The organism is Ruegeria sp. HKCCA5929 (assembly GCF_013034525.1).
Taxonomy (GTDB): domain Bacteria; phylum Pseudomonadota; class Alphaproteobacteria; order Rhodobacterales; family Rhodobacteraceae; genus Ruegeria.
Map to the genome: position 1 here is coordinate 1 of NZ_WQGE01000006.1, position 57,671 is coordinate 57,671.

The 57,671-nt window shown below is 56.8% G+C and carries 51 protein-coding genes, 1 tRNA gene and 1 pseudogene; 25 read left to right on the forward strand and 28 right to left on the reverse strand.

The window, feature by feature from the left end; translation table 11 throughout:
* The first annotated feature begins 489 nt into the window (after positions 1-489).
* Genes GOV90_RS14640 through GOV90_RS14650 form a run of 3 tightly spaced genes read left to right on the forward strand, consistent with a single transcriptional unit; the run spans position 490 to position 3,008 of the window.
* A complete protein-coding gene (locus GOV90_RS14640; RefSeq protein ID WP_171093369.1) occupies positions 490-1,239 on the forward strand; it encodes an allophanate hydrolase subunit 1 in 750 nt (249 codons plus the stop codon).
* The gene (locus tag GOV90_RS14645; RefSeq protein ID WP_171093371.1) at positions 1,236-2,234 is read left to right on the forward strand and encodes a biotin-dependent carboxyltransferase family protein; all 999 of its coding nucleotides are present in this window, start codon (positions 1,236-1,238) and stop codon (positions 2,232-2,234) included. The genes GOV90_RS14640 and GOV90_RS14645 overlap by 4 nt, the downstream gene beginning before the upstream one ends.
* Before the next feature lie 12 nt (positions 2,235-2,246).
* A complete protein-coding gene (locus GOV90_RS14650) occupies positions 2,247-3,008 on the forward strand; it encodes a LamB/YcsF family protein (RefSeq protein ID WP_171093373.1) in 762 nt (253 codons plus the stop codon).
* Positions 3,009-3,097: 89 nt separating this feature from the next.
* Here GOV90_RS14650 and GOV90_RS14655 read toward each other — a convergent pair whose 3' ends face one another.
* Together GOV90_RS14655 and GOV90_RS14660 are read right to left on the reverse strand one after the other, a co-directional pair.
* The gene (locus GOV90_RS14655) at positions 3,098-4,486 is read right to left on the reverse strand and encodes a D-alanyl-D-alanine carboxypeptidase family protein (RefSeq protein ID WP_171093375.1); all 1,389 of its coding nucleotides are present in this window, start codon (positions 4,484-4,486) and stop codon (positions 3,098-3,100) included.
* Between the two features lie 280 nt (positions 4,487-4,766).
* Positions 4,767-5,468: an HAD family hydrolase gene (locus tag GOV90_RS14660; RefSeq protein WP_171093377.1), complete on the reverse strand. Its 702-nt coding sequence runs from the start codon at positions 5,466-5,468 to the stop codon at positions 4,767-4,769.
* Between the two features lie 93 nt (positions 5,469-5,561).
* Between GOV90_RS14660 and clpS the strand changes: the two genes are divergently transcribed.
* The 4 genes from clpS to hemF are packed head-to-tail and all read left to right on the forward strand — an operon-like array spanning position 5,562 to position 8,642.
* Entirely contained in the window at positions 5,562-5,903 is a 342-nt protein-coding gene (gene clpS, locus GOV90_RS14665; RefSeq protein WP_171093379.1) for an ATP-dependent Clp protease adapter ClpS, read from the forward strand.
* A gap of 46 nt (positions 5,904-5,949) precedes the next feature.
* A complete protein-coding gene (locus GOV90_RS14670) occupies positions 5,950-6,915 on the forward strand; it encodes a class I SAM-dependent methyltransferase (RefSeq protein ID WP_171093381.1) in 966 nt (321 codons plus the stop codon).
* Positions 6,916-6,951: 36 nt separating this feature from the next.
* Positions 6,952-7,752 carry an SDR family NAD(P)-dependent oxidoreductase gene (locus tag GOV90_RS14675; protein ID WP_171093383.1) on the forward strand — a complete coding sequence of 267 codons (801 nt, stop codon included), beginning with the start codon at positions 6,952-6,954 and terminating at the stop codon, positions 7,750-7,752.
* Between the two features lie 5 nt (positions 7,753-7,757).
* On the forward strand, positions 7,758-8,642 hold the full coding sequence (hemF, locus tag GOV90_RS14680) for an oxygen-dependent coproporphyrinogen oxidase (protein WP_171093385.1): 885 nt from the start codon (positions 7,758-7,760) through the stop codon (positions 8,640-8,642).
* A gap of 3 nt (positions 8,643-8,645) precedes the next feature.
* On the opposite strand, the gene GOV90_RS14685 is transcribed toward hemF, so the two are convergent.
* The gene (locus GOV90_RS14685) at positions 8,646-9,002 is read right to left on the reverse strand and encodes a hypothetical protein (protein ID WP_253284752.1); all 357 of its coding nucleotides are present in this window, start codon (positions 9,000-9,002) and stop codon (positions 8,646-8,648) included.
* A 234-nt stretch (positions 9,003-9,236) separates the two neighbouring features.
* On the opposite strand from GOV90_RS14685, the gene GOV90_RS14690 reads away from it, so the two are divergent.
* Positions 9,237-9,749 (forward strand): toxin-activating lysine-acyltransferase, encoded by a 513-nt coding sequence (locus tag GOV90_RS14690; RefSeq protein WP_171093387.1) that lies wholly within the window; start codon positions 9,237-9,239, stop codon positions 9,747-9,749.
* The gene (locus GOV90_RS14695; protein WP_171093389.1) at positions 9,750-10,676 is read left to right on the forward strand and encodes a Hint domain-containing protein; all 927 of its coding nucleotides are present in this window, start codon (positions 9,750-9,752) and stop codon (positions 10,674-10,676) included. It begins immediately after the preceding gene.
* A gap of 2 nt (positions 10,677-10,678) precedes the next feature.
* Here the strand turns inward: GOV90_RS14695 and modC are convergent, their stop codons facing one another.
* Genes modC through modA form a run of 3 tightly spaced genes read right to left on the reverse strand, consistent with a single transcriptional unit; the run spans position 10,679 to position 13,253 of the window.
* Positions 10,679-11,779: a molybdenum ABC transporter ATP-binding protein gene (gene modC, locus GOV90_RS14700; protein WP_171093391.1), complete on the reverse strand. Its 1,101-nt coding sequence runs from the start codon at positions 11,777-11,779 to the stop codon at positions 10,679-10,681.
* The gene (gene modB, locus GOV90_RS14705) at positions 11,776-12,468 is read right to left on the reverse strand and encodes a molybdate ABC transporter permease subunit (protein ID WP_171093393.1); all 693 of its coding nucleotides are present in this window, start codon (positions 12,466-12,468) and stop codon (positions 11,776-11,778) included. The genes modC and modB overlap by 4 nt, the downstream gene beginning before the upstream one ends.
* 5 nt (positions 12,469-12,473) lie before the next feature.
* Positions 12,474-13,253, reverse strand: a complete 780-nt coding sequence (gene modA, locus GOV90_RS14710; RefSeq protein WP_253284751.1) for a molybdate ABC transporter substrate-binding protein — start codon at positions 13,251-13,253, stop codon at positions 12,474-12,476.
* Positions 13,254-13,560: 307 nt separating this feature from the next.
* Between modA and GOV90_RS14715 the strand changes: the two genes are divergently transcribed.
* Positions 13,561-13,636, forward strand: a tRNA-Val gene (locus tag GOV90_RS14715).
* Between the two features lie 354 nt (positions 13,637-13,990).
* Here the strand turns inward: GOV90_RS14715 and GOV90_RS14720 are convergent.
* Complete coding sequence (locus GOV90_RS14720; protein WP_371732499.1) at positions 13,991-14,578, reverse strand: TetR/AcrR family transcriptional regulator; 588 nt, start codon at positions 14,576-14,578, stop codon at positions 13,991-13,993.
* A 53-nt stretch (positions 14,579-14,631) separates the two neighbouring features.
* Here GOV90_RS14720 and GOV90_RS14725 point away from each other — a divergent pair, with 53 nt between their 5' ends.
* A complete protein-coding gene (locus GOV90_RS14725) occupies positions 14,632-15,132 on the forward strand; it encodes a cupin domain-containing protein (protein WP_253284750.1) in 501 nt (166 codons plus the stop codon).
* Between the two features lie 260 nt (positions 15,133-15,392).
* Here the strand turns inward: GOV90_RS14725 and GOV90_RS14730 are convergent, their stop codons facing one another.
* Complete coding sequence (locus GOV90_RS14730) at positions 15,393-16,034, reverse strand: TetR/AcrR family transcriptional regulator (RefSeq protein WP_171093400.1); 642 nt, start codon at positions 16,032-16,034, stop codon at positions 15,393-15,395.
* Between the two features lie 87 nt (positions 16,035-16,121).
* On the opposite strand from GOV90_RS14730, the gene GOV90_RS14735 reads away from it, so the two are divergent.
* The 3 genes and pseudogenes from GOV90_RS14735 (at position 16,122) to GOV90_RS14745 (ending at position 21,286) form a co-directional block, all read left to right on the forward strand.
* Complete coding sequence (locus tag GOV90_RS14735; RefSeq protein WP_171093402.1) at positions 16,122-17,282, forward strand: efflux RND transporter periplasmic adaptor subunit; 1,161 nt, start codon at positions 16,122-16,124, stop codon at positions 17,280-17,282.
* 12 nt (positions 17,283-17,294) lie between these two features.
* Positions 17,295-20,438: an efflux RND transporter permease subunit gene (locus GOV90_RS14740; protein ID WP_171093404.1), complete on the forward strand. Its 3,144-nt coding sequence runs from the start codon at positions 17,295-17,297 to the stop codon at positions 20,436-20,438.
* 216 nt (positions 20,439-20,654) lie between these two features.
* Positions 20,655-21,286 (forward strand): annotated as a pseudogene (locus tag GOV90_RS14745) (integrase).
* A 136-nt stretch (positions 21,287-21,422) separates the two neighbouring features.
* Here GOV90_RS14745 and GOV90_RS14750 read toward each other — a convergent pair.
* The gene (locus GOV90_RS14750) at positions 21,423-22,322 is read right to left on the reverse strand and encodes an AraC family transcriptional regulator (RefSeq protein WP_171093406.1); all 900 of its coding nucleotides are present in this window, start codon (positions 22,320-22,322) and stop codon (positions 21,423-21,425) included.
* A gap of 168 nt (positions 22,323-22,490) precedes the next feature.
* Between GOV90_RS14750 and GOV90_RS14755 the strand changes: the two genes are divergently transcribed.
* A complete protein-coding gene (locus GOV90_RS14755; RefSeq protein WP_171093408.1) occupies positions 22,491-23,444 on the forward strand; it encodes an SDR family oxidoreductase in 954 nt (317 codons plus the stop codon).
* A 612-nt stretch (positions 23,445-24,056) separates the two neighbouring features.
* Here GOV90_RS14755 and GOV90_RS14760 read toward each other — a convergent pair.
* From GOV90_RS14760 to GOV90_RS14770, 3 genes are read right to left on the reverse strand one after another with little or no spacing between them, the layout of a single operon-like run.
* A complete protein-coding gene (locus tag GOV90_RS14760; protein ID WP_171093409.1) occupies positions 24,057-25,235 on the reverse strand; it encodes a carbohydrate porin in 1,179 nt (392 codons plus the stop codon).
* The gene (locus tag GOV90_RS14765; RefSeq protein ID WP_171093411.1) at positions 25,232-25,996 is read right to left on the reverse strand and encodes a DUF3299 domain-containing protein; all 765 of its coding nucleotides are present in this window, start codon (positions 25,994-25,996) and stop codon (positions 25,232-25,234) included. Before GOV90_RS14765 ends, GOV90_RS14760 begins: the two co-directional genes overlap by 4 nt.
* Positions 25,997-26,021: 25 nt before the next feature.
* On the reverse strand, positions 26,022-27,419 hold the full coding sequence (locus GOV90_RS14770) for an amidohydrolase family protein (RefSeq protein ID WP_171093413.1): 1,398 nt from the start codon (positions 27,417-27,419) through the stop codon (positions 26,022-26,024).
* A 142-nt stretch (positions 27,420-27,561) separates the two neighbouring features.
* Here GOV90_RS14770 and GOV90_RS14775 point away from each other — a divergent pair, with 142 nt between their 5' ends.
* The gene (locus GOV90_RS14775; protein ID WP_171093415.1) at positions 27,562-28,575 is read left to right on the forward strand and encodes an AraC family transcriptional regulator; all 1,014 of its coding nucleotides are present in this window, start codon (positions 27,562-27,564) and stop codon (positions 28,573-28,575) included.
* Positions 28,576-28,674: 99 nt separating this feature from the next.
* Here GOV90_RS14775 and GOV90_RS14780 read toward each other — a convergent pair whose 3' ends face one another.
* The 5 genes from GOV90_RS14780 to GOV90_RS14800 all read right to left on the reverse strand — a co-directional run bounded on the left by GOV90_RS14780 (position 28,675) and on the right by GOV90_RS14800 (position 34,934).
* Positions 28,675-29,685: a DUF2955 domain-containing protein gene (locus tag GOV90_RS14780; RefSeq protein WP_171093417.1), complete on the reverse strand. Its 1,011-nt coding sequence runs from the start codon at positions 29,683-29,685 to the stop codon at positions 28,675-28,677.
* On the reverse strand, positions 29,675-30,739 hold the full coding sequence (locus GOV90_RS14785) for an HlyD family secretion protein (RefSeq protein ID WP_171093418.1): 1,065 nt from the start codon (positions 30,737-30,739) through the stop codon (positions 29,675-29,677). Before GOV90_RS14785 ends, GOV90_RS14780 begins: the two co-directional genes overlap by 11 nt.
* Entirely contained in the window at positions 30,736-31,815 is a 1,080-nt protein-coding gene (locus GOV90_RS14790) for an AI-2E family transporter (protein ID WP_171093420.1), read from the reverse strand. Before GOV90_RS14790 ends, GOV90_RS14785 begins: the two co-directional genes overlap by 4 nt.
* 178 nt (positions 31,816-31,993) lie before the next feature.
* A complete protein-coding gene (locus tag GOV90_RS14795) occupies positions 31,994-32,263 on the reverse strand; it encodes a potassium channel family protein (protein ID WP_256367960.1) in 270 nt (89 codons plus the stop codon).
* A gap of 388 nt (positions 32,264-32,651) precedes the next feature.
* Positions 32,652-34,934, reverse strand: coding sequence for an adenosylcobalamin-dependent ribonucleoside-diphosphate reductase (locus GOV90_RS14800; RefSeq protein ID WP_171093424.1), 2,283 nt, complete (start codon positions 34,932-34,934; stop codon positions 32,652-32,654).
* Between the two features lie 129 nt (positions 34,935-35,063).
* Here GOV90_RS14800 and GOV90_RS14805 point away from each other — a divergent pair, with 129 nt between their 5' ends.
* Positions 35,064-35,495, forward strand: coding sequence for a DUF1489 domain-containing protein (locus GOV90_RS14805; RefSeq protein WP_171093426.1), 432 nt, complete (start codon positions 35,064-35,066; stop codon positions 35,493-35,495).
* Here GOV90_RS14805 and hisG read toward each other — a convergent pair.
* The 3 genes from hisG to hisS are packed head-to-tail and all read right to left on the reverse strand — an operon-like array spanning position 35,492 to position 38,757.
* Positions 35,492-36,181 carry an ATP phosphoribosyltransferase gene (gene hisG / locus GOV90_RS14810; RefSeq protein ID WP_171093427.1) on the reverse strand — a complete coding sequence of 230 codons (690 nt, stop codon included), beginning with the start codon at positions 36,179-36,181 and terminating at the stop codon, positions 35,492-35,494. The genes GOV90_RS14805 and hisG overlap by 4 nt on opposite strands.
* Positions 36,178-37,266, reverse strand: coding sequence for an ATP phosphoribosyltransferase regulatory subunit (locus GOV90_RS14815; protein WP_171093429.1), 1,089 nt, complete (start codon positions 37,264-37,266; stop codon positions 36,178-36,180). The genes hisG and GOV90_RS14815 overlap by 4 nt, the downstream gene beginning before the upstream one ends.
* 3 nt (positions 37,267-37,269) lie before the next feature.
* Positions 37,270-38,757, reverse strand: a complete 1,488-nt coding sequence (gene hisS / locus GOV90_RS14820) for a histidine--tRNA ligase (RefSeq protein WP_171172866.1) — start codon at positions 38,755-38,757, stop codon at positions 37,270-37,272.
* A gap of 126 nt (positions 38,758-38,883) precedes the next feature.
* Between hisS and GOV90_RS14825 the strand changes: the two genes are divergently transcribed.
* Positions 38,884-39,078, forward strand: coding sequence for a SlyX family protein (locus GOV90_RS14825; RefSeq protein WP_170573549.1), 195 nt, complete (start codon positions 38,884-38,886; stop codon positions 39,076-39,078).
* 4 nt (positions 39,079-39,082) lie between these two features.
* On the opposite strand, the gene GOV90_RS14830 is transcribed toward GOV90_RS14825, so the two are convergent.
* The 3 genes from GOV90_RS14830 to dnaE all read right to left on the reverse strand — a co-directional run bounded on the left by GOV90_RS14830 (position 39,083) and on the right by dnaE (position 43,270).
* Positions 39,083-39,451, reverse strand: coding sequence for a YmgD family protein (locus GOV90_RS14830; protein WP_174825467.1), 369 nt, complete (start codon positions 39,449-39,451; stop codon positions 39,083-39,085).
* A gap of 5 nt (positions 39,452-39,456) precedes the next feature.
* Positions 39,457-39,684 carry a YMGG-like glycine zipper-containing protein gene (locus GOV90_RS14835; RefSeq protein WP_171093435.1) on the reverse strand — a complete coding sequence of 76 codons (228 nt, stop codon included), beginning with the start codon at positions 39,682-39,684 and terminating at the stop codon, positions 39,457-39,459.
* Between the two features lie 85 nt (positions 39,685-39,769).
* A complete protein-coding gene (gene dnaE, locus GOV90_RS14840) occupies positions 39,770-43,270 on the reverse strand; it encodes a DNA polymerase III subunit alpha (protein WP_171093437.1) in 3,501 nt (1,166 codons plus the stop codon).
* Positions 43,271-43,613: 343 nt separating this feature from the next.
* On the opposite strand from dnaE, the gene xdhA reads away from it, so the two are divergent.
* The 7 genes from xdhA to GOV90_RS14875 all read left to right on the forward strand — a co-directional run bounded on the left by xdhA (position 43,614) and on the right by GOV90_RS14875 (position 53,030).
* Positions 43,614-45,011, forward strand: coding sequence for a xanthine dehydrogenase small subunit (gene xdhA, locus GOV90_RS14845; protein WP_171093439.1), 1,398 nt, complete (start codon positions 43,614-43,616; stop codon positions 45,009-45,011).
* On the forward strand, positions 45,008-47,410 hold the full coding sequence (gene xdhB / locus GOV90_RS14850; RefSeq protein ID WP_171093440.1) for a xanthine dehydrogenase molybdopterin binding subunit: 2,403 nt from the start codon (positions 45,008-45,010) through the stop codon (positions 47,408-47,410). Before xdhA ends, xdhB begins: the two co-directional genes overlap by 4 nt.
* On the forward strand, positions 47,410-48,345 hold the full coding sequence (gene xdhC, locus GOV90_RS14855; RefSeq protein WP_171093442.1) for a xanthine dehydrogenase accessory protein XdhC: 936 nt from the start codon (positions 47,410-47,412) through the stop codon (positions 48,343-48,345). The genes xdhB and xdhC overlap by 1 nt, the downstream gene beginning before the upstream one ends.
* A complete protein-coding gene (locus GOV90_RS14860; RefSeq protein ID WP_171093443.1) occupies positions 48,342-49,859 on the forward strand; it encodes an ABC transporter ATP-binding protein in 1,518 nt (505 codons plus the stop codon). Before xdhC ends, GOV90_RS14860 begins: the two co-directional genes overlap by 4 nt.
* Before the next feature lie 63 nt (positions 49,860-49,922).
* On the forward strand, positions 49,923-51,005 hold the full coding sequence (locus GOV90_RS14865; RefSeq protein WP_171093912.1) for an ABC transporter permease: 1,083 nt from the start codon (positions 49,923-49,925) through the stop codon (positions 51,003-51,005).
* Positions 51,005-51,925 (forward strand): ABC transporter permease, encoded by a 921-nt coding sequence (locus tag GOV90_RS14870; RefSeq protein WP_171093445.1) that lies wholly within the window; start codon positions 51,005-51,007, stop codon positions 51,923-51,925. The genes GOV90_RS14865 and GOV90_RS14870 overlap by 1 nt, the downstream gene beginning before the upstream one ends.
* A 31-nt stretch (positions 51,926-51,956) precedes the next feature.
* The gene (locus tag GOV90_RS14875) at positions 51,957-53,030 is read left to right on the forward strand and encodes a BMP family ABC transporter substrate-binding protein (RefSeq protein WP_171093447.1); all 1,074 of its coding nucleotides are present in this window, start codon (positions 51,957-51,959) and stop codon (positions 53,028-53,030) included.
* A gap of 81 nt (positions 53,031-53,111) precedes the next feature.
* Here the strand turns inward: GOV90_RS14875 and GOV90_RS14880 are convergent, their stop codons facing one another.
* The 5 genes from GOV90_RS14880 to ugpA are packed head-to-tail and all read right to left on the reverse strand — an operon-like array spanning position 53,112 to position 57,671.
* Positions 53,112-53,867 carry a DeoR/GlpR family DNA-binding transcription regulator gene (locus tag GOV90_RS14880; protein ID WP_171093448.1) on the reverse strand — a complete coding sequence of 252 codons (756 nt, stop codon included), beginning with the start codon at positions 53,865-53,867 and terminating at the stop codon, positions 53,112-53,114.
* A gap of 13 nt (positions 53,868-53,880) precedes the next feature.
* Entirely contained in the window at positions 53,881-54,858 is a 978-nt protein-coding gene (locus GOV90_RS14885; RefSeq protein ID WP_171093450.1) for an HAD-IIA family hydrolase, read from the reverse strand.
* Positions 54,855-55,940, reverse strand: a complete 1,086-nt coding sequence (ugpC, locus tag GOV90_RS14890; protein WP_171093452.1) for a sn-glycerol-3-phosphate ABC transporter ATP-binding protein UgpC — start codon at positions 55,938-55,940, stop codon at positions 54,855-54,857. Before ugpC ends, GOV90_RS14885 begins: the two co-directional genes overlap by 4 nt.
* Before the next feature lies 1 nt (position 55,941).
* Entirely contained in the window at positions 55,942-56,790 is an 849-nt protein-coding gene (gene ugpE / locus GOV90_RS14895) for a sn-glycerol-3-phosphate ABC transporter permease UgpE (protein ID WP_171093454.1), read from the reverse strand.
* Positions 56,790-57,671: a sn-glycerol-3-phosphate ABC transporter permease UgpA gene (gene ugpA, locus GOV90_RS14900; RefSeq protein WP_171093456.1), complete on the reverse strand. Its 882-nt coding sequence runs from the start codon at positions 57,669-57,671 to the stop codon at positions 56,790-56,792. The genes ugpE and ugpA overlap by 1 nt, the downstream gene beginning before the upstream one ends.

Consider the following 57,671-nt stretch of genomic DNA (forward strand, 5'->3'; position numbering starts at 1 on the left):
AGCGTCACCGCCGCTTCCGCAGCGTCCCAGCGCCTCAGCAGCGCCGGTGAAGGGGGTTCTAAGGTTTACTCCCAAAACCCGCAACCCAAAAAAACAAAAATCCAAAAGTTTTTTGAAACCGCACAAATAATAAAACAAAATCAAAAGGTTAAACTAGATTAAAGACGGAAAACGGGGCGTCGAAAAGCTATTTTTCTCCAGCACACCCGCTCTGGACCGACTCGAACAAATGCGCCCACCACAACATATTGAGCAACAGTGGCGTCGCGGCACAAGTCGGCGCGACTCAAACCCGTTAATCGAGTCGGGGATTCCATCAAATCCTGAATCTTATTGACCAAAGGAATCGAAAACCGATCAGGCCGATAAAGAAGACCCACATACGTCTCTTTCGTATCCTGCAAAGCACCACCAAGACCCGCCTTGCACATCTTATTCTGATGGGGTCTGGTTCCCCTACTATGTAGTCGACACAAACGCAGGATCGGTATGGCTCGCCATCTTCAGTTTCCTTTGGTCAGAACCGTTGGGTTTGACGGAGCGCTGGTAACTTTTGCGGACAGCATGTCCGAAGACGCAAACCGCGCAGCTCTGGCGTTTCGCTCTGAAGTGGATCGTCAGAGCTGGGATGAGGTCACGGAGTCATCCGCGTCTTTGGGTTCTGCTTTTGTGCGGTTCGACACACAGCGCATTTCGCATAAGCAGATGCTGGACAGGCTGCAGCATCTTGTTGGCCAAAAAGACTGGTACAACACGCAGCTTCCCAAGGGTCGCAAACTGTGGCGTGTACCGACGGTTTACGGAACCGACCTGGCACCGCAACTGACCGATGCCGCAGCCGCCGCAGGGTTGACACCGGAAGAGGCAACACGTCGCCTGGGTCAATCACGGGTACGGGTTTTGACAATCGGGTTCGCGCCCGGGCAACCTTATCTTGGGCCATTGGGACCCGAGTTCAACATTCCCCGGCTACAAAACCTGACCCCCATGGTGCCTGAAGGCGCATTGGTTCTGGCCATCTCGCAATTTGTCCTGTTTTCAGGCCCAACACCAACCGGGTGGCGGCATGTCGGGCAAACCGCATTTAGATGCTTTCGCCCGGAGATGTCCGAGACCTTCCCCCTTAGCCCCGGAGACGAATTACTGTTCGAACCTATATCTCGCGAAGAGTTGGAACATATCCGCGCGAACAATGCAGACGGCAGCGGCGGTGCCACCTGCGAGGAAATCGCGCCATGAGCCTAATTGTCCGCCGGATCGGCCCCTCATGCACAATACAAGATCAGGGACGCATCGGGTATCTGGATCAGGGTTTGTCCCGCTCTGGCGCTGCCGACATATTCGCCTTGCATGAAGGGGCTGCGTTGCTGGGGCAGAGCCCGGACCTTGCGGCGCTGGAAATGGCCGGGATGGGAGGCGAATTCGAAGCCGCGCAAGATATGCACATCGCTTTGACCGGTGCACCAATGCAGGCGACCGTTGATGGTAGCCCTGTGGCCTGGAATGCGTCGCATCATTTGGCCGCCGGGCAAAGACTGGTCATCGGGGCCGCTGTGAAAGGGAATTACGGCTATCTTCATTTAGGAGGTGGAATAGAGTCTGAGGTTTTTCTGGGATCGCGCGCGGCACATTTAACGGCGCGGATCGGTCAAGCGATACAACAGGGCGACAGGCTGAGCTGTGGCCCTCATGCGGGTAAGAGCGGGTTGAAACTGCAGCCCGCTGATCGGTTTTCAGGTGGCACGTTGCGTGTGGTGGCCAGCTTTCAAACACCGCTGTTCGATCAGGCGACGTTGGATCGGTTTGCTGCGACCACATTCCGACGCGGTGCACGCGCAAACCGGATGGGGATGCAAGTGGACAGTGACGGCGACGGGTTCGCGGCATCAGGCCAGTTGAACATATTGTCCGAGGTAATCACCCCAGGCGATATTCAAATGACCGGCACAGGTGATCCGTTCATTCTGTTGCCAGAGTGCCAGACCACTGGGGGTTATCCTCGTATCGCAACCGTTTTGCCCTGCGATATGCCCTGTGCGGCACAGACACCTGCGGGCGGTTCCATCCATTTCGAATTTGTCAGCATGGAAGAGGCCAACGCGTTGCACACAGCCTTCCTGTCAGATCTTGCGCGCCTGCCTTCGCGGGTTGAACCTCTGGTCCGTGACCCGCATGACATACCGGACCTGTTGTCCTACCAATTGATCGGCGGAGTAATCTCTGCCACCGATTAAGGAGATATGCCAATGCCAAGCGTTGATCTGAACGCTGATATGGGGGAAAGCTTTGGCCCCTGGAAGATGGGCGATGACGAAAGCCTGTTGAAAATCATCACCTCTGCCAACATCGCCTGTGGGTTTCACGCAGGCGACCCGGATGTGATGGCTGCGACAATGCAATTGGCAGCTGAGAACAATGTGGGCATTGGTGCGCATCCCGGCTTTCCTGATCTGCAGGGCTTTGGTCGCCGGAACATGAAAGTGCCCCATGACGCGTTGCGTAATCTGGTCCGGTACCAGCTGGGTGCCGCGATGGGCATGGCAAAGGCGGTCGGCACCAAAGTGAGGCATCTCAAGCTGCACGGCGCGTTGGCCAATATGTGCTCGGTCGATATTGATATGGCGCGGGCCTGCTATCAGGGCGCTTTGGATGTCGACCCCGACATCATTGTCATGGTGCTTGCGGTCACAAAGCAGGAAAGCGCCGTACGCGAACTTGGCTGCAAATGGGTGGGCGAAATCTTTGCCGACCGCGCCTACAATGACGATGGCACCTTGGTCGACCGAAGCCTGCCCGGTGCCGTGATCCATGACGCTGATGTGGCTGGTCCACGTATTCTGAACATGGTCCGCGAAGGCGCGATAATTACGGAAAGCGGCAAACGGCTAGAGACCTCCATCGACACGATTTGTCTGCATGGGGACGGACCAACTGCGGTTCAGATCGCCCGTTCCGTGAGGGAAAGCCTGATCAGCGGCGGCGTCGAGGTGACAAAGTTCGTCCGGTAATCTTACACACCTTTAGCGCTGCACTATCATGAAAAAAGGGCTGTGGAGAACCACAGCCCAGACCCAACAGGAGAGTATTTTGCCGAACCTTATGATGGTCCGATCATGAAACAGGTCACATTGCGGGCCTGCAATCGGCGACACGCCAGATCGGCCTGCTCGCGGGTCATGCCCTGAAAAGTTGCGTCGAACCCGCGCGAGCTTTGGTTCACCTTGCGCAGCGTGCCCTCCAGCGTCGTCATTTCTGACAAAGCGGTTTTCAGCAGCACCTTCTCGGCCTCATACCGTGTGGTGTAACGCCCCACATTGACGCCCCACAGATGCCCGCCAGACGAAGAAAGCCGGGTGACAACTTCCTGCTCGGGCTCGGGTTGTTTCGCCGTGTCGGTCGAGGCCAGCACCAGATCGGACGGGCGTTGCGCCGGGCGTGTACCCGTTGCTTGTTCAGGCGAGGTGGTCGACGCGATATCTGCCTGGGCTATTGCCGCTGCGATACCGTTGGTGATCCGGTCGCGATTCTGATCTGCTGTCGCCGCCACTGCATTTGCAACCTGAGTCGAAGCGCTTGGGCGCACAACCGGACGCAGGCTGGTTTTGGGTGGCCCGCTCAGGCGTGCGACCTGTGTGCCCAATCCTGCATTACCCGCATAAGCCGGGCGTGCCGGTTTGCGAATAGGTGCACGCGACGGGGCACGACGGAAACCCAGATCCAAAAGCTCGGCCACTTTGGCATTGCGCGATGCGCCCGACTTTCCACCAAAAACGGTCGCTATGATCCGTTCATTTTTGCGCTTGGCTGACGCCACCAGGTTGAACCCAGCAGCGCGCGTATACCCGGTTTTGATGCCATCTGCCCCTTTGTACGCAGCCAGCAGGCGACGGTTGGTATTTGGTACAGTCTTGATCCCGGCATGTGTCGATTGACGCGAGAACAGGTTATAATACTGCGGGTAATCATAAAGCAGGTGCCGTCCCAGCGTGGTCATGTCACGTGCGGTGGACAAATGCCCCGACTCGGTCAGACCATGCGCGTTCTTGAAAGTGGTACGGCTCATCCCCATGGCCTTCGCGGTGCGGGTCATACGGCGGGCAAAAGCTGCCTCGGACCCGCTGATAGCGATACCGATAGCGGTTGCCGCGTCATTGGCTGATTTCACCGCAGACGCTCGGATCAGATACCGGAAGGCAATCGTCTGTCCCGTTCGCAGGCCCAGCTTGGATGGAGGTTCTGCCGCAGCTTTCTTGGTGATCCGCACAGGGGTATCCAGCGTGATCTCACCGTTTCGCACCGCTTCGAACGCAATATAAAGCGTCATCATCTTGGTCAGCGATGCCGGATGCAGCCGCGTATCGGCATTGCGCGAATGCAAAACCTCACCGGTGCGGGCGTCAATAACCATTGCCGCATAGGGTGCCGCCATGGGCTTGAGCGGCGCAAACGCCAGCGCACATAGCATCGCTATAAGGAATAAGCCCATTCGGGCCGGAACTGTCCGCCGAATCTGCACGATCTTTGCCTCTGTCTGCCTCGCGCCGCCGGGTTTTCCCGGTCGGCAAAATATATTTTATTGCGTTAAAGGCTAACACAGGGGGGGCATAAAAGAAACTGAAAGCTTCGCTTTTCGCGATTTCGTCATATGCGCCACAAAGCGCTATATGTAGATAAACCAATCGCGCAGACCCACCAAATGCGCGATTGTGGCATCGCTTTGCCGGAGCACAACAAGGTTTTTCCGGGACTGCGGCCAAAAGGCAACATCATCTCAAACTGCACACCAGATCGGCCAAGTCGCCCAAATCGCGCAGCTCGCGGAATCGCGGGCTGTCAACCGGGGCGTCAGCGTGCTCAACCTCCCACACCAGACCGTGTGGCACATAAACCCCCCAGCATCCGGCCTGAATCGGGGCCACCACATCCGAGCGCATGGAATTGCCGACCATCATCGCAGACGCCGGACCATCCCCGTGGGATTCGAAAATCGTCTGATAAGTTTCTGCGGTCTTTTCCGACACAATCTCGACCCCATCGAACAAGTCGCCAAGCCCGGATTGGGCCAGTTTACGCTCTTGATCGATCAGGTCGCCTTTGGTGATGAGTATGACCCGGTACGCGTCGGACACGCTCTCAATCGCATCACGGGCATGCGGCAACAGCTCGATCGGATGTGCCAGCATCTCTTGCCCGGCATCGATCAATTGCCGAATAACCGAGGCCGGAACACGATCTTCTGTCACTTCGATGGCGGTTTCGATCATCGACAGAACGAATCCCTTTATCCCATACCCATAGTGACGAATGTTGCGCTTTTCCGCGGCCAGAAGACGCTCCATCAGGTGATCCCGGTCAGCGTGATCCGCCAGCAATTCAGCAAAATGGGCCTGCGTCAGCTGGAAAAACCGTTCGTTGTGCCAAAGGGTATCATCTGCATCAAACCCGATTGTGGTCAGTTTTTCCGTCATCTTATTTACGTCCGCTTGCTCTTTTCACCGGCGATGCCCACGTTATATAAGCGCCAAGATAAACCCCAAGCCTGAATCGGACAGTTACACACGATGCTGGAAAAGACCTGGATGATGTCTGACACACCGGACGACGACGGAGACGCGTCAGTCCTGCTGCAGACGCGCCCAAAAACCAAGCGTCCGCCCCTGTACAAGGTGCTGTTGCTGAACGACGATTACACGCCGATGGAATTTGTCGTGCACGTACTGGAGCGTTTTTTTGGCATGACCCACGCCCAGGCGTTCGAAATCATGCTAACCGTTCACAAAAAAGGCGTGGCCGTTGTCGGCGTCTTCAGCCATGAGATTGCCGAGACCAAAGTTGGCCAGGTGATGGATTTTGCCCGCAGGCACCAGCACCCGCTGCAATGCACCATGGAACGCGAAGAATAAGGCGCCCCGCCTATCGCGCCCTTTCCTTTCTCTGCCGGAATTGCCCATGTCCCCTCGCCTGGAACTTGCATTGCAAAACGGCTTGTCGCTGTCGCAACCGCTGACTGTGATCGGCCCGGTGCCAGACCACGACCTGTCAGCGCTCCCCGCTGACGCGCAGGTGGTGCAACCATTCAAACCTTTTCACGATCATTTTGCAGCGCAAGGCTTTGACACGGTGCCCGAAGCAGACGCACCCTGTCAGGACGCTATCGTGTTTTTGCCACGTGCCAAGGCGCTGGCGTGCGCAATGATCCAGCGGGCGTGTTCACGGGCTGCTGGGGTTGTCGTTGTCGATGGCGCCAAGACCGATGGCGTGGACAGCATATTGAAAGATGTGCGCAAGCGGGTTGATGTCGAGGGCCCCTTGTCCAAAGCACATGGCAAGATTTTCTGGTTTCAGGCTGATGCTTCTGCTTTCGAAGACTGGGCCGCGCCTACGGCGCAGATGGTCGGCAGTTTTCATACAGCGCCGGGGGTGTTTTCGGCAGATGGGATCGACCCGGCCTCGGCCATGTTATTGAAGTCTTTGCCTTCCAAACTGGGCGCTCGCGTGGCTGATCTGGGCGCGGGTTGGGGTTTTTTGTCCGCAGACGTATTGAAGCGCGATGACGTAAAGTCTTTGCATCTGGTAGAGGCGGATCAGACCGCTCTGACATGCGCGCGCAAAAACGCTCCTGATCAAAGGGCTCAGTTCTATTGGGCAGATGCCGTCACTTGGACTGCACCCGAACCTATCGACACCGTCGTCATGAACCCCCCGTTTCACACCTCGCGCAACGCGGACCCGGCTCTGGGTCAGGGGTTCATCGTCTCAGCCGCACGCAATCTGACCCGCAACGGAACCCTTTGGATGGTGGCCAATCGCCACCTGCCCTACGAGACCACGTTGAACGAACATTTCGCTCAGGTCACTGAAATTGCCGGAGACAACCGGTTCAAGGTGCTTCAGGCCTCTCGCCCTCGGCGTTAAGGCTCGCTAACCTGCCCCCAATTCAGGAGGATTCGGATGTCCTTTTCCATCGCTGGCAAGACAGCAATCGTAACGGGCGGAGCCAATGGCATCGGGCTGGCCATCGGACGCCATTTCGCGGATGCAGGTGCAAATGTCATGTTCGCCGACATAGACGAAAAGCGCCTGGTCGATGAATTGGGCGAACAGGCTGAAGACGGAAATATCCGTTATTTTGCGGGCGATCTGCGCGAAAAACTGACCATAGCAAACCTGCTATCGGCCACTTTGGATGCTTTTGATCAGGTGGACATCCTGATCAATGGAGCGCGGCAAGTGATCCCGTCGGACCCATTGGACCCTGATGACGACTCAGTGCGCACCCTGCTGAACCAAAACTTGATGCCGGCCCTGCGGCTGAGCCAATTGGTTGCGAAACGCATGATCAAACAGGCGGACGGGGACGAGGAAAACCTTGCCGGATCGATCATCAACCTTTCGTCCATCGCAGCCCGCCGAACACATCCCGACCTGATGGCCTATTCCGTGTCGACTGCGGCGCTGGATCAGATGACCCGATCCCTTGCAGTTGCGCTTGCACCGAACCGTATTCGGGTCAACTCGATCGCATTGGGTTCGGTCATGAGCGCATCGCTACAATCGACCCTCAAGGAAAACCGGGACTTCCGAGACGACATCGAAAAACACACACCGCTGGCCCGTATCGCTTCGGCAACAGAGCTGACCGAAACCGCGCAGTTTCTGGCATCCGATGCAGCCGGTTTCATTACAGGTCAGATCCTGACAATCGACGGCGGGCGTACATTGCTTGACCCAGTAGCCGCCCCAGCCCACTAAGACACATGTTCGATACAGAAAAATCCACTGCCTCCGCCTGGTTCCGACAACTGCGCGACGATATTGTCTCTGCGTTTGAAGCCCTTGAAGACAGCCACGACACTGGACCGTTTTCCGATGCAAAACCCGGTCGGTTCGAGGTCAAAGAAACCAAGCGCCAGTCTGAGGATGGCTTGGATGCAGGGGGCGGGTTGATGTCTGTGATGCGTGGCGGTCGCGTGTTCGAGAAAGTTGGCGTCAACATCTCGACCGTCTACGGCACATTGGGTGAACGCGCGCAGCACGCAATGGCGGCGCGCAAGGGCATCCCCGGCATGACCGAGGATCCCCGTTTCTGGGCCTCGGGGATCAGCCTGGTGGCGCATATGCAAAACCCTCATGTCCCTGCGGTGCACATGAACACACGCATGTTCTGGACCCCACACGCCTGGTGGTTCGGTGGCGGATCGGACCTGAACCCCTGCATTGAATATGATGCTGACACACGCCATTTCCACGCCACCCAAAAATCCCATCTGGATCCGCATGGCGTTGCGCATTATCCGCGCCTGAAAGACTGGGCAGACGAGTATTTCTATATCCCTCACCGCAAACGTGCACGAGGCGTGGGTGGAATTTTCATGGATGACTACTGCACCGGTGACTGGCAGGCAGACTTTGCCCTAACACAAGACATCGGTCGTGCCTTCCTGCCTGCCTTCCTGCCATTGGTTGAAAAACGGCGCGTTCAGGGTTTTTCGGACGCGGACAAGGATACACAACTCGTGCATCGCGGCCTTTATGCCGAATACAACCTGGTCTACGACCGTGGCACCAAGTTCGGGCTGGAAACCGGACATGACCCGGATGCGGTTCTGATGAGCCTGCCGCCGATGGCAAAGTGGGTCTGACGCTCAGAACGTATCCATGATGAAATTGTCATAGCAGTAATTCTGTGCCGACGACGCCGACATGTTTTCCCCAACCCGGCTAACCGTGATCGAATAACCTGGATTGGTATCGGCACCCGGAGGTGGGGTCAGCGAAAATTGCACGGTTCTGACGCCCTTTTCGTAAGCGCGCCAAATGTAGATACGCTGCGAATTTGGCACGCCCAGTGTACGAATCGCATAGTCGCCAATCCCGCACCAGTAAGTTACGGGTGCCGACGATCCAAGAGCTTTGACCTCATAGACCCCATCCGGAAGCGCTGTAATCTCGGTTCGAAATTGTGGCCGGATGTCCAGCCCGAAGCCTACCGCGTCGGCCATTGCGGGCATCAAAGCAAGCGCAGTTGGGGCGAAAATCCTTACAAATTGCATAACTTGAATATCCCGAGAATTGATCATGAGTACTTTGAACATAGCGGCAGCAGTCTTTGAGTAAAGTGGTTCAAACCTGCCTCGACGGCGCCGGGATGGCGCAAGGAAATTTTTCTACCCTTATTGCGCAGAGACGGTACAATAGACCTAAGTTTATGGTTTTAATCATATAATGGCGATCCTGTGAGCAAGAGCTTTCCAAAGGACTGGTTCGATTTCCCGCCCGAGAAATACGCTGACCTTGGCGCGATGTTCTATCTGGCGGGACTTACAAAAACTCATCAGAAACGCACCCTTGCACAGGTGCTGTATGCGTTCGAGACGCCGTTCCGCCTTTGTCAGTATCACATCTTCCGGCAAAACGGATTTCCCCGTGGCTTTGTCACCTTTGCCGGGCTCAGCCCCGAGGCCGAGTACCGCTATGCAGTGCAGGAAAAACCGTTGAAGGAAGCGGATTTTACCGGTGGGCCTTCCTTTTGGATCGTCGATCTGGTGGCCCCTTTTGGACAGACGAGCCAGATTGTTGATATCCTCAAGCAAGAGATCCCTCATCCGCGTGTGCGGACAAACCGGATGGACAGCGACATGACGCGAAACCGGATTGTCGAGTGGACTCGGGATCAGGCAGGCGAAGTTCATATGCGCCTGTATCGGAAACGAGAGTTTGAACAGGTGTTGCAGCAGGGCGAAGAATAGGTGGTCTCGGTTACAATCACAGGCGAATTGACCGGCGACGTGACCGGTTCCCCACCCAACGTGGCGATGGGGCAACCGACGTTGGACAATGGCACGTTTACACCCACAACCCAGACCTGGACCATTGCAACGCCACCCGCCAACGGCACCGCTTCGATCGACCCGAATACAGGCGAGTGGACCTATACGGTAGACCCAGCCTTTTTTGACAGCCTGGACAACGGGCAGGTGGTTTTCGATACCTTCTTCATCAGTGTAACGGGCACCACGCTGATTGGGCCGTTCACCGTGCCGTTTTCCAACGATCCCGACCCTGTGGCTGTCACGATCAGGATCGAAGGTGTGTGCTTTGCCGCCGGTACATTAATCGAGACCGAGGACGGCCCACAGGCCATTGAAACACTGCGCGTGGGCCACAAGGTGGCAACCGCAGATCACGGGCTGCAACCTATTCGCTGGATTGAAAGCAGTGTGCTTGCGCCCGAACGATTAAGCGCTGAACCTGCGATGCAGCCGGTTCGAATCTCGGCAGGAAGTCTGGGGCCAAACACACCGTGCCGGGACCTTCTGGTTTCGCAACAACACCGCATTCTGGTGAAAGGGCCAAAGGTGGATTTGCTGTTTGGCACCGCCGAGGCACTGGTGGCTGCAAAACATCTATGCGACTGGCCAGGCATCTATGTGGATACCTCGGTGGAGGAGGTAGAATACCTGCATATCTTGTTGGACCGGCACGAAATTCTGAATGCGGAAGGAGCGCAAGCTGAAAGCCTGTTTCTGGGGGAAGAAGCTCTTTACACGCTATCCTCTGACGCGCTTCGGGAACTTGCTGCAATCTTTCCAGACCGGCCAGCCTCGGGTCACACCGGGTTTGGCCGCGCCGCGCGTTTGATCCTGCGCGAACATGAGGCGCGCGCGCTTGCCTGAATTTATTGGCCCGCCCCGATACGCCCGCCGACATCCTGCGGCGCCAAGGCAACCGTCTTGATCACCGCGTGACATGGGCTGCCCACCTGCAAGTTTAGCGCCGCCACTGATCGACGTGTGACGCGTGCCAGAACACTACCTGCCGGGGTTGTGACGGAAACAATTGCACCAGGCCCCTCACCCGACCGGATCGAGGCCACCGTACCGCTGAGCACGTTCAGCGCAGACAATCCCTCGGGCTTTTGGTTAGACAAGATCACCTCTTGCGCCGGGATACGGATGCGCAATTGCGCCCCGACGTCATGCGCAATGCGAGGCAGGAACAATCGTACGCCGTTGGCATTCAACTCTGTCAGCCCGTCAGCGTGATGCTGCACGACCTGAACTTCTAAAACGGCCCCAACTGCGCGCACCCCTGCGGGGGCCACCGAAGGATCGGCTAAAACCTCAGAAGCGGGCCCATGACGCACGGCTTTTCCGTCTTGAAGCGCAACAACCGAAGTCGCCAGACGCGCAACTTCAGCTGCAGAGTGGGTTACATAGAGAATAGGAACCGACACCTCGTCCCTGAGACGTTCGAAATACGGCAGAATTTCCGCTTTCCGCGCTTCGTCCAGCGCAGCCAGAGGTTCGTCCGCAAGAATAAGGCGCGGACTTGCCAGCAGCGCCCGCCCAATGGCCACACGTTGCTTTTCCCCCCCCGACAGCCCAGCTGGACGGCGATCCAGAAGGTGGCCAATGCCCAGCATATCAATGACCTTCGCGGGATCTTCCCGCTGCGCCCTTTTCGGGGCAAACCAGCGACCGTAAGCCAGATTTTGCCGTACGGTCAGATGGGGAAATAACCGCCCTTCCTGAAAGATATACCCTAAGCGCCGACGGTGCGGTGGCAGCCATTGTCCCCGATCTGTGTCGAACAAAACCCAGTCCTCGACCGCCACGCGGCCCGCCTCGGGCCGCAGCAGCCCGGCCACTGCATTGACGATTGTCGTCTTGCCCGACCCCGACCGCCCAAACAAAACGGTCACTCCGGGCGGTGCCTCAAAGCGGACATCCAGATCGAGATCCGGCAAATGATGTTGCAACCGAACGGAAAGGCTCATGACCCGGCCACCCGTGCAGCAGCGCGCCGTCCGACGAATTCTGACAAAAGAAGCGCGCTCATCGCGATAACGATTGAGATAAGAACCAGTCGCGTTGCCGCCGCCTCGCCGCCCGGCACCTGCAGGAATGCATAGACAGCAGACGGAAGCGTTTGGGTCTGTCCGGGGATGTTAGACACAAACGTGATGGTGGCCCCGAATTCGCCCATTGCCTTGGCAAAGGCCAGAATTGCACCGGCAATGACCCCCGGCAGGATCATCGGCAAGGTCACGGTCAGAAACACCATCGGGCGCGATGCCCCCAACGTGGCCCCCGCCTGTTCCAGCTTTGGATCCACCGCTTCGATGGACAAGCGTATGGCCCGGACCATCAACGGGAAGGCCATGATCCCGGCAGCCAGCGCAGCCCCGGTCCAGCGAAACGCGACTACGATCCCGAACTCTGCCAGAACACGCCCAAGCGGCCCCTGAATGCCAAATGTCAGCAACAACAGATACCCCGTGACGACAGGTGGCAGGATCAGGGGCAAATGCACCAGACCATTCAACACCTGACGGCCAGGAAACCGCCAGCGGGCCAGCGCGTAGGCTACGAAAATCCCAAACGGCAATGTCGCCAGCGTCGCCCAGAACGACACGTGCAGAGACAGCTTTAACGCTTCAATTTCGGCAGGGCCCAACCAGTCCACGAGGATCACCCGCCCGGCAGGGAAAACCCCTGCTCCTGAAAAACGGACAACGCCGCATCGCTGCGTAGATGGTCCAGAAAGGCCTGTGCTCCACCCTGTGCAGATGATGTGACGGCCGCAGGATATATGATCTCAGGATGCAGGTCGTCGGGAATCGTCGCCAAAACACTGACTTGTGTTTCCACCTGTGCATCTGATCGATACACAATTCCCAAGGGCGCAGCCCCTGCCGCGACAAGTGCCAGAGCTGCGCGCACATTGTCGGTCTGCGCCACATGGTCCTGTAATGCGTCCCATTGATTTAGGCTTTGCAACGCGGCTTTGCCGTAGATACCTGCTGGCACGGCATCAACCAGGGCCATCGCCAGAAAACCGCCGTTCAATTCGGCCTTTAGGTCGTGACCAGGTTGGATCTCTCCCCAACTTTCTCGACCTGTCGCACCAATCACAACTAGACCATTGCCCAGCAAATCCACCCGCGAATTCGCTTGGATAAAACCGTCCTGCTCCAGTATGTCCATCCAGTCAGGATTAGCCGAGATGAACACGTCCGCGGGCGCGCCCTGCTGAATTTGGCGCGCCAGTACCGACGATGCCGCGTAAGAAACCGTGACACGGTGCCCCGTTTCCGTTTCATAGTTTTCAGCAATCTCGTCCAGCGCTGTCTTCAGACTCGCCGCTGCAAAAACCAAAACACCTTCTGCCCCGGCGCGGACTGGCGCCAACGCCAATACACCTAAGACCAGTGCCACCATCCAGAAACGGCGGGTGAAGGTTAGGGTCATGTACACTCCCGACCGGAAATTTGCAGTCCCTTCGGGAATATCGGAGGGTACAGCCCCCACGCAAGCGCCTTTGAGAAATAACCGAGATCCGTGCCGCTGCGTTGCAGAAAGTCCAAAAGGGTCAAGGCGTCGACTAGGCATGACCATCATCACGCCGCGAATATTCAGATTTGCGGCAGCACGGGATTATTCAGTGTTCGGTACTCCAGACGGACAGGGCAACACGGATCGGCCAAAGAATAGAATTCAAGAAAATCGCTCAGACCCTCTTGCACCCGCCCGCAGGCTTGGCTACATGCAGCGTCACGGGTGATTAGCTCAGTTGGTAGAGCGCTTCGTTTACACCGAAGATGTCGGGAGTTCGAGTCTCTCATCACCCACCATTCCATTTACTTTCAAAGCCGTACTCTGGGTCTTGTAACGGGAACTTGGAGACTATTTGAGGGTGAATGTAAGGGAATCGAACCCTCAAAACCGTGTTGGACTACCCAGAGGATTGTTCCTTAGAGGTAAAGTGTTCTCTCTTAGGGTCGCTGTACCGACTGATGGCACCGCCAAAACCGTTTTTGTACCGGGTTGGCAGAATTGCTATAACGAGCATGTTCCTAGCGCCTTCTGGGCTCCATGTTACCGTTTTCTTCGGTGGTCACAATTGACCGCTCAAAGCCCAAGGCGGACGTCAAACTGACGTCTATTTGCCGGTAGTTTAAAGACAAAGTAAGCATCTGAACTCTGCCTCAGTTTTTTGGCAAGTACCGATCTAACAGAGCGTCGACCAACCCTTCCTGAAGCTGGTAACCAGTTGCTTCGTCCACACGCAAAATGTCTTCAAGAATGACAAGTTGTTCCATGCCCGTCGTCATGGACAATCGCTTCGACAGGTCATCGATTTCCTTCGGCTCCATCAATGGGTGAACTGGCGCAAGTGCTTCCGAAAAAGCCGCCACTCTTCTAGCACCACGCATTTTGACCGTTCCATCTTCAAGAGATGCCTTGAGTGATTCCGCCAGAAACTGCCGGAAGTGCGCCTCATGAATCCGAGAAAATTCCAGATAGTAACGCGCGACCACATGTACACGGCTCCTAACGTCATCCAGTCCCTCAAGAAGTTCCGACGTAGGCGTGACGTCAAGATCCAGCGTCGCATCTAAGGCTAAGACACTCGGGTCAGAAAAGTAGCGATAGACCGTCGCACGGCTGATTTTGGCGCGTTCAGCGACTTTTGCCAGCGTGACTTCCTTGCCTTCCGACATCAGGTCACGTGCAGCCGAAAGAAGTACTTCTCGCGTTCGGTTGATTTGATTTGTACGAGGCGCCAATTTCAAGCCTTTTGTGATACACTTGTCTCATAAGTAGATATATGTATCATAAGAGAGGTATGTTTCAAGTAAAGGGAGTCGCAGTAATGACTGAATCTCGCCCGCGAATTTATCATCTTCTTGGGAACCTTTTGACCTTTCATGCCTTTCCCAATGAGACAGGAGATCGTTGCACAATTGTTGAGATAAAGACGGCACCTGGTGCCGGTGCACCACCCAATCATCATGCTGGCGAAGATGAGAGCTTCTATGTGCTCGATGGTGAATTCGAGTTCTTTTTGAATGGTGAGACAGTCAACGTCAAATGTGGTGACTTCGTTAAGGTTCCAGACGGCGCAGTGCACGCCTTTACATGCACCGGAGAGCGGCCTGGCCGGCTACTTTGCATTAACGCCCCCGGCGCGATGCATGACACTTTCTTTACTGAAGCCGGTGAAACAATGCCTGATGGCACGACCGATATCCCAGCGCCAGATGGACCACCAGACATTCCGGCGATCATGGCCGTAGCGGACCGAGTGGGAATGACAATCCTGGCGCCAGCGGACGTTCCCAGCTAACGAACGCGCGTGCATAGCTCCGGGTTGCGAAACGGAGGCTTTGGTACAAAGCCTCTGCCGTACACCCTACCTTGTAGTACTGGCTCAACCCGAAGCCGACATTCACGACGAGACCTTGCGATTCAGGATAGCGGACATTCGCGGCGCTTTCCAAAAATGTCTTCTACGTGAACCAAAGCAATCGTTTAGGCGCAGGCGCGATAGCGGCATAGATCGTCTGCTCTCAGTGCTTGGTTGAGTTCGTTTTGCCTTGAGAACGCTCAACTCAGCATTCTTTCCGAAACGTCCTCAAGTAGGGCATGAAGATCGAACTCTTCGCCTTTCTCCGCAAGCCCTTTGTCATGCAGAATGAACGACAGCCCGTGCACAAAACTCCACAACAAAAAACCACGGCGGCGAACTTCGTCTGTGATTCCCGGTTCACCGAGACACTTTGCTACTTCAGTTAAAAGAATCCCGAAGCTTTGCTGGCCGCCTTCCTCCAGCCGGGGGTCCGCAATACGGTCTGTGAAGCCGCCAAATTTCAGTCTGAAGATTCCGGGCTCATTTAACGCGAAGGCAATATACTCCATTCCTATGGCAGTAAGGCGCTCGGGAGATCCTTCAGGAACACCTTCCAGCGCGGCAAGCATTTTGTCTCGGTGCCGATCCATTCCTTCAAGGACAGTGGCAACCAGCATTTCTGTCTTGTCTTTGAAGTGCTTGTAAGGTGCCGCGGTTGATACGCCCGCGCGTCTGCACGCCTCGGATACAGAAAAACTGTCCGGACCTTTTTCTTCAACCAACTGTCGGGTTGCTTCGATCAGTGCAGCGCGGAGATCGCCGTGATGATAGGCTTTCTTGCTAACGGAAAGACCAGCCGCTTGTCTGTTTGTCGGATGATTTTTTTCGGTGCTGCTCATGATCCAACATGTGACAGATCACGTATCTCTTGTCAAAGTGAGAACTTCTAACATATGTTAGAGACGCTAACTTGATGAGGTCCCCAAATGCCGAATCCTGCAATTTCATCTACTGAAGCGACCAAACCGAGCCCACTTGCACGTGTGTTGCGCGGCACTGTGCGCCTGGGAGTGACCGTCAGTTTTATAGCTGTTGCAGCGGCCGCCGTTTACTTTGGCGCATCCGAGCTCACCCGTAGAGCGGACGCTGTACCCGCACCGGATGCCGCCGCTGTGACACCCGTGTCCGTGACACCGATCACGTCCGAGAGCGCTTACACAGTCGACCGTGTATTCATCGGGCAGGTCGAACCTCAGCGATCGGCAGATATCTCTTTCGAACTGAACGGGACGCTGGATCAAATTCTGGTCGATGAAGGTGATGAGGTTGCCAAGGGTCAACTTCTTGCGACACTGGACATCGCACTGCTGGAGGTCGAACGCGACCGTCTGACAGCATCACGTGACGCCATTGCAGCCCAACTTTCATTTGCAAAGAAAACGGTCGAGCGAAACGCGAAACTAATTGAACAAGGCTTTACCAGCCAAGCCCGTTTGGACGAGGCCGTTTCTCAGCAGGATGAATTGCTATCCAGGATTGGCGAGTTAGATGCGGCCTTGCGTGATGTGACCGTTCGAATCGAGAAATCCAGTATCGAGGCTCCGTTTGCGGGTCAAATAACCGCGCGACACGTGGATGGCGGTGAAACTTTGCGCTCGGGCGAGTTGGTTCTGGGTATGGTCGAGGTCGTGTCGCCGCAAGTTCGGATAGGTATCCCTCTCGATGTTGATCCGGCGCTGCTGACTGACGTTGAAATCGAAATTGCAGGTCAAAGCTATCAGGCTGAGCTTGCGACTTTACGGCCCGATATTGACCCGGTGACCCGAACCCGCACCGCGCTGTTCGGTTTGAAGAACGCGCCGGACGTTGCCTTCGGACAAACCGCACGTGTGCATGTACTCGATCCCGTCCAAAGTGCGGGGACCTGGGTGCCTACAACATCTCTGAAGGAAGGAACGCGCGGGCAATGGACATTGCTCGTTGCCGACGCGCAAAAAACTGTGCGGCTAGCGGCGGTCGAAGTGCTGCATGCCGAAGACGACCGCGTCTTTGTGCGTGGCGCGTTTCCGGACGGCACCGTCCTGATCGATCAGGGGCCGCAGCGAGTCAGCGTTGGTCAACGCGTTGCCTTCAACACTGGCGAGTAACGGAGCGATCTGATGGAAACCCTTACCTTTCGCCACCCCAGGCTGGTTGCCCTAATCGTTTTAGTGCTTGTATCCGCAGGTCTGTCTTCGTTCCTGTCTCTTGGGCGACAAGAAGACCCTACGATCACCAACCTCTTCGCAACTGTAACGACACAGTTCCCGGGTGCAGATCCAGAACGGGTTGAAGCGCTGGTCACTGCAGAAATCGAAGAAGAACTGCGAAAGATCGCCGAGGTGGATGAGATCAGTTCAGTCTCCCGCTCGGGTGTGTCGGTCGTTTCGGTAGAATTGCTGGAAACGCTAGACGAAGCCACCATTGAGCAGGTTTGGGCCGAGGCTCGGGATGCCGTCGAAGATGCGCGCCAGAACTTTCCGGCAGGAGTTTTTCCGCCGGAATTCGATGCCGAGGGCATTTCTGCCTATTCTGCGGTCATTGCAGTTGCGGCCGAGGATCCAGACTTTCCGTTAACTTTGCTGGCACGTCACGCCGAAGCACTGGGCGACAGATTGCGTGCGATACCTGCCACGCGAGCAGTGGACTATTTCGGTCAGCCGAAAGAAGAGGTGCTCGTAAGTGTGGATATGGACAAGGCCGCTGCGCTTGGGCTTGGCGCTGCCGAGATTTCCCAGCGGATCGCCGAAGCAGACGGAAAGGTTCAGTCTGGGCGGTTGCAATCTGATGTCGACCTGACCATCGGCGTCAGCGGAGAAATTGAGAGTTTGGATCGCATTCGGAGCATCGTCCTGCGTGAAAACGCAGGCGGTGCCGTGGTGAAGCTCGGAGATATTGCAAGCGTAGACCGTGGCGCACGCGAACCGCAGTCCTCAATCGCGTTTGCCAACGGAAAGCCCTCAGTTTTGGTCGGGATTCTGGCGCAGGACGGCGTACAGATCGACCGTTGGACAGGCTTCCTTCGGGATGAGCTTGATGCAGGCGCCGCGTCGGTACCTTTGGGCATGCAGGAAATACTGCTATTTGATCAAAGCCAGTACACGACGGATCGTTTGTCAGAGGTTGGGGTCAACTTGGCCATTGGCGTGGCTCTGGTCGTGGCAGTTTTGTTTGTTACGTTAGGGGTTCGGGCAGCCGCGATTGTGGCTTTGGTTTTGCCGGTTGTCTCATTGGCGACCCTGGCGACGATGAACATGATTGGATTGCCAATTCATCAGATGTCTGTGACCGGACTGATTGTTGCCCTCGGACTGCTCGTTGACGCAGCCATCGTGATGACCGATGAAATCCGACGTCGTCTGCAGGATGGGATGGAGCGACTTGCAGCCGTACGAGATGCTGTTCGCAGGTTGGCCGCGCCACTGCTGGCATCGACCGTGACAACGGCGCTTGCCTTCACGCCGATGATATTGCTGCCGGGACCCGCAGGCGATTTTGTCGGCGCCATCGCTATCGCCGTGGTTCTTATGCTTGTCTGGTCCCTGGTTGTGGCCTTGACTGTGACTCCGGCGATTGCGGGCTGGCTACTGTCCGATCGCCCAGACGCAGGAATGCTGAGCCGCGGTATCAGCATCCCGCCACTTGCCCGTATGTTCGAGGCCTCAATTCGATTGTCTGTTGCTAATCCTGTGCGATCCATCGCGTTGGCATTGATCTTGCCGGTGCTTGGCTTTGCGGCCTTTCCAACGCTGACCGCGCAATTCTTCCCGGGCGTCGACCGCAACCAATTCTATATCGAAGTCGATATGCCGGGTGGAACGTCAATTGCCACCACCGAGGCAACCGCCCGCCAGATCGATGAAATGCTGCTGGCTGACGACGGCGTCAAAAGTGTCTACTGGACCGTCGGAGAGTCCGGCCCGGCATTCTACTACAACATCGTTGGAAACCGCTCACGCGAGCCTGGGTTCGCACAAGCTATGATCACGACCGACACGGCCGACGACGCCGCCCGCCTTGTTGGAACGTTGCAGAGTCGTCTGGATACTGGCTTTCCTGACGCGCAGATCATCGTTCGCAGTCTTGTTCAGGGCCCTCCGGTCGACGCACCGGTTGAAGTCAAAATTCAGGGGCAGGACATCACGGTATTGCGTGATCTGGGCGACGAGGTGCGTTCAGTCATGGCCAATCTCGATCTGGTAACCCAGGCGCGCGCCAGCGTGAACGGAGGCAACCCTCAAATCCGGTTCGAGATTGATGAGGTCAAAGCGCGTCTGCTGGGACTAGACGTTGCGGATATAGCTGGTCAGCTGGACACGGCGCTTGTTGGCATCACCGGTGGATCACTGATCGAAGGGACTGAACAGTTGCCGGTGCGCGTTCGCTTAGGTGACGAGGTGCGGTCAGATCTAAGCGCGATTTTCAGTATGCCTATCCTACTGCCAAATGCAGCTGCGATATCTGCGACTGGAGCCTTCCCAGCGGTACCGCTGTCGGAATTGGCCAAGCCCGTGATTGAACCGGCAGAAAGCGTAATAACTCGAACGGACGGTACGCGCGAAAACACTATTCAGGCGTTTATCGTACCCGGTGTTTTGCCCGAAGAGGCGTTGCAGGACGTACTAGAAGCACTTGATGCGTCCGGGTTTGTGTTGCCGCAAGGCTATTCGATGTCCTTAGGCGGCGACAGTGATGCCCGATCCAACACCGTTGGCAATCTGCTTGCCTCTGTTGGTTTGATTGTGACACTCTCCATCGCGACCATCGTTCTGACCTTTAACTCGTTCCGGCTGACCCTTGTGACCTTGGTCGTGTGCGTGTTGTCTGCAGGCCTTTCAATGCTGTCGCTGGCCGTTATGCAATTCCCGTTCGGAATTACGGCGATCATCGGGGTCATCGGATCGATCGGGGTTTCGATCAACGCGGCGATAATCATTCTGACCGGGTTGCAACAAAACGCTGACGCAAGCCAAGGTGACCGAGCGGCCATGGCGCGCGTTGTGACTGGTTCAAGTCGGCACATCATCTCGACAACAATCACAACCTTTGGCGGCTTCCTACCCCTGATCATAGCTGGAGGAGCATTTTGGCCGCCATTCGCCGTTGCAATCGCCGGGGGCGTACTGTTGTCGACTGTTGTATCCTTCTATTTCACCCCACCCGTGTTTGCGTTGATGTATCGTGGCAAGCTCAACAAACCGCTTGAGGCAAACAACCAACATTCCCAGCCTCAAGAAGCAATTGTCGCGCTTGTGGCAGAATGAGGATTGAGACTACTTCGCTTTGCAAGGTGGTATGTTTCAAATCCGTCGTTGTTCGACGCAAGGTTCGAGTTCCGTTATGGGCCGCAAGCCGGACTTTGCTAAACTTGGTTTCTGCACTTCACCGTCATCCGCGCAGCGTGCAACATTCTATGTCATTGTGTTACGTCAACGTCGTGTTGTCGTTGCCGGCGGGCATGGTGGATCAGAGGATCAACCATGGAAAACCCAAACTTACCTGCCATTCGTGCACTTCGTCCAGCTTGGAATAATGGGCGTGTGGTAGATCAAAACGCCCTCTGAAACCAAAAGGTGTCTGGGCGATCCGAGTGCGCCTCGAGCTTTCTGAAAACCATCGCGATCTTACGCTCTTCAACAAGGCATTCGACAGTAAGTTCCGCGACTGCGATCTGATGAAGATGAAGGTCGCCGAAGTCATGTCATCGGGTCAGATCAAGGAACGGGATTCGGTCCTTCAAAGCAAGGCGCAGATACACGTACGCTTTGAATTATCTGAAGGCACAAGAGCCTCTGCAGAGAAGTGTATGGAAGACGAGCTAATGGTCGGATCGGAGTACCCTTGGTCCAGCTGACTCCACGTACGACTGCACATCTCGACGCGTCAATATGTACGGCTTGTCCGCGAAGGGGCCACGTCGATCGGCCTCAAAGCAAGCTCCTACGGAACACATTCAATTAGGAGAACCAAGATCACTCAAATCGATATGAAGACCGGAAACTTTCGAGCGGTTCGGCTTCTTCTTGGCCAAACTAAGATGGGCAACACAGTTCGATGTATCGGCGTCGAACTCGAGGATGCCCTAGTAATCGCCGAAGCGATAGAGATCTAACGCTAACGAGTCGCTCTCGTGGGCGGCCCTTTCCCTTCATTCGGAAAAACCAGAATTGCTGCTTTCCGAGCCTGCATTGCTGACATCCGCTGCAAGTACAAATTATGAGGACTGCTAAGTGTAAAACGCTGACAAGTCAGCCTAAAGCAACTTTGACCATTAGCTTCTGTGCGTCACCCCATTGCCTCGGCGATTGCCCATACATGCGCTTGAACTCGCGACTGAATTGGGACGGGCTGACATAACCAACGTCCATTGCGGCTTCGTTCACCGGCATCCCGCCCGCGATCTTCATGGCGGCGTTGTTGAGACGCATCGACTTAACGAACTGGATTGGAGCCATCGTCGTGACCTGCTTGAATTTGCGATGGAAGACCGCACGGCTCATGCCCGCTCGACGTGCCATATCGTCAATCGAGATCGGCGCATCCAAGTGTGACGACACATGCGCAATGGAACGTGCGATAGCGTTGCCAGCGCCGAATGCCTGCCGTGCGAAGTCGCCAGCTTCTCCCTTCAGAATCACATAGAGCACCTCACGCAATCGCGCCTCGCCGAGAACCGCTGTATCCGTCTCGCTGTCTCCGAGCCGCAGCAGCCGCAGCAGCGCTTCTGTGAACCCATCGTCCCATCGTGCGAGCCTAATTCCCGGCTCCCGCAGTTCGCCTTTGACCGAAGGAAGCGCGCCCCCGGCATTATCCATCTCCATCGCCAGCTCGGCCATAACACGTTGTTCCAGTGAGATCATAACCCCGTAGAGCGGCTTGTCATGCGAAGCCAAAGGCGTCCCCGCCTTGACCGGCATCGACATTGGGCAGCAGAGATACTGGCTGTTGTCGTACTCGTATTTTCGGCCATCCAGAACGGCTTCCTTCACCCCGCTCACGATGGCCACGATGCAGGGCTCGTAAACGGCTGGAACACAGGGGATTGATTGCGTGGCGCGAAACAGGCGTACACCCTTGATACCCGTCTCGGTCAGGCCGTCCGTTTCGGTTCGGTCTGCGATGATTTGCTTGATCTGATCCTTGCTCATAAGAGAGGTGTAAAGGCTCCAGATCGAAACTGGCAACTACCTTAATACAATTGGGCAAGTATTTGCGATGATCTCGCCTATTTCAGAGTTCAAGCGAGAGTTATCTGCATTTCCAAGTTAAAACACTATTCACTCGGTCCCCGCGCCCACGCAGATAGGAGACAAAAAATGCCAGATACCACATTCGGACCGAACGGCTGGACACCCGAACGTCTCAGCGACCTCTCCGGCAAGACCTACCTCATCACGGGTGCCAACGCCGGTGCCGGACTCCAGGCTAGGCGGACGCTCCTTAAAAAGAACGCTAAAGTCGTGATGTTGAACCGCTCAGCTGAGAAGTCTCAGGCCGCTGTTGCGGACCTGAAAAGTGAGTTCGGTAGCGAGGCGGAAGTGAGCTTCATTCGTATGGATCTGGCCTCGCTTGCAAGCGTGCGTGAAGCTGCGGACGAGGTCCTGAATTCCCTTACCCGGATCGATGCGCTCATCTGCAATGCGGCCATCGCGCAGGTGCCAACCCGAAAGCTGACTGAGGATGGGTTCGAGAGCCAGCTCGGCACCAATCATTATGGTCACTTCCTGCTTTGCGGGATGCTATTCGAACGGATCGAAGCCACGAAAGGTCGGATCGTCGTTGTCGCCAGTCTCGGCTATAATATGGGGCTGAAGACGATAAAGTTCGACGACATAAACTGGGAAGAGGGTTACGGCCCAAACACCGCCTACTCGCAAAGCAAATTGGCGCAAATGATGTTCGCTTACGAATTGCAGGACAGGCTTGCCGGCGCAGGGCGCACCGACGTCGAGGTCTATGTCTGCCATCCCGGCTCGTCGGCAACGTCACTGATCAGCACCAGTGGCAGCCGGACGATGCGGTTCATCTGGTGGCTCATGACCATGACGCCGATGGTTCAAACGGCTGAACAAGGGTCCTATCCCGAAGTCATGTGCGCCACTGAAGAGACTTTGACCGAACAACGCGCGCTTTATGGACCAACAGGTCGCTTTGAAGCCGTTGGCCCGGTCGGCAGGGGCACATTAAACCCGCATGCCTATGAAAAAAATGTCATGGTTCAGCTATGGAACGTATCCGAAAAGGCGACTGGTTTCAGCTGGGAACTTTGATCAGCTATATGCGATACGGTTACTGATGCTCTGCTTCAAGAGCTAACATTTGTGCACAGCGCTGCGTATGAGAGAATGGGATCCTTTCTGCGATGGGGGCCATAGCGACAATACGGAACGGCGTCGCGACGAATACCAGCGTCGACGGCCCGAAGCTATCATCCAACCAATACAAAAGATGCTGCGACGCCGCGCGCCGAAGTCGCCGTTCTTGGGCGTCTTAGGGGAAAAACCAACCAGACGATTGATAGTCGGCTCTGCGTTCATGGAAATGAAGGTATAATATCCCCCTTATGACAGGTTACACTACAGGATGAGTGTTCCGGAGAAAAAAATTAACTAGAGGGGCATGACATACCCGAAGGGGTTTCCTGATCTCCGCAGGGTGTAACACTCGCCTCATATTTAACTCTTTTTCTCTTACACTATTTTTGACACGACGGAGCCATTACACGGCAACCTCCAACTTCGGCGCAGCGTTTGTCTCTAATCTCGAGGCACTCTGGCAGGCTCGATGTTCATTTACGCGCCTCCGGTTGCCCGCCTAAGGTCAACAGGATCTTCTTGGCAAAGCCGCCTTAGCTTCTTTGTTTCGCGGCTGCATTACCCCCCTCAGAAAACGATCCGGGTTCTTAGGCCGAACAGCGTAATGCTGTCCTGAGTGGGGTTCAGCAGTGGGTTGGAAATGAACTGCACCGATGGTGTGATCTGCAATCCCGGTGAGATTGAAAACCGGTAGAAAGCTTCAAGCGTGAACTGTGTCCCGTCTATGCCCCTGGCTTCGGCCCAGTTCAGGCCAAGGCCGGCCAGATCGGTATTGCGACCGTAATATCCCAGACCGGCAGAGATCGACCGATCATACAGCGCTGCCGTTCCTTTTGAGGCCCCTGCCCGAAAGAACGGCATCCACTTATTGTCGACAAACCATGCCGCAGAAAACGCCGCGCCATAGTCTTCCGCTCGGCTGCCATCATCAGCCGCATCCGCATGCCACAAAGTCAGGTGAATATTGTCAAAATAGATACGATCAAAGCCGGAAGTGTACCCAAGTTCGAGCGATTTGAAGAGATTGCCGTCGCTGAACACATCGAAATTAGGGTCAGACGGGTCGGCGTTCGCGTCCGACACGCTCGCAACAGCGTAGAAATTTTCGCTTAGCTTAACCCCACCCGCGATCCCCAAACCTTGATTGGGTGTATTGATCGTCGGGTTGGTGTTGAAGGACAGGTTCTGGAACCCGCTGTAGGGACTGACCAACCCATAGATGTCCACGAAGTCCGTGACATCAATCTGCCCAACTTGCAGCGTCCACGACCCGTTCTCGGCCCTTTGGGTCCAAAACAGGTTGGTAAGTAACAAACCGTTGTCGTTGAACGCTGTCCCCGTGATCGAAAGGGCACCACCATCAAGCCCGAGAAATTGGGGGGCAACGCCGGTATAACTGTGTCGCTGCTCGATCTTGAATGTCACAGAGCCACGCTCGGTTGCCTGCCAACTGCCATAGAACCGAGCAATTCCGCTGGCTGCCTCACCAGTGCCCAGATCAGCATTCGTGGTTTGCCCAAGTGCCAAGTAATCAATGTTGAACCGAAACCCATCCTCGGCCAGCCGGTCTTTCCACGAAAACCAACCCGGGGCTACGTTGCGCGGAAAATCTGAACGGTATTGCGGATCGGTCAATCCGTCGCCGGGTTCAAGCTCGGCTTGCACCGAAGAGGGGCCAGACAATCCTTGGGCCGAGGCCGTGCCAGCGGATGAAATGACCAAGGCAGTAAGCAGGTTCTTTATCATTCGGACGCTCTTGCCCCGCCCGTCTTGCGATCACCTGCCGCGCGGATGCGATCAGCGGCACGCTGTTTCCACTCCAACCTGTCCGCCTCGGTTTCTAGGGTTTCAACACTGTCCGTTTCCAGTTGGAATGTCGCGCTCATGGGCATCAGGCCATCCACGACCATCATGCTGTGAACGGACGGGTCAATTGTCAGCCTGCCCGTCAGTCTTACCGGTTCATGATAATAGCTAGGTGCCCAATCGTCGTTCAACCGCACACGGATCATCTGGTTAGGAGGAGGCGGAGGCATGTGGCTGCACATCCCACGCTCTGGCACCAAGTAGGCCACAGGTCGCCCGTCAGGATCACTTGGGGCTGGAATGGCAAAGCCGGCCAGTGTGACGGTCTGGCCGTTATGTTGCGGATTTCCATCCGTTGCTGCTTTTCTTCGGCGTTCTGTCACGACCTCTCGCTGATCGAGCAGCCAGTCGATATCAATGTCCTCTGCGGCCAAAGCATCCTTAGTCTCAGCCAGCAGTTCTTGCCATTTCTGCCGTTCTTCTTCGCTGCCATTGCCCTGCTCTATCCTGCCGCGCAGTCGAACAACAAACAGAACATCGTCAAACTGTTCCGGGCTGAGATCTCGATAAGGGTCTTCAAAGACTTGCGCGGATGGGTCTGGAAGGTCCGCCCAGTCCACCGCAACCCCATTCGCGGCGAACGCGGGGGGAGCACACCAAACCAACCCTGCGACTATTGTGGATCGTAACCAATTGCGCATGAACACCCTCCGGCTGCGGTATCAATCAGTCCAGCGTATTTTTGTATATCACGCCATCCTTCATAATCAGGCGGATCGTTTCAGGGCTTTCCGGCCTGGGGTCCGCACCAAACCATTGATCGCCCGTCCCAACGACAGAGAAGTCTTCGAGAGGATTTCCATCAATCAAAAGGATGTCGGCATAAGCGCCAGCTTCGATCACACCAAGCTTTCCAGCCGTATACGGGTTCATAAAGTCACCTGACAAAGCGACCACCTCACCCCCCGTCGATGTCAGCGTCACCAACGAGGTGAACGGGCCGAAAAATTCATTGTTCAGGTGTTTTTCGTAGGCAATCTGGATATTGCACGCCTCCACCGACCCTACACAGTCTGTCTGGAACCCTCGCTTCACCGGGCATTCCTTCATGTTGTCGATATAGCCCGCAAATGTGGCCGAGGCGGATTTTGCCTTGGCAAGGCTCGACGGGACGTTTGCCACCGCAGGAATATCAAGCAAACCGGGATCAAACGCCGTTAGGTTGGTCGTGATGTATGCCCCCTTTTCGTTCATGACCTCAGCGATTTCACAATCGAACGAGAAACCATGTTCGATCGACATCACACCTGCATCCAGCGCATTCAAGATTGCTTCTTTTCGGTAAGAATGCGCCATGACGTAGCTGCCATATTCATTTGCGACTTGCACGGCTGCTTTGATTTCCTCTGGCGATCCAGCCAGCAATTGCCATGGATCAAAGGCCGAAACCACGCCGCCGGATTGCATGAATTTCAACTGCGTTGCGCCCATGCGAAAGTTGTTGCGCGCGAACTTATAGACGTCATCGACACCGCTGATCTCTTGCGCAAGGTTCAGACGGCTCATGTTTGTTTCAGCGCCCGGTGGAGCAGTGAAATTTGCGAAGTCTGCGTGGCCACCCCGTGTTCCGATAAATGCCCCGGAAGGATAGTACCGGGGGCCGTCGATTTGCCCTGCATCAATGGCCCTTCGCAGCCCGCCATTGGCGCCACCCGCATCCCTGACTGTGGTGAAACCCTGCATCAAATACATCTCGGCCATCCGCGCACCGTGAATGGCAAAATCCTCCCATGTCGTGTTGGCCTCCATCGCCGGCAGCGTCGGACCCATCAGCATAAGGTGAGCGTGAAGTTCAATGAAGCCGGGCGTCAGCGTTCGCCCACCACCGTCAATGACAGTTGCGTTGGGTGCATCGATCGCGTCGACGGAAACCGCCTTGATCAGGTTGCCTTCAACAAGAACACTCGCATTTTCGATACGCTGCTCATTTACGCCATCGAAGACATGGACGTTGGTGAACAACGTTTGCGGCTCGTCCTGATCCTGAGCCGAAGCAACCATTGGAAAAATCAAAACCGATGCGGCAGTCACTGACGCGAAAAAGGACATTCGTGAGCCAGACATAAGGTCTCTCCTCATATTCATGTTTCTATAACTGTAGAGTGGAAACTTTTAGGTCGGTTGCCACTTTTGCATTAAGATGTTCGAATATGAAGGCTAAAGTGGCCACCGAGTAAAACTGCTGGTCCAACCAAAGGTGACAAGCTTGCCGTTCAACTCAACCTCTCAAGAACACAGCGAAGGCTTTATCCGCCTTGCTTTAGCGGCCCCGTTTTTGCAGTTTCTCACCACCCGAGGGATCAATCCACAACCAGCTTTGGATCAGGTCGGATTGAAAGCTGAACTGTTGTCTGACCCTTCTGTCTATGTCCACTCAGAGTTGGTCTATGGTCTGTTGAACGCCTTCTCTGAATTGTCGGGCGACCGATTTCTTGGACTGAATGTAGGGGAAACATTCGATCTGCAAGGATGGCCTCCGTTCGCTGATGCCTTGCAATCGACAACAACGCTGTTCGAATTTTTTGCGCGTTTTGTCGGGCTTGTTCCACAGGAATCCAACTCTGTGCGGCACAGTCTCGTCATAGAAGCCGACAAAGCGATTTATCGGATCGAGAGACAACAGGAACCAACGGTTCAACCTATTCAGGTCACAGGTTTTGGGGCCGCAATATACGTGCGTCTGTTGCAAACCGTTGTCGGAAGTTCCTGGGACCCCGCGCAAGTGCGTTGGGAAAGCAGATACATCAATGGCCTGCCACTAGACTACAAAGGGATCGAGGTCGGCCTTGGAACCGACCCCGGGATGCAAATCAGTTTTCCCGTGGAATGGCTGTTCCTGAACCACGTTTCAAACGCATCGACCGCGCCTATCGCCTCAGTTCGGGAAAAGGAAGAAGTGACCGTGGTCGCCGCATTGCGATCTGTCTTGCGCGACAAGTTGGATGAAGCCGATTTAGGGCCAGTGGTGGTGGCCGGGTTGCTGGGTATACCACCAGAACGGTTTTCCCGAGCACTCCAGCAGCAAGGCACAACACTGCCCCGCGAGATAAAACGGCTGCGCGTCGATGTCGCCAAGGAACATCTGAAAAAGGGTGCAATGACAATTGCCGAGATTGGATTAACGCTCGGCTATTCGGACAAGTCCCATTTCACCCGGTTTTTCCGCGGGCAAACCGGCACAACGCCGACGCAGTACCGCTTGGAACAGAAGTCAAAGTAAACACGCAATATCCCGCGCTGCATCCGCTTACGTTCCGTTTGCGCGAATATCGCCTGAGCAATTGCCGGACTTTTGGCAAACCCGGTTTACCTCGGAAGGTCACTGAGCTGCGCGTTGCTTTCTTTCCGGCCAGAACTCATCAACAACGACATATGCCGCAATGACAAAGAAAGCGGCGCTGGCGACTTGAAAAACGCGCGTGATGCTTTTGACGTCCGCCTCATCCGAAAACGGAGAAATCGACCCGCCATAAACGATAAGTACCGTCGTTAACGCCGAACCTGCCGCTGCAGCCAGCGGGACCTGAGTTTTTCCAAGGGCCCCGAGTGACAGGCAGAAAAACAGGCATACCAGAATCGGTGTCAGAATGACTGGCGCGATGACGTTTAGCTCGTAGCAGATGATGGATATTGCCGCTCCGAGAAGGTTTGCCGTCAGCATGGCTTTGGCAACCGTTTTGCCCATCGATGGCATTGCAGCAAGTTGCTGGCTCAGAAGCGCAACAAAGAACAGGACCAACAAAGCAGACGCGCCAGAGATAAAAAACGCCATGGCAAACGGCACCGTAACAAGCGACATTCTTACAATCCGCCGATTGGGATCAAAGTCCGAAGACGCCGCGGCTTTCTTCTGAGCACCCGTCTGAGGTTCGGCGGGTAGCAACACAAACATCAGGGTCGATACGAAACCTGCAAATAGCAGGTTCAACGGTATCCAGAACACCAGCACCAACGCCAAATCCTGTGATTGCAAAACAAGGTTCGGAATCATCAATGCCCCCATCAGGGCGATGACACCGGGCAAAACGCCTGCCCCAGAAACCGACCACATGAAGGACAGGATAATCCCGATGGCCACCAGAATGAGGAACACAACGGGGTATGGCGCAAAGACCGACGACAGCAGGAAGGAAATGAACATCAATCCGATCGAAAAGACGAACAGTTTCGCGAAGGCCGCCAACGGCAAGGCAGCAGGGGCCTGAAGGAAAAGGGCGGTGAACACAGCCCCAACCACGGCAAGCGGCCACCCCAAAAACAAGCCCAAGGCGAAGACACCGGTCACACCCAGTGCAAGCCGGATAACGGAATTCCTGTCCTCAGTACGCATAGGACAGGATGGAAACCAGGCGAATGTAGGTCCGACCGACCATGTTCAGAAGCGAGTTGTCGCTCAGATACATGATCACATCAGCCTGGCCGTTAAGTTGGAAGCGAAGATCATCTTCGGCGTTTCCGGCCTCATATCCTGGCAGAACGATCCGCACCGGAAATCGTTCCGGTTCACGCAGAAAGCCTTTGGTGCTGGGCGGGCTTGCCAATTGTCCCGGCTCATCCCCACCACTCAGGGATACGGCCGCGCTAAAACTCTCAATCACGCCCGGTACAATTTTGCCGGGGTGCATGTCCAGCACGACGTCAACCGGCGATCCCACCGAAGCGCGGCCAAGGTTATTCTCGGTAAAGTAAGCCTCAACCCAGACATCCGTTGCATCCAAAAACGTCAACAGGTCCTGACCGGATCTGGCATATGTACCGGGGGCGATCAAAAGATTGGATATCACGCCCGTCGCCGGGGCCCGCAATTCCGTCCATTCAAGGTTCAGCTCTGCATCTGCCAAAGCCGCCAACGCGCGCTGAATTTTTGGGTTTTCGATACCATCATCACCCAGCCTTTGCTTGGCTTTTTCCAAATCCGCCTTGGCATTTTCGAAATTCGCTTCAGATTCTGCAAGCTGACCGCGCGCGTCATCAGCCTTTGAAACGGCGATCAACCCTTTCTTTTCAAGGGCAAACACACGCTCTGTTTGAATACGCATCGTATCAAGATCGCTTTGCGCCCTGGCCAGTTTGGCTTGTGCAGCACTTACCTCAGCCGAGGATGCCCCCACTTCCTGTGTGGCTGCTTCCAGATCAGCTTCGGCCTTGTCGCGGTCGATTTCATAAGGTCTTGGGTCAATCCGAACCAGAACATCTCCTGCCGATACGACCTGACCGTTTTCAACAAGAACCTCAGTCACTGTCCCAGTGACCTGCGGTACGATCTGGGTCGCGATGGCCTTTACCCTGGCGTTTCCGGTGAACGGTGTTTTTCGGTCAGCGACGAGGTACCAGACCAGAAAGATCAGAATGACGGCCAGCGTTGTCCAAATCGTCTTCCTCATTTTGCTTCTCCGTCCGCAACACCTTCAGTTGCGGGTGGGGAGTCGATCCAGACTTTGAACAACTCATAAAAGACGGCGAACAGAACCGGCCCCATAAATATGCCGATCAGACCGTAAGCCATCATGCCTCCGAGAACACCGATCAGGATAACCAGCATGGGTGTCTCAAGACCTTTTGAGATGAACACTGGTCTCAGGAAGCTGTCCATTATGGCAACGGGAATGGCCAATATTGTGAAGATCAAAGCCGCGCCGCCGGACATCGAACTCCATGCGTAGATGATAACTGGCAAAAGAACCAAACCGGGCCCAATCTGAATGATCGAGAGAATCAGGCAGATAAATGCCAACGTTGCAGCCGATGAAATCCCAAAGAGAACCAGCAATATCCAAACAACGACGGCCTGAATGGCCGCCACGCCGATCACGCCTTTGGTCACGTTTCGAATTGTTGCTCCGGCCAGTGTAATGAATTCGCCGCCACGCGGTGCGAAAACACGGTTCGCAAAACGCTGCAAACCTTGAACCAGTGTTGGTCCGGGGCTGAACAAGGCCCCCATGATCAACACGGATAAAGCAAGACCAAGAAGCCCGATACCGATCCCCAGAACCTTACCAAAAAGCGACTTGGTAATCTCAAGGATTTGCGCACCGTATTTTGCCAACGCGCCGTCCAGATTGCGCTCAAACATGCCCCAAACTTCGGCAATTTTATTTCCGACCAACGGCAGTTCCTTAAGGCCCTCTGGTGCCGGAGGGATTTTCAACTCACCTCTGTCTGCTTGTTCTGCAAAATCTGACCCAAGCTCTGCGGCACCGGATACAGCCGTTGCGACCGGTCCAAGGGTCAACACCAGGCCCAGTAAAACAAGGATTGTCGCAGCAAGCTTTTTCCGCCCTCCCATCTTGGATTGCAGCCAATCAAACACAGGGTAAAGCGCGACGCACAGGATCGTGGCCCAGATGACCACACTGGCAAGCGGGGCAACCATGACCAAAGCGCTGTAGAGGAACAATCCGAGAAAGAGCAACCGTATCGCAAGATCGACAATCTTCGCATCTTGAGTCTTTTCCATACCATCCCTCCAAAAACTTGTTTTGTGTAGATTATACTCAAAAAACGTAATATGTATATTTTTTAACCCGCAAAAGACGTTAGCAAGTTGAAGAGTTTTGAGAAGCCCGGCCGCGATTCAATTTCTTGAAGCGCATTGCAGTCTGCGCCGGAGAAGAACCGGCTCAACTTGGCGCTGCTTATTTTGGCTTTTTGTCGTCGTCCTGCGACAGGATCGTGTCCGCCACAGTGGTCGCTGCGGTTACAAAGATACCGAGGCCAACAATGATATAAACCATCGTAAAAACCTTCCCAGCCGCGGTTTCAGGAGAAAAGTCACCGAACCCAACCGTAGAGATTGTCACAACAGAAAAGTAGATGGAATCCAGCCAGCTCCAACCTTCGACATAGTGGTAAAACACCGATGCCCACAGGATCATACCAGTAGTGAAGGCTAGCAGGCCCTTCACCCTGCCATCCTTAAAGGCGACGCCTATCCCTCGTGTTATTCTGGTTAACGAGTTCATAACACCACCATACCTATAAATGCATTTCTACATAGAGTTTTTTGAATTTAATGTCTGAGCGCTCAGTTAACGTCACTCTTTTCTACCAGGATCGCATGTTGGTTTGGGTTAAGATTAAACTCAGAAAAATCGTTACGCTGCAATCTGTGCGCTTCGCAGATCACCCGGCTCGAAGCAAATGGTGAGAATGCCGTCCGGATCGCAAACAGAAAAGCCACAGCCCTCAGGGAGCGGTGGCAGTCTTTTGTGCTCAGAATTTCAATCAGCAACTGATTAAGTTGCGGACTGATGCGCGCTTTCGCAACATCACATTAGTGCGGCAGGCGACGGTTTAGCCGCATTTAGAATGCCCGCAACTGCGGCAGGTCATGCAACCCTCGATCATCACCATGTCATACTGACCGCAGGACGGGCAGGCTTTGCCGCGTGGTGCGTCCATGTTGACGACTTGTGCCTGCGGGTCGGATTTCAGACCCATCCCCTCGCCTTCCAGAAAACCGATATTGATCATGTGCTGCTCGATCACACCGCCAATCGCGGCCAATATCGACGGGATGTATTTCCCTTGCACCCAGGCCCCACCGCGCGGGTCGAACACGGCTTTCAGCTCTTCGACGACAAAGGACACATCCCCACCGCGCCGGAACACGGCCGAGATCATGCGGGTCAGCGCCAGCGTCCAGGCATAATGCTCCATGTTCTTCGAATTGATGAACACCTCGAAGGGGCGGCGGCGACCTCCGATGACGATATCGTTGATGGTCAGGTAAATCGCATGCTCGCTGTCGGGCCACTTCAACTTGTATGTGGACCCTTCCAATGCCTGCGGACGGTCGAGCGGTTCAGACATGTAAATCACGTCTCCACCATCGACCTCATGCGGTGCATCCGCGCTTTCTCCCGGCGCTTTATCATCGCTTTCCGAAACGGTCAGGACCGAACCGGTCACATCATTCGGGCGGTAGGTGGTGCAGCCTTTGCAGCCCTGATCCCAAGCCTGCATATAGACGTCTTTAAAGGCGTCAAAGCTGATATCTTCGGGGCAGTTGATCGTCTTGGAAATCGAACTGTCGATCCATTTCTGCGCCGCCGCCTGCATTTTGACGTGATCGGACGGGGACAGGGTTTGCGCGTTGACGAAATAGTCCGGCAGTTCTGTGTCACCGAACTTGTCGCGCCACATCTGCACCGCGTAATCCACGACCTCTTCTTCGGTCCGCGAACCGTCTTTCTGCAAAACCTTGCGCGTATAAGCATAGGCAAAGACCGGCTCGATTCCCGACGACACATTGCCCGCATACAAAGAGATCGTCCCGGTCGGCGCAATCGAGGTCAGAAGCGCATTGCGGATACCATGATCTCGGATCGCACCGCGCACATCCTCATCCATCTGAAGCATCGTACCGCTGGCCAAATATTTCTCGGCGTTGAACAGGGGGAACGCCCCTTTTTCCTTCGCCAAGTCGACCGACGCCAGATACGCGGCGCGGGCGATTGCGTGCAACCAGCGCTCGGTCTGGCGCGCCGCCTCGTCCGAGCCATAGCGCAAGCCCAGCATCAGCAGCGCATCCGCCAGACCAGTTACGCCAAGACCGATACGGCGCTTGTCCTGGGCCTCGGCTTCTTGCTCGGCCAGCGGGAATTTCGAGGCATCCACCACGTTATCCATCATCCGAACAGCGGTGGCGACAAGCTTTTGCAAAGCCTCCTCGTCCAGATGGGCTGCGTCCTCAAACGGGTCCGCGACCAGCCGCGCCAGATTGATCGAGCCCAACAGACACGCGCCATAAGGTGGCAGAGGCTGCTCGCCACACGGATTGGTGGCTGCGATAGTCTCAACATAGCTGAGGTTGTTGGCCTGATTGATGCGGTCGATGAAAATCACGCCCGGCTCGGCGTAATCATAAGTCGCCTGCATGATCTTGTTCCACAGATCACGCGCCTGAACGGTGTGATAGACCTTGTCGCCAAACACCAGCTCCCACGGGCCATCGGCCTTGACGGCCTCCATGAAAGGATCGGTTACCAGCACCGACATGTTGAACATACGCAGACGGGCCGGGTCGGACTTGGCGGTGATAAACTGTTCGATATCGGGGTGGTCACAGCGCATGGTCGCCATCATCGCCCCACGGCGCGAGCCTGCGGACATGATCGTGCGGCACATCGCATCCCAGACATCCATGAAGCTCAGCGGGCCCGAGGCATCTGCCGCGACGCCTTTGACATCTGCACCGCGCGGTCGGATGGTCGAGAAATCATACCCGATCCCCCCGCCCTGCTGCATGGTCAGCGCGGCCTCTTTCAGCATATCGAAAATGCCGCCCATGCTGTCGGGCACTGTGCCCATGACAAAGCAGTTGAACAGAGTCACCTGACGCGCCGTGCCTGCACCCGCCGTGATCCGCCCGGCTGGCAGGTATTTGAAGTCCTCCAACGCCTGATAGAACTCTTCTTCCCAATGCGCTGGGTCTTTTTCGACCCGCGCCAGATCGCGGGCAATACGCCGCCAACTGTCTTCGACCGTCTGATCGATGGGTGTGCCGTCCGCTTGTTTAAAACGGTATTTCATGTCCCAGATCTGCTCGGCGATGGGGGCTGCAAAGCGGCTCATTGGTGATTCCCTGTTCTGAAAGAGGTATCCAGAGTACCCTAAATCACACCCAGACCACAACACCTTGATGACTGCGCATGACGAGCTACAATATAAAGATCGGCCTTGGGACGACTCTGTGGGAAAGCTGTGGATAAGTACGTAAACCTCATAAAACTGTCTGTCGGGTCAGAAAGCGTCGATACGCTGATAGCCTGGCAGGACAGCAGAAAGCCCCTGTATCAGGACGGCTGTCCGCGCCACGTGACCCGCATGTGGCCCAAGCGCGAGGCTGAGATTCTGAATGGCGGCTCAATCTATTGGGTTATCAAAGGCGTGATCCAGTGTCGTCAGCGCATCCTGCGATTGGATGAGGTGATCGGAGAGGACGGCATCCGCCGGTGTGCCATTGTGCTAGACCCCGAGGTCCATCGGACTCAGAACGCCCTGAAGCGCCCGTTTCAGGGATGGCGTTATCTCAAGCCTGAGGACACACCAGCTGATTTGCCCAAAAACCGCGAGCAGGACGATGCCCTGCCGGATGACCTCAACCGCGCGCTGGCAGAGATAGGCGTGCTTTAACGCAGCCGATCCAGCAGGTCAGACAGAACCGCCTTCTCCGTCGCGTCGTATTTAGCAACCCGGCTACGCCAAAGCGTGGCCTGCGATTGCAGGATCAGACCGTCAGACAGGATTTTCAGGTGGTTGGCCCGCAGCGTTTCGCCAGTCGAGGTGATGTCGGCAATCGCCTCAGCGGTTTCGTTCATTACCGTGCCTTCGGTCGCACCTTGGCTGTCGACCAGAGTGTAATCGGCCACACCTGCATCGGTCAGAAACTCACGCACCAGCCGGTGATACTTGGTCGCAATCCGAAGGCGGTGGCCATGGGTCTTGCGAAACGCCGCAGCTGCGGCATCCAGATCGTCAAGCGTATCAACGTCCACCCAACAGGCTGGCGTTGCAATGATCAGATCCGCCTTGCCGAAGCCCAGCTGCGAGATCTCTTCCAACTGCTGTTCCCAACGCGGCAGTTTCTCGTGCACCAGATCAATACCGGTGACACCCATGTGGATCCGCCCCGCCGCCAGTTCGCGCGGGATTTCCCCGGCAGACAGCAGAACCAGCGAGACCCCATCGATCCCTTCGACCTTGCCCGCATATTCCCGATCTGATCCGCTGCGGGACAAAGCAATGCCGCGCTTCTCGAACCACGAGAAGGTCTTTTCCATCAACCGGCCCTTCGAGGGCACACCCAGTTTCAGGCTCATTGCGCGCCCTCCTCGATCTCGAGCATCAGGTCGGGCCGCAGCACGCCCCCAACAGCCGGGATTTCGGCCCCGTTGCCCAGTTGCCGCGTCAGCGCATCATAGCGCCCGCCGGTCGCGATCGGAGGCAGATCGGGTCGGCCTTCGGCATAAAAACCAAAAACAAACCCGTCGTAATATTCCATCGAGGTCCGGCCATACGCGGCCTCGAAATCCAAGCGCGCGACGTCGACACCACGCGCCTGCAACGCGGCCACGCGCGCATCGAGACGGTCCAGCGCCGGGGTGATCTGCGGCAAGTCCACCGCGACGTCGCGCAGTTGCTCCATCGCAAAGGGCATAGTCTCACGCACATTCAACAGCGTTTCCAAGCCGACAAGCTCACTGTCAGAAATCGGCGGGGTCTCACGATCCTCGCGCAAAGCTTCGATCCGCGCCTCGATTTCCGAGGCCCGACGTTTACCGATCATCGGCGCGTCAAACACCATCGGTTCGGTGGCGTTTAGCAGATCAGACCGCAGCTCGGGCTCTGGAGTCCGGCCGGCATAGCGGTCCAGTAAAACACGGAATCGGCGTGGCCGCCACAGGTGGCGCATCAGCGCGGCCTTGCGACGTTCGGTCGTGCGCAACCCGGCCACAGCGGCCGTCAGGATACCGATATCCCCGGTGGCCGCGCGCAACGGCAACCCGCGCAGTTGTAGCGCAAAAAGCGAGAAGACCTCGGCATCGGCCCCGGCAGGATCGTTCCTGTCAAACACCTCATAGCCGACCTGAATGTATTCATTGGCCCGGTCCGGGTCGTGTTCCTGCCGCCTGAAAACCTCACCCGAATAGGTATAGCGCGCGGGCTCGGCCCCGTCGCTCATATGCATCTGCACCACGGGCAACGTGAAATCCGGGCGCAGCATCTGTTCGCCGCGCAGGGCGTCCGACGTCACATAGGCGCGGGCGCGGATGTCTTCGCCGTAAAGATCCAGCAAAGTTTCCGCCGGCTGCAACAGGGGCGTGTCCACGACCTGAGCGCCAGCCGCCTCGAACCGGACACGCATCATTGCGGCGCGGGCCTGTATCTGGGAACGGTTGGGCATGGGTCAGTCCTGACTGTCCAGAATTTCGCGCACCTTTGCGACCAGATCACCGCGTGGCACTTCGAACTGGCTGGGGCGTTCTTTCCATTCCTCCAGCGTCGCGCTTTCGGCGATTTTAGCACCAAGGATCAAGTCCTTGATCTGTACGATGCCATTGGCTTTTTCGTCACCGCCTTCGATCACCGCAATCGGAGAGTTCCGCTTGTCCGCGTATTTCAGCTGATTGCCGAAGTTCTTGGGATTGCCCAGATAGACCTCGGCGCGAATGCCCGCGTTACGCAGCTCCGCCACCATGGCCTGATAGTCGGCCATACGGTCGCGATCCATGACCGTGACAACCACAGGACCTGTTGCTTGGGCAGCGATCCGCCCCTTTTCACGCAGAGCAGCCAGTAGACGGTCAACGCCGATCGAGATACCGGTCGCAGGTACCTCCTGCCCGGTAAAGCGTTTGACCAGATCGTCATAGCGCCCTCCACCCGAGACCGACCCGAACTGCCGCTTGCGGCCTTTCTCGTCGAAAATCTCAAAGGTCAGTTCAGCCTCATAGACCGGGCCGGTGTAGTAACCGAGACCGCGTACAACGGACGGATCTATCTCGATCCGGTCCGAACGGTAACCGCCTGCATCCAGCAGCGCGCCAATCTGTTCCAACTCGGCGATGCCATCCGCGCCGATCTTGCTGTTGCCCACGGCCGCGCGCAGGTTGGCCAGCGTTCCGGCAGTATCCGCAGCCTTTGAGGTCAAAAACGCAATCACGGGCTCGGCTTGATCATCGCTCAGACCCACGCCGTCGACAAATGCGCCTGAGGCATCCAACCGGCCTTTGGTCAGCAGTTCACGCACACCAGCCTCGCCCACCTTGTCGAACTTGTCGATGGTGCGCAGAACGTTGTCGCGCGCGGCGGCGTCCTCGCCCAGGCCCATCGCCTCGAGCACGCCGTTCAGAACCTTGCGGTTGTTGACCCGGACCAGATAGTCGCCACGTGGAATACCTACAGTCTCGAGCGTGTCCGACAACATCGCACAGATTTCGGCGTCTGCAGCCATCGAGGCCGTGCCGATCGTATCCGCATCACACTGATAGAACTGGCGATACCGCCCTGGCCCCGGCTTTTCGTTACGCCAGACCGGACCCATCGCATAGCGGCGATAGGGTGTCGGAAGGTCGTTGCGGTGTTGCGCATAAACCCGCGCCAAAGGCGCAGTCAGGTCATAGCGCAAGGCCATCCAATCACCATTGCCGCCCTCGTCAAACTCCTGCCAGGCAAAGACGCCTTCGTTTGGGCGATCCACGTCGGGCAGGAACTTGCCCAGCGCCTCGACTGTCTCAACCGCGCTGCTTTCCAAGGCGTCAAACCCGTAACGATGATAGACACCCGCAATTGTCCGCAGCATCTCGGTGCGCTGCGTGACTTCCTCGCCGAAATAGTCACGGAACCCTTTTGGCGTTACGGCCTTGGGGCGGGGCTGTTTCTTGGGCTTGGCCATCGGGGGCGTCCTTCACGGGTCATGTTCCGCGCGCGGTCTATCCCATGGCCCGCATCGGGGCAAGGCGCGCTTTCGCTGGCCATGGCGGCACAGGGTCGCTATGACCGGCCCATCAAGGAGAGCCCTATGCAGCATCTGGAAGAACAGATCGCCCATCTGACCCGTACGGTCGAAGAACTGAACACGGTTGTCACCCGTCAGCAAGGTGAGATCGACCGCCTGACGCGTCGGGTCGAGATGCTGTTGCAACGAGAGGCAGAACGCGCGCAGGAAGGATCAGGCGGCGTTGTCTTTGGTGACGAACGACCGCCACATTACTGAGGCGCTACAGCCCCAGCGTTGATTTCACCGCGTTGTCGACGACACCGCCCAAAAGGGCGTTCTTGTCTGCCGCGCACCCCTCGGACAAAGCAGCGATGAAGGTTTCGCGTAGCTGGGTTTTTTCCTCATCAGTCGTCGCGTGGTCTTCGATGTTGATTTGCCGGTTGTAGAGCGACAAGGCTGTCATCTTCTCAACAACGGACACAACAAAAGCTTCGTCGCCATCTGCCTCTTCCGCAATCGAGGCGCAGGTGTAGTGCATAACAGGTAGTGCGTCCTGCACCATCTGCTCCGCCGCTTCATCAGCCAGCGCAGCGCCGGATAGAGACACGCTAATCCCTGCAACAAAGGTCTTGGTTAGGGTCATACGCATGGCGATCACTTCCAGTTATGTCCGATAATTGCACCGGCTACACCGCCGATGGCCGCCCCTTTGCCGTCACCGATCAAAGCGCCTACGCCAGCACCGATCAAAGCACCTTCAATCGTCTGCTTTTTCTTCTTGTCATCCTTGTCATCCGCCAGACCCGCTGAGGCGGACACCAAAGCCAGCGATGCTGCCGCACCAAATAGAACTGTTCTGAACGTGAGACCTGCAAACGTCATATCAATGCCCTCCCATGGCATGACCTAAAGACATTTCTATCAGATCAGCCTAACGAGGCGCTAACTGTCTGGCAACAAAGCGGTGTCAGATCTCTTCGACGCTCATCACACCTTCCAGCGATTTGATCGCCCCTTTGATCTGCGGGTTGATCGGAAACTCGCGCCCAAGATCCATTTCAACGTCACCCGGCAGGCTTGGGTCCAGCAGCAGCAGTTGGATCGGACCTCGCGCTGCGCCTTTGGCAGCAGTCGCGGCGTCTTCCAGCACTTTGGCGACGGTTGACACCGCCTGCGCCTCATCAACGAAAATACGCAGCCCGGTTGCCCCGGCTTCGGCCACCAGCGAATCCGCTGGTCCAACCGACCGACCCAGCAGCTTGAGCTGGTCGGCCTCCATCGTTGCCTCAGCCGTCAGCACAACCTGCGCGCCGGTTTCCAGAAACTCGCGACATTTCTCCAATGTGTCCGAAAACAGCGTGACCTCATAAGCGCCTGTTGGGTCCGAGAGCTGCGCAAAAGCAAAGCGGTTGCCCTTGGCCGATTTCCGTTCCTGCCGTCCGGCGACAACACCGGCCATCTTGGCGATCAGTGGGCCAGAGCGGGCCTTTTCCATCACCTCATCCAACGTCAGGACCTGTTTGCGTTTAAGCGCAGGCATGTAATCGTCTAGCGGATGGCCGGAGAGGTAGAAACCGATCGCCTTGAACTCTTCGCTCAACCGTTCAGCAGGCAGCCAATCCGGCGTCGGCGACAGGCGAGGTTCAGGCAGGTCATCACCGGCTTCACCAAACAGAGACACTTGGTTCGAGTTCTTTTGTTCATGAATCGCCGCCGAATACTGCACCAGACGATCAAGGCTTTCGAACACACGGCGGCGGTTTTTGTCGAGCTCGTCAAACGCCCCGGCCCGCGCCAACATTTCCAACGGGCGTTTGCCGACTTTCTTCAGATCCACACGACGCGCAAAGTCAAACAGGTTGACGAACGGTTTTTTCGCGCGCCCTTCAACCACAAGGTTCATCGCCTCGACGCCCACGTTTTTCAGCGCGCCCAGCGCGTAAACCAGTTCACCGTTCACTACATCGAACGTCGCGATGGAACGATTCACACATGGCGGCACGTAGGGCAATTCCAGCCCCTTGCGAACTTCTTCGAAGTAAATCGCCAGCTTGTCGGTCAGATGGATATCGCAGTTCATGACACCCGCCATGAACTCGACCGGGTGGTTCGCCTTCAGCCAGCCGGTCTGATAACTGACCACCGCATAGGCGGCCGCGTGGGACTTGTTGAAGCCATAGTTGGCGAATTTCTCCAGCAGGTCGAAAACCTCGCTGGCCTTCTTGGCATCCACGCCATTCTCGCCCGCGCCCTTCTCGAATTTCGGGCGCTCGGCATCCATGGCCTCTTTGATCTTCTTGCCCATCGCGCGGCGCAGCAGATCGGCACCGCCAAGGCTGTATCCCGCCATGACCTGCGCAATCTGCATCACCTGTTCCTGATAAACGATGATGCCCTGCGTTTCCTCTAGGATATGGTCGATCAACGGGTGTACGGATTCGATCTTGCGTAGCCCGTTTTTCACCTCACAATAGGTCGGGATGTTTTCCATCGGACCCGGACGGTACAGCGCCACAAGGGCCACGATATCCTCGATACAGGTGGGTTTCATGCGCTTGAGCGCGTCCATCATGCCCGAGGATTCCACCTGGAACACCGCCACCGTCTTGGCTGCCGAGTAGAGCTTGTATGTCGCTTCATCGTCCAGCGGGATGGCGTTGATTTGGTTCTCAGCCCCTTCAGCGGGTTCGTAAAGCTCGGTGCCATCAGCAGCGATGTGCAGGGGGCGACCGGACTTGAAGATCAAATCCATCGCGTTCTGGATGACGGTAAGGGTTTTCAGGCCTAGAAAGTCAAACTTCACAAGCCCGGCCTGTTCCACCCATTTCATGTTGAACTGGGTCGCGGGCATATCCGAGCGCGGGTCCTGATACAGAGGCACCAGTGCGTCCAAAGGCCGGTCCCCGATCACCACCCCCGCAGCGTGGGTCGATGCGTTGCGTAGCAATCCTTCGACCTGTTGGCCGTAGGTCAGAAGGCGATCCACCACCTCTTCGTTCCGCGCCTCTTCCCGCAGGCGTGGCTCGTCTTTCAGCGCTTTTTCAATGGAAACAGGTTTGACGCCCTCAACCGGGATCATCTTGGACAAACGGTCCACCTGCCCGTAAGGCATCTGCAATACCCGCCCGATGTCGCGCACGGCGGCCTTGGACAGCAACGCACCAAAGGTGATGATCTGCCCCACCTTATCGCGCCCGTATTTCTGCTGAACGTAGCGGATCACCTCTTCCCGGCGGTCCATGCAGAAGTCGATATCGAAATCCGGCATCGAGACCCGCTCGGGGTTCAGGAAGCGTTCGAACAGCAGCGAATAGCGCAACGGGTCAAGGTCGGTGATTGTGAGCGCATAGGCCACCAGCGAACCCGCGCCGGAGCCCCGCCCCGGCCCCACCGGGATATCCTCATCCTTGGCCCATTGGATAAAGTCGGCAACGATCAGAAAGTAGCCCGGGAACCCCATTCCTTCGATAATGCCCAGTTCGAAATCCAACCGTTCCTGATATTCCTCGGGCGTCACCGCGTGGGGGATCACTGCCAGTCGTTTCTGCAAACCTTCATTGGCGATGCGGCGTAGTTCCGCCACTTCGTCATCGGCAAATTTCGGCAGGATCGGATCGCGGCGATAGGCCATAAAGGCACAGCGCTTGGCGATCTCGATCGTGTTCTCAATCGCTTCTGGCAGGTCCGCGAACAGCGTCACCATCTCCTGCTGCGACTTGAAGTAATGCTGTGCGGTCAGGCGGCGGCGGCCATCTTGCTGGTCAACATAAGCCCCTTCGGCGATACAGATCAGCGCATCATGCGCTTCATACATGTCCGAGGTCGGAAAATAGACGTCATTGGTGGCAACCAACGGCAGGTTCTTTGCATACGCCATCTCAACATGGCCGCGCTCGGTCAGGCGTTCCGCTTCTGGCTGGCCATCCTCACCCGGATGGCGCTGAAGCTCAATGTAAAGGCGATCCGGGAACATGCCCGCCAGCCGATCCACCAGCGCCTCAGCCGCAGGGCGTTGACCCTGTTGCAGCAGCATCCCAACCGGCCCGTCCGGACCGCCGGTCAAGCAAATCAAACCGTCCGACCGATCCGCCAGCTCGTCCAAAGTGACCTGCGGCAGCTGTCCGCCTTTGTCCACGTAAAGGCAGGAACTCAGCTTCATGAGGTTTTCATACCCAACCTCGGATTGCGCCAGTAACACCAAAGGCGCGGGCGCTTTGGGTTTCTCACCCGGTTGCGCCTGCGCATAGGTCAGGTCAACCTGACAACCCATGATCGGCTGCACACCCGCCCCGCTTGCGGTGACCGAGAACTCCAATGCCGAGAACATCGAATTGGTATCCGTCACGGCTACGGCGGGCATCTCCATCTTCTCGCACAATGCGGGCAGCTTTTTCAGCCGCACAGCGCCTTCCAACAGTGAATATTCGGTGTGAACGCGGAGGTGAATGAATCGAGGATTACTGCTCATGCGGGGTAAGCTACCCCAGCCTGTCGCGTTGCAAAAGCGCGAACCGCAGCTTTGGAATGCACAAAAAATCGGCGTTGATTATTCGGCTTTTTCAGAAGGTGCTTCGGGATTGAACGGGCTGCGCATTCAAAAAGCGCTTTATTTACAAGTGCCTGCCTTCTACACAAAAGCAGGAAAAGCATGCTGTGCGTTCTTAATGGTACATCATATAGGCAGTTTTTCTTGCCAGATAAGCCGCGCTGTTTCTAACATCTTACGGCAAGCACTTCGCCCGCCGCTCTTTCTACGTCGCATCGAAGGAGGGCCAAAGGGGCGCAACAGGGTAACGCGACGGGTTTCTCGAATGAATATCACGTTTCTTCTGAACGGAGAGACAGTGGAGCTGGCGGATGTCAATCCAACGGCGACCCTGCTGGATTGGCTGCGCGAGGATCGCGGCCTGACTGGCACCAAAGAAGGCTGCAACGAAGGCGATTGCGGGGCCTGCACCGTCATGGTCACGGATGAAGACGGCCACAAGGCACTGAATTCCTGCATCCTGTTTCTGCCGCAATTGCATGGTAAAGCCGTCCGCACCGTCGAAGGTGCCAGGGGCCCGAATGGCGAAGCCCACCCGGTACAACAGGCGATGGTGGACCTGCACGGATCTCAGTGCGGGTTCTGCACACCCGGCTTTGTGATGTCGATGGTCGCCAGCCATGCAAATGGCGCAACAGATCACGACACCCAGCTTGCGGGGAACCTGTGCCGCTGCACTGGTTACGCCCCAATTATCCGCGCCGCCAAAACCGCCGAGGTTGAACCAACCCCAAAATGGATCACTGACGACCGGTCCTTCTCTTGTTCACAAATACCTCGGGGGGAGGCCGCAGGCCGGGGGGCAGAGCCCCCCTTCCTCCCCAACAGCGCTGACGAACTGGCGTCTCTGTTTGCCGAGCACCCCAGCGCCACCCTGGTTGCCGGCGCAACCGATGTAGGTCTTTGGGTCACCAAGCAGCTGCGTGATCTGGACCCGGTCATATTCCTCAACCGTTGTGATGACTTGAAAGAAATCACGATCACCGATACCGAAGCTCGCTTTGGTGCAATGGTCGACATGAACCGCATGGGAGAGGCTCTGGCCGACCTTCACCCATCCTATGCCGAGATGATCCGCCGCTATGCCAGCGTTCAGGTGCGCCATGCAGCGACCGTCGGCGGAAACATCGCAAATGGTTCGCCCATCGGCGACAATCCACCTGCCCTGATCGCTTTGGATGCGACATTGCATCTGCGCAAAGGGGATGCGCGACGCTCGGTCCTGTTAGAAGATTTCTTCATTGACTATGGCAAGCAGGATCGTGCCCCGGGTGAATTTGTCGAAGCCGTCAGCTTCCCGCGTCAGCCTGACAGGCTGAAGGCATACAAGCTCAGCAAACGGTTCGATCAGGATATCTCGGCCGTTTGCGGCTGTTTCAATGTCACAGTTTCGGACGGCACCGTCACACAGGCGCGTATCGCGTATGGCGGCATGGCCGGTATTCCGAAACGGGCAACCCATGTCGAGGCCGCACTGATCGGCAAACCCTGGACACGCGAGACCGTTGCGGCCGCGCTGCCCGCTTTTGCCGAGGACTATTCACCACTCACGGACATGCGCGCCTCGGCCATCTATCGTCTGGAAACGGCCAAAGCGATGCTGGAACGCTATTTCCTCGAAGACCAGGGCGAGATCACCAACGTGCTGGAGGTGTCGGCATGAGCGTGACCAAACCCCTCCCCCACGACGCGGCACCGCTGCATGTGTCCGGCTCGGCGCGTTATGTGGACGACATCCCGACACCAAAAGGCACGCTGCATCTGGCATTTGGTATCAGCCCGATTGCCAAGGGTAAGATTACCGCGATGGATCTTTCAGATGTGAAGGCCGCCGAAGGTGTCGTGATGGTGATGACGGCCGAGGACCTGCCTTTCGCCAATGACGTCTCGCCCTCGATCCATGATGAACCATTGCTGTCGGACGGCACGGTTCACTATATCGGCCAGCCCGTATTTCTGGTCGTCGCCACCAGCCATCTGGCCGCGCGCAAGGCCGCACGTCTGGGCAAGATCGATTATGCCCAAGAAACACCAATCCTAACGGTCGAAGAGGCGCTTGCCGCGGACAGCCGGTTCGAGGATGGCCCGCGTATTTACGCCAAAGGCGATGCGGATGCCGCTATCGCAGGCGCGGCACATGTGATTGAAGGCACGTTCGAACTGGGCGGGCAGGAGCATTTCTACCTGGAAGGTCAGGCCGCTTTGGCAGTGCCAAATGAAGGCGCCGATATGCTGGTGCACAGCTCGACCCAGCATCCGACTGAAATTCAGCACAAGGTGGCGGACGCGTTGGGCGTTCCGATGCACGCTGTCCGGGTCGAAACCCGGCGCATGGGCGGCGGCTTTGGCGGCAAGGAAAGCCAAGGCAACGCGCTGGCCGTCGCTTGCGCCGTTGCCGCGCGTGCCATAGGCAAAGCCTGCAAGATGCGCTATGACCGCGACGATGACATGATCATCACCGGCAAGCGCCACGCGTTCCGCATTTCCTACAAGGCCGGGTTCGATGAGCATGGGCATATTCAGGGCGTCTCGTTCCTTCATTACGCCATCTGCGGATGGGCGCAGGACCTGTCCCTGCCCGTCGCCGACCGCGCCATGCTGCATTCCGACAATGCTTATCTGCTGCCCAATGCGCGGATCGAAAGCCACCGGTTGAAAACCAACACCCAATCCGCCACCGCCTATCGCGGCTTTGGCGGCCCGCAGGGGATGGTCGGGATCGAGCGCGTGATGGATCACGCCGCGCATGAACTGGGGCTGGACCCGGTCGAGCTGCGTCGTCGAAACTACTATGAACCCGCGCATACAGGTGCTGAGGTCGCACCAACAGAGAAGCCTCTGGGCCACCCCGACCCGCATGAGGACCTGACCAGCCGTGGCGCGGTTGAAACCGGTGATGCCCCGGTGCGCCCCCTTCCTGCTGGTGGCAACACGACGCCCTACGGCATGGAGGTCAGCGATTTCGAATTGCACGGAATGACCGATGCACTGCTGAAATCCAGCGACTACGCCGCGCGAAAAGCCGCCATTGCGGAATGGAACGCAAAAAATAGCGTGATCAAGAAAGGCATTGCCTTCTCTCCGGTCAAGTTCGGGATTTCCTTCACGCTGACCCACCTCAATCAGGCAGGTGCGCTGGTGCATGTGTACCAAGACGGCTCGGTCCACCTGAACCATGGCGGCACGGAAATGGGACAGGGCCTGTTCCAGAAAGTCGCGCAAGTCGCCGCGTCGCGCTTCGGCATTCCGCTTGAGATGGTGAAGATCACCGCCACGGATACAGCCAAGGTGCCCAATACCTCGGCCACGGCGGCGTCCTCGGGCAGTGATCTGAACGGCATGGCAGTGAAAGCCGCTTGTGATACGATCCGCGACCGGATGGCAGACTATCTGGCAGAACGGCATCAGGCTGATCCATCGATGGTAAGTTTCTCCGATGGTCACGTTATGGTCGGGGAAGAGAAATACACATTCGCCGAAGCCGCAGCGTTGACCTATCAGGGCCGGATCAGCTTGTCGGCGACTGGATTCTATAAAACGCCCAAGATCGAATGGGACCGGATCGCAGGGCGCGGACGCCCGTTCTTCTACTTCGCCTATGGCGCGTCCGTCACCGAGGTTGCCGTCGATACTCTGACCGGTGAAAACCGCATTCTACGCACGGACATCCTGCATGACGCGGGCGCATCGCTGAACCCGGCGCTGGATATCGGGCAGGTCGAAGGCGGTTACGTGCAAGGTGCGGGGTGGCTGACGACCGAGGAACTGGTCTGGGATGGCAAGGGCAACCTGCGCACACATGCGCCCTCGACCTACAAGATTCCTGCCTGCTCTGACCGGCCTGACATTTTCAATGTCGCGCTTTGGGATGGCGCGAACCGCGAAGACACGATCTATCGCTCGAAAGCGGTTGGCGAACCGCCCTTCATGTTGGGCATCTCAGCATGGCTGGCCCTGTCGAACGCGGTCGCGGCCTGTGGCGATACCTACCCCGCGCTCGACGCACCTGCCACGGCCGAAGAAGTCTGGCGCGGTGTCCAAAGGATGAAGGGAGGCATCTGATGGGATTTGACTTGGAGGCTTTGAGGGAGGCGGTCGAAATCCATGGACGAGTGGTCCGGGTGGTTATTGCCGGGATCAAAGGATCGTCTCCGCGTGAGGTTGGCGCAGCCATGCTTGTCTGGAAGGACAGTCAAAGCGGCACCATCGGCGGAGGGACGCTGGAATATCAAGCAGCCAAGGCGGCGCGGGCACAGACCCAGGCTTCGCGCCTGACACATCACGCGCTTGGACCCGAGATGGGTCAATGTTGTGGTGGCGCGGTTTCGTTGCTCAGCGAGGTCTATGACCGCGCTGCGCTGGAAACGCTGGATGAAACTCTCATCGCGCGCGCCACATCAGGCGAAGAGATGCCGCTGTCGGTCAAACGAGTACTGGCAACTGCACGTGGTCAAGGCATCGCGCCTGAACCCCAGATGGTTGACGGCTGGATGATCGAGCCAGTGCACAAACCAAACCGGAACCTTTGGATTTGGGGTGCCGGTCATGTCGGACGGGCTTTGGTGGATGTACTCTCACCCCTGCCCGACCTTGCGATCACCTGGATCGACACCGGCTTGGATCGGTTTCCCGACACGATTGCCGCCGGAGTTACCTCGGTTCCAGCTACCAAACCGGCCGAACTGGTTCGACACGCACCGACCGATGCCGAGCATCTTGTGCTGACCTATTCACACAATTTGGACCTGGAGCTGTGCAACAGGCTGCTTTTACATGATTTCCGCTTTGCGGGACTGATCGGCTCGGCTACGAAATGGGCGCGATTCCGGTCGCGGCTGGCGGCCCTTGGGCATTCGCCCGAGCGGATCAGCCGGATCACCTGTCCAATTGGTGACCCGAACCTGGGCAAACACCCGCAGATGATCGCCGTCGGCGTTGCCGCGCAGCTGTTGCGCCCGGCCCGGCAGAACGAGTTGAAGAAGGACCTGAGCGCGTGACCACTCCACTTCTGAGCCTGCAAGGGCTGACCAAAGCCTATCCCGGTGTCGTGGCCAATGATCAGGTGTCTTTTGACATCGGCGAGGGTGAAGTTCATGCCCTGCTGGGGGAAAACGGCGCGGGCAAATCCACGCTGGTCAAGATGATCTACGGGCTGGTGAAGCCCGACAGCGGCACGATGCTGCTGCGCGGTCAGCCTTTTGCGCCGCCTGAGCCGCGCGCCGCACGTGCGGACGGGATCGCGATGGTGTTCCAGCATTTCTCGTTGTTCGACGCTTTGAACGTGGCCGAGAATATTGCGTTGGGGATGGAGAACCCGCCACCCATGGGCGATCTGGCCTCGCGCATCCGCGAAGTGTCCGAGACCTACGGATTGCCTTTGGACCCATACCGCACGGTTGGCGATCTGTCGGCTGGTGAACGCCAGCGGGTCGAGATCATCCGTTGTCTGTTGCAAGATCCCAAACTGCTGATCATGGACGAACCGACGAGCGTGCTAACTCCGCAAGAAGTCGAGATCCTGTTTGAAACTCTGAACAAGCTGCGATCCGAGGGAACGTCGATCCTGTACATCTCGCACAAGCTGGAAGAAATCCGCACGCTGTGTGATCACGCGACGATCCTGCGGCTGGGCAAGAATGTGGGCGAATGCGTGCCTGCTGAAACTTCCGCGCGGGACATGGCCGAGATGATGGTGGGATCAACCCTGCAAACGCCTGAACGGTCGGGGCGTGAATTTGGTGAAGTTGCGCTGGATGTCAGTGGACTGTCCGTCCCGTCGCCCTCGGAATTCGGCACTGCGTTGAAGAACATTCACATGACCGTCCGCAAGGGTGAGGTTTTGGGCATCGGTGGCGTTGCCGGGAATGGGCAGGATGAATTGCTGGGCGTGTTGTCCGGTGAAATCCTGACCGCCGCGGATGCGATCAAGTTCAACGGCCAGCGGATCGGCAAGCTCGGCCCCACCGCGCGGCGCAAGCTGGGTGTGCTGACGGCCCCCGAAGAGCGGCTGGGTCATGCGGCAGCCCCGGATATGAGCCTGACGGAAAACGCCTTGCTGACCGGATCGGTGCGGGAAGGGCTGGAAAGCAACGGTTTCCTCAAGTGGGCCGAAACCAAGAGCTTTGCCGAAAAGATCATCAGCGCTTTTGACGTCCGCACGCCGGGTCCTGAAAATGCCGCCCGGTCTTTGTCTGGCGGGAACCTGCAGAAATTCGTGATCGGTCGTGAAGTGCTGCAAAACCCCGATGTTCTGGTTGTAAACCAGCCCACCTGGGGCGTGGATGCTGCTGCTGCGGCATCTATCCGGCAGGCCATTCTGGATCTGGCCGCCAAAGGGACTGCCGTGGTCTGCATCAGCCAGGATCTGGATGAGCTGATGGAAATCTCGGACAGCTTTGCGGCGTTGAATGAAGGACGGCTAAGCGCACCGCGCCCGACTACAGGACTAACCGTGGACGAGATCGGCCTGATGATGGGCGGCGCCCACGGAATGGAGGTGGCGCATGTGTGAACCGTGGCGTCGCCTTCGGCGAGAGTATTTTAAAAAAGATGAAGAACGCAGGGGGATGTGCAGGTGATTGTGTTGGAAAAACGGCCACAGCCGTCCAAGGCGTGGTCCTATGCGACTCCTCTGGTGGCGGTGCTGGCGACAATGGTGTTTGGAGGGGTGTTGTTTGCCATTCTGGGCAAGAACCCGATCGAAGCCATTGGCACCATTTTCTGGGAACCGCTGTTTGGCGAGTTTGCCTTCTATTATCGCCCCCAATTGTTGGTCAAAGGCGCGCCACTGGTTTTGATTGCTATTGGCCTGTCTTTGGGCTTTCGGGCTGGTATCTGGAACATCGGGGCTGAAGGTCAGTACATCATGGGTGCCATCTTTGGCGCTGGTGCTGGACTGGCCTTTTATCCTTTGGATGCGTTTTACATCTTCCCGATCATGGTGATCGCAGGCGCGTTCGGCGGCTGGCTTTGGGCGATGATACCGGCCTTTCTGAAAGTGCGTTTTGGCACCAATGAAATCCTGGTGTCGCTTATGCTGGTCTATGTGGCCGAGCAGATGCTAGCCTCGGTTTCGCTGGGTCTGCTGAAGAACCCCGAAGGTTTTGGCTTTCCCGGATCGCGCAACCTGCAGCAATATGACAGCGCGCATAATGCTGAGTTGATCGCCGGGTCGGGTATGCATTGGGGCGTCGTTACTGCATTGATTGCCGTAATCTTCGCCTATGTTCTTCTGAATCGGCATATGCTGGGTTTTCACATCCGTTTGACAGGTGAAGCGCCACGTGCGGCGAAATTCGCGGGTGTGAATCCGGCGCGGCTGATCTTGTTCTGTCTGGGTCTGTCCGGGGCACTGGCCGGGCTGGCCGGGATGTTCGAGGTCTCAGGGCCTTCGGGCGTTGTCAGCATCGATTTCAACGTTGGCTATGGCTTCACCGCGATCATCGTGGCCTTTCTGGGCCGGCTGCATCCAGTGGGCATCCTGCTGGCCGGGGGTCTGATGGCGCTGACTTATATCGGCGGGGAAATCGCGCAATCGCAGCTGGGCTTGCCCGCCGCCGCGATCCAAGTCTTCCAGGGGATGCTCCTGTTTTTCCTGCTGGCTTTCGATCTTTTGACAAACTACCGCATCCGTGCGGCGCGTAGCGAGGTGGCATAATGGACCTTGGTGAAATCAATCCCGTCCTTCTGGTTGCCTCGCTGATGGTGGCCGCAACCCCCCTGCTGCTGGCCGCAATCGGAGAGCTGGTCGTTGAAAAAGCAGGTGTTCTGAACCTTGGCGTCGAGGGCATGATGATCGTAGGCGCGATCAGTGGCTTTGCGATCTCGGTCGAGACCGGTTCGCCTTGGTTGGGCTTTGTCGCGGCGGCCATTGGGGGGGCGGTGCTGTCACTGCTGTTTGTTTTGCTGACACAGGTGGCCTTGGCCAATCAGGTGGCAAGTGGCCTTGCCCTGACCCTGTTCGGGCTGGGATTCAGCGCACTGATGGGGCAAAGCTATGTGGGTGTCAAACCCCCGAGTATGGGCGACATCCATATCCCGGTGATCAGCGATATCCCGGTCATCGGCCCGATCCTGTTCCAGCATGACCCGATCCTCTATGTCGGTATCGCTTTGACCGCAGCGGTCTGGGCGACGCTGAAATACACCCGCGTCGGCCTGATCCTGCGCGCGGTTGGCGAAAACCACGATGCCGCACACGCGCTGGGCTACAAGGTCATCAAGATCCGCATCATGGCGATCCTGTTCGGCGGGGCCTGTGCGGGTCTGGGCGGTGCCTATATCAGCCTGATCCGCGTGCCGCAGTGGACCGAAGGCATGACAGCCGGAGTTGGCTGGATCGCTCTGGCCTTGGTGGTGTTTGCCAGCTGGAAACCGTGGCGCGCCTTGCTGGGTGCCTATTTGTTCGGCGGCATCACCGTATTGCAGCTTAATTTGCAGGCAGCGGGCGTTGCCATTCCTGTCGAGTATCTGGCAATGTCGCCTTACATCATCACGATCCTTGTGCTTGTGATCCTTTCGGCCGACAAGAGCAGCGCACCTGCCTCACTGGGCCGGACCTTCCATGCCTCGCACTAGGGGCCAACTGAACCAACTTGGGGAGTAACACATGAAATTCACTACACTTCTGGCAAGTGCCGCCATGGCAATGGGCCTGGCCTCGGGGGCCATGGCCGAAGACAAAACCAAGGTCGGCTTCGTCTATGTCGGCCCCGTGGGTGACGGTGGCTGGACCTATGAGCACAACAAGGGCCGTCTGGCTGTCGAGGACCACTTTGGCGACAAGGTTGAAACCGTCTTTGTGGAGTCGGTTCCAGAAGGTCCGGACGCTGAGCGTGTGATGACCCAGATGGCACTGGAAGGCGCTGATCTGATCTTTACCACCTCGTTCGGCTATATGGATCCAACAATTAACGTGGCTAAGAAGTTCCCGAACGTGAAATTCGAGCACGCGACCGGCTATAAGACTGCCGACAACGTCTCGGTCTATTCAGCCCGTTTCTACGAAGGCCGCGCTGTTCAGGGCCACATCGCAGGTAACATGACCAAGTCGAACATCATCGGCTATATTGGTTCGTACCCGATCCCCGAAGTGATCCGCGGCATCAACTCGGCCTATATCCACGCCAAGAAGGTGAACCCGGATGTCGAGTTCAAGATCGTTTGGGCCTACACTTGGTTTGATCCGGCAAAAGAGGCTGACGCCGCCACCGTTCTGATCGAACAGGGTGCAGACGTGATCTTGCAACACACCGACTCGACCGCGCCGCAGGCAGCTGCACAAGAGGCTGGCAATGTTGTCACCTTTGGTCAGGCGTCTGACATGAGCGAATACGCCCCGTTCCCGCGCGTCTCGTCGATCATCGATGATTGGGCTCCCTACTATATTGCCCGGACCCAGGCCGTCATGGATGGCACATGGGAAAGCGCCAATACTTGGGATGGCATCCGCGAAGGCATGGTTGCAATTGGCGAGATTTCAGACGCCGTTCCGGCTGATGTGAAGGAAGAAGCCCTGGCACTGAAAGCCGCCATGGCTGCGGGCGAGTACCACCCCTTCACCGGTCCGCTGAAAAAGCAGGACGGCAGCGACTGGCTGGCTGAAGGTGAAGTGGCTGATGACGGCACGCTGGCCGGCATGAACTTCTATGTCGAAGGGCTGGAAGGCGAAATCCCGCAGTAAGTTGCTCGGAGAGTACCATGAAAAGGTCCGCAGGTTTTCTGCGGGCCTTTTTCTTTGCCACGAAGAACAGCGTATGGAGATTCAGAGGTTCTGCTCTGCAACGTGATGCAGGCTGAGGCCCTCAATTTCGCAAGGTGGTGCTTCATTTGTCACCATGGTGTCGATCCGGTCGAAACCCGCGACCTGAAACTTCGGTGATCTGTTCCATTTACCCGCGTCAGCCACCAACAGCGCTTGACGGGATTGCTGCAGGATCATGCGACTGACATCCGCGTCAATGGACTTGTAGTCCAGCAGCCCATGGTTCGGTGACAAGCCACCTGCCCCGATCACACCAAAATCTGCGCGGAACCTTTGGTAATCCAGCAATGTTTGCCCGCCAACCACATCGCGATCTTCAGGCCGCAGGACACCTGCAGTGAAATGGACCTCGGCCGTGACAGAACCGCAAAAGATGGTTGCGACTTCAAGGTTGTTGGTGACAACAGTCAGATCGGAATGCTCCAGCAAGGCCTCGGCCACGTATTGCACGGTGGTTCCGATGCCCAGCATCACCGTTGCCCCCTGCGGGATCAATTGAGCGGCGGCCTGACCGATGGCGCGCTTGGCCCCTTCGTTCATAACTCGGCGCGATCTGAAGTTCAGATTGACCGGATTGCTGGGGGCCACCACCCCGCCATGCACCCGACGCGCAAGGCCCTCGTCGCACAGCGCATTGATGTCGCGTCGAATGGTCTGTGTGGCCACGTCGAATTGCCGGGACAAGTCCGTAATCGATTGCAGACCCGACTGACGGACCAGATCCAGGATCGTCCTTTGCCTGTCGTTCAAGTCCAAGACCCCGCCCCTTTCAGATGTTTGGTGCGATCCAATCCGGGTACAACCCGCTGTCATCAATGTATTTTTGCACGCGTTGGCCGGCAAAAAGGCCGTGATTGGTGATCAGAACCGATCTCCAGCCATGCGATTGCGCCCCCAGAATGTCGGTATGCAACGTATCCCCGACCATGACAATACGACGGAGGTCGACCGCGCCCGACCTGCGTTCGACCTCATGATACACGGATGCAAAGGGTTTGCCGTGAAACTGCGGCTTCAGCCCAAGCCGGGATTGCAAGTCATGCGCATAAAATCCGGGTTCGCGCGTCAGGCAGGTTTCACGCGGCGCAACCAGATCCGGGTTCGCCACAACAACGGGCCGAGGATTGCGGGCCAGACTGTCGAGCAACAACGCCTGACGATCGCTATTCCAGTCCAGCGTGCTCAGAAACAGGATGCCGCCCGCCCGATCGTAGACTTCAATATCGTCCAGCAGTTGTAATGTGGGCACATCGACCTCATCCCCGGCCCAATCGGCCGGGGCAGCAACACCCCAACTCTGACCGCTTGGCAGATGCGGCAAATGTCGCTCGCACACCATTCTGCTGGAAACGATCTCTTCCAACGTAAAATCAAAGCCCAGATCCCGGAAAACTTCGCGCGCTTGGGTGGCCGCGTAACTGGCAGCATTGGTCAGCACAAACACTGATTTACCAGCAGCGCGCAGGTCAGAGACGCGCCGGGCCGCACCCGGTATCGGGATCTTTCCCGTATTGAGCACACCATACGCATCAAAGACGATCACGTCGGCATGATCTGCAATTTCCCCCAGATCGGGGATATGTTGCAACGCGCCCGTTTGGCTTGGCGCTGCGGGCAGGCGATCGCGAATGTCTTCGTACCAGCGAAACGCCATATCCGGCGTGACGGCACGCGAGATGTCGTCCCAGATGGGTCCCGACGGCTCTTTAGATGGGATCGATGACCGCGTGCTTGTGTCAGCGCTCATGTATTCAAACGACGCCCAGAGGCCGCATCAAATAGATGCAGATCTGACAAAGCCGCCCCAAGTTCCAGTTCACTGCCAGGTTCAGGCATGTGAACACCCTGAAGACGAACACCCAGAGGCGAAGGCGTGCCGTTGGTAGACACTTCGCCATGCACGATCGTGTCCGCGCCAAGCTGTTCGACAAAACCGGTTGTGAGCTTCACGTGCATCGCGTGACCGTGCCCACGGTGAAGATGTTCCGGGCGAATACCAACATTCACCGATGTGCCTGCCGGTGCCTGAATGGGCGCGTCGGACGCAATCATTTGCTCTCCGATCTGCAAAGAATGCCCATCAGACCCAACCGTTGCGTCGATAAAGTTCATCGCCGGTGTGCCGATAAACTCTGCGACAAAGCGCGTTGCAGGGCGCAGATACAGGTCCATCGGTGTGCCGATTTGTTCGATCTGACCCTCGCTCATGATCACGATGCGGTCTGCCAGCGACATCGCTTCGACCTGATCGTGGGTCACATAGATAAAGGTGCCGTTCAGCCGGGCATGAAGGGCCTTCAGCTCGGCCCGCAATTGGGTACGCAGCTTGGCGTCGAGGTTAGACAGCGGTTCATCGAACAAGAACACTTTTGGTTTGCGTACGATGGCACGTCCCATGGCTACGCGCTGGCGTTGCCCGCCCGAAAGCTGGCGCGGCTTGCGATCCAGATACTCCGACAGGCGCAACGTACGCGATGCCTCGGCAATGCGCTCGGCAATCTCGTCTTTCGGCAGACCTTCGTTTTTCAGGCCATATTCCATATTCGCGCGCACGGTCATATGCGGGTAAAGCGCATAGTTCTGGAACACCATTGCAATGTCCCGATCTCCGGGTTCCAGATCATTCACACGGCGACCATCAATATCCAGATCACCCGTCGTGATGGTTTCAAGTCCTGCAATCATCCGCAGGATAGTCGACTTGCCACAGCCCGATGGGCCGACCAGTACGATGAACTCACCATCCTGGATCTCGACATTGACGTCGCGCACAGCCGACACGCCGCCGGGATAGGTTTTGCCCAGGGATCTGATGCTCAGATTGGCCATATTATTTCTCGCTTTCCACAAGCCCTTTGACAAAGAGCTTTTGCATTGCAATCACAACCAGAACCGGCGGGATCATCGCCAGAACGGCCGTACCCATGATCAGATGCCAGACCGGCAGGCTTTCACCCGAATTCACCATGCGCTGAATGCCCATAACGATGGTGTAGAGACCTTCGTCCGTGGTCACCAAAAGCGGCCACAGGTATTGGTTCCAGCCAAAGATGAAAAGGATGATGAACAGCGCCGCGATGTTTGTGCGGCTCAGCGGCAGCAGGATGTCCCAGAAGAAGCGCAATGGTCCGGCACGATCAATCCGCGCGGCCTCGACCAGCTCATCAGGGATGGTCAGAAAGAACTGACGGAACAGAAGCGTTGCTGTGGCCGAGGCAATCAGCGGCACGATCAGCCCTGCATAGCTGTTGAGCAGCCCCATTTTGGTGACCACATCAAAGGTGGGCAGAATGCGCACCTCGACCGGCAGCATCAGGGTGATGAAGATCATCCAGAAAAAGACCATGCGGAACGGAAACTTGAAATAAACCACTGCATAGGCCGAGATGATCGAGATGGCGATTTTGCCGAAGGTGATCCCAAAGGCCATAATCGCACTGTTCAGCATCATGCGGCCCAGCGGTACTCCGCCCGCTTCGGGCAGGCCCTGGCTGATCAATAGGGAATAGTTCTGCCAGCCCTGATCGCCAAACCACATCGGGATGGGGGACGAGGACAGCGCACCGGCACTGTGTGTTGATGCCACCAGCGCCATCCAGACCGGAAAGCACAGGAACAGAACACCGGTGATTAGCGCAGCATGGGTCAAGAAGGTCAGGAAGGGGCGATTTTCGACCATCAGTAGTTCACCTTACGCTCGATATAGCGGAATTGGATGAAGGTCATGCCAACCACCAGTGCCATCAGAATAACCGACTGAGCAGCTGAACTGCCGTAATCCTGACCGACGAAGCCGGTGGAATAAACGCGATAGACAAGGATCGAGGTGGCATCGACCGGGCCCCCTTCTGTTGTCGCGTGGATCAGGGCAAAGGTGTCAAAGAAGGCATAGACAAGGTTGACCACAAGCAGAAAGAATGTGGTGGGCGTCAGCAGCGGGAACACAATCGTCCAGAACCGCCGCGCCGGGCTGGCACGGTCAATGGCAGCGGCTTCGATCAGGGATTTCGGGATGCTTTGCAAACCGGCCAAAAAGAACAGGAAGTTATAGCTGATCTGCTTCCAAGCCGCCGCGACAATCACCAGCAACAGCGCCTGATCACCATTCACATAATGATTCCAGTTCACCCCCAACCCTTTCAGCCAATAGGCGACAATGCCAAGGCTTGGGTTCATCAGAAAATACCAGATCACCCCGGCCAAAGCGGGCGCAACCGCATAGGGCCAGATGAGCAGAGTACGATACGCGGTCGCAGCCCGGATCACACGGTTGGCCGCAACGGCCAAACCCAGCGAGATGCTCATGGCGAGGGCGGCAACCGAAACGCTGAAAATCAGCGTGGTTTTGAATGATCTGAGATAACCGGGGTCGGCAAATAGTTCTGCATAATTCTGCATTCCAACCCAGTTGCGGGAAAACCCAAACGCGTCTTCAACAAAGAAAGAGCTTTCTAAAGCCTGATAGGATGGCCAGAAAAAGAAGATCAGCGTGATGGCGATCTGTGGCGCCACCAGCAGGTAAGGCAGCAGCTTGGATCGGAAGACGACGCGTTTCTGCAT

Coding starts and splice junctions, on each gene's coding strand:
- GOV90_RS14740 (WP_171093404.1), top strand. CDS start 17,295: ATGGAAACCCTTACCTTTCGCCACCCCAGGCTGGTTGCCCTAATCGTT.
- modC (WP_171093391.1), bottom strand. CDS start 11,779: ATGAGCCTTTCCGTTCGGTTGCAACATCATTTGCCGGATCTCGATCTG.
- GOV90_RS14730 (WP_171093400.1), bottom strand. CDS start 16,034: ATGAGCAGCACCGAAAAAAATCATCCGACAAACAGACAAGCGGCTGGT.
- hemF (WP_171093385.1), top strand. CDS start 7,758: ATGTTCGATACAGAAAAATCCACTGCCTCCGCCTGGTTCCGACAACTG.
- GOV90_RS14640 (WP_171093369.1), top strand. CDS start 490: ATGGCTCGCCATCTTCAGTTTCCTTTGGTCAGAACCGTTGGGTTTGAC.
- GOV90_RS14815 (WP_171093429.1), bottom strand. CDS start 37,266: ATGCCCAACCGTTCCCAGATACAGGCCCGCGCCGCAATGATGCGTGTC.
- modA (WP_253284751.1), bottom strand. CDS start 13,253: ATGACCCTAACCTTCACCCGCCGTTTCTGGATGGTGGCACTGGTCTTA.
- dnaE (WP_171093437.1), bottom strand. CDS start 43,270: ATGAGCAGTAATCCTCGATTCATTCACCTCCGCGTTCACACCGAATAT.
- xdhB (WP_171093440.1), top strand. CDS start 45,008: ATGAGCGTGACCAAACCCCTCCCCCACGACGCGGCACCGCTGCATGTG.
- hisS (WP_171172866.1), bottom strand. CDS start 38,757: ATGGCCAAGCCCAAGAAACAGCCCCGCCCCAAGGCCGTAACGCCAAAA.
- GOV90_RS14670 (WP_171093381.1), top strand. CDS start 5,950: ATGTCCCCTCGCCTGGAACTTGCATTGCAAAACGGCTTGTCGCTGTCG.
- GOV90_RS14755 (WP_171093408.1), top strand. CDS start 22,491: ATGCCAGATACCACATTCGGACCGAACGGCTGGACACCCGAACGTCTC.
- GOV90_RS14800 (WP_171093424.1), bottom strand. CDS start 34,934: ATGAGCCGCTTTGCAGCCCCCATCGCCGAGCAGATCTGGGACATGAAA.
- xdhA (WP_171093439.1), top strand. CDS start 43,614: ATGAATATCACGTTTCTTCTGAACGGAGAGACAGTGGAGCTGGCGGAT.
- ugpE (WP_171093454.1), bottom strand. CDS start 56,790: ATGGTCGAAAATCGCCCCTTCCTGACCTTCTTGACCCATGCTGCGCTA.
- GOV90_RS14825 (WP_170573549.1), top strand. CDS start 38,884: ATGCAGCATCTGGAAGAACAGATCGCCCATCTGACCCGTACGGTCGAA.
- GOV90_RS14830 (WP_174825467.1), bottom strand. CDS start 39,451: ATGCGTATGACCCTAACCAAGACCTTTGTTGCAGGGATTAGCGTGTCT.
- GOV90_RS14765 (WP_171093411.1), bottom strand. CDS start 25,996: ATGCGCAATTGGTTACGATCCACAATAGTCGCAGGGTTGGTTTGGTGT.
- GOV90_RS14780 (WP_171093417.1), bottom strand. CDS start 29,685: ATGCGTACTGAGGACAGGAATTCCGTTATCCGGCTTGCACTGGGTGTG.
- GOV90_RS14660 (WP_171093377.1), bottom strand. CDS start 5,468: ATGACGGAAAAACTGACCACAATCGGGTTTGATGCAGATGATACCCTT.
- GOV90_RS14760 (WP_171093409.1), bottom strand. CDS start 25,235: ATGATAAAGAACCTGCTTACTGCCTTGGTCATTTCATCCGCTGGCACG.
- GOV90_RS14685 (WP_253284752.1), bottom strand. CDS start 9,002: ATGGCCGACGCGGTAGGCTTCGGGCTGGACATCCGGCCACAATTTCGA.
- GOV90_RS14735 (WP_171093402.1), top strand. CDS start 16,122: ATGCCGAATCCTGCAATTTCATCTACTGAAGCGACCAAACCGAGCCCA.
- GOV90_RS14645 (WP_171093371.1), top strand. CDS start 1,236: ATGAGCCTAATTGTCCGCCGGATCGGCCCCTCATGCACAATACAAGAT.
- GOV90_RS14885 (WP_171093450.1), bottom strand. CDS start 54,858: ATGAGCGCTGACACAAGCACGCGGTCATCGATCCCATCTAAAGAGCCG.
- GOV90_RS14835 (WP_171093435.1), bottom strand. CDS start 39,684: ATGACGTTTGCAGGTCTCACGTTCAGAACAGTTCTATTTGGTGCGGCA.
- GOV90_RS14750 (WP_171093406.1), bottom strand. CDS start 22,322: ATGAGCAAGGATCAGATCAAGCAAATCATCGCAGACCGAACCGAAACG.
- GOV90_RS14770 (WP_171093413.1), bottom strand. CDS start 27,419: ATGTCTGGCTCACGAATGTCCTTTTTCGCGTCAGTGACTGCCGCATCG.
- GOV90_RS14725 (WP_253284750.1), top strand. CDS start 14,632: ATGTTTCAAGTAAAGGGAGTCGCAGTAATGACTGAATCTCGCCCGCGA.
- GOV90_RS14675 (WP_171093383.1), top strand. CDS start 6,952: ATGTCCTTTTCCATCGCTGGCAAGACAGCAATCGTAACGGGCGGAGCC.
- GOV90_RS14655 (WP_171093375.1), bottom strand. CDS start 4,486: ATGGGCTTATTCCTTATAGCGATGCTATGTGCGCTGGCGTTTGCGCCG.
- ugpA (WP_171093456.1), bottom strand. CDS start 57,671: ATGCAGAAACGCGTCGTCTTCCGATCCAAGCTGCTGCCTTACCTGCTG.
- xdhC (WP_171093442.1), top strand. CDS start 47,410: ATGGGATTTGACTTGGAGGCTTTGAGGGAGGCGGTCGAAATCCATGGA.
- ugpC (WP_171093452.1), bottom strand. CDS start 55,940: ATGGCCAATCTGAGCATCAGATCCCTGGGCAAAACCTATCCCGGCGGC.
- GOV90_RS14790 (WP_171093420.1), bottom strand. CDS start 31,815: ATGGAAAAGACTCAAGATGCGAAGATTGTCGATCTTGCGATACGGTTG.
- GOV90_RS14785 (WP_171093418.1), bottom strand. CDS start 30,739: ATGAGGAAGACGATTTGGACAACGCTGGCCGTCATTCTGATCTTTCTG.
- GOV90_RS14870 (WP_171093445.1), top strand. CDS start 51,005: ATGGACCTTGGTGAAATCAATCCCGTCCTTCTGGTTGCCTCGCTGATG.
- GOV90_RS14650 (WP_171093373.1), top strand. CDS start 2,247: ATGCCAAGCGTTGATCTGAACGCTGATATGGGGGAAAGCTTTGGCCCC.
- hisG (WP_171093427.1), bottom strand. CDS start 36,181: ATGAGCCTGAAACTGGGTGTGCCCTCGAAGGGCCGGTTGATGGAAAAG.
- GOV90_RS14875 (WP_171093447.1), top strand. CDS start 51,957: ATGAAATTCACTACACTTCTGGCAAGTGCCGCCATGGCAATGGGCCTG.
- clpS (WP_171093379.1), top strand. CDS start 5,562: ATGCTGGAAAAGACCTGGATGATGTCTGACACACCGGACGACGACGGA.